Here is a 46,101-nt window from a genome sequence, read left to right as displayed (position 1 = left end):
CCCGGCGGACCGACCACGGCCTGCCCGTGCACAGCTTCCAGAGCCTGCTCGACGACCTGGGCACGCTGTGCCTCAACACCGTCAGCATGCCCAGCAACCCGGCCTACAGCTTCGATCAGCCGACCCAGCCCACGCCGCTGCAGGCCAAGGCCTTCGACTTGCTCGGCGTCAGCCCATGATGTAGCCAGAGCGGACTCGCCCGTGGCGCCAATTCTTTGAGCATCATCAGGGAGTTACTGTTCTGGCCAAATACAAAGTTCAGCTTAAAACTCGATACCTCTTACCCAGTTCGGTTGCGCGATTCAAGCATGGCGGTCGCGCGTGTCGGCAGTGCGCCAGGGACACCGCTTAATCGCCCCGCCGTCGTGCCAGATCGGAAGACCGGGGGCAGGCAGGAAAGCCAATTCGCGCCCGGCGACCAGCGCTGGGAGTCAGCCCTTCGAAAACGCCCAGGGCAGGATGGTGTCGGCGACGGCGCGGGCTTCGGCGAGCACCGACTGGCGCGGGCGGTCGCGGGCGACCAAGCGGCCGCGGCCGAGCGTGAGCACGCGGACCAGCACGGTCGCCACGAGGAACAGCGGGAACAGGCCCAGCACCAGCAGGCGATACTCCGGGCTTTCCCGGGTGTGATGGCGCTCGGCTGAGGTGCCCGCGCGGTGGTCGCCGATCTCGGCCATCTCGGGTCTCCCAGGAGGTTAGGCGGCCTGGCGCTTGAGCGCGCCACGGGCCGCGTCGACGTGGGTGCCCTCGACCTGGGCGTGGCCCTGCTCGCGGGCGGCCCGTTCGGCCTGTTCGCGCAGGCGCTTGGCCGCGGAGATCTGAACCAGGAAGGGCTGCGTCTCGATGTAGTCGTCCAGCTTGGCCTGCGCGGCCGCCGCCCAGGGCAGGGTCTGCTCGGCCGCCTCGTCGGCCTGCGCCTTCGTCGGCGTGGCGCTGGCGTCATCCATGTCGGTGGACAGCGGCAGGATGTGGAACAGCGCGTCGAACAGCTGGTTGCAGAACTCCTGCACCACGTAGGTCGCCCCGGCGTAGCCCATGAACGGCGTGCCCGTGCTGCGCCGGACGATCGCGCCCGGGAACGAGGCCGGGACGTACATCGCCCGGCCGCCGATCTCGGCGTTGTACATCCGCTCGTTATAGGAGCCGAACAGCACCAGCGGGGTGTTCTCCTGCACGTCCCGGCGGATCGCCGCGTTGTCCGGCTTCTTGCCGCGCTTGCGCGCGTGATGGAAGGCGCAGGGCACGCCCATCTCGTCTTCCAGCAGCTTGCGCAGGCCGCGGGCGTAGGTCTCGTGCGCCACCACGCCGAAGCTCGAGGTGGCGAAGAAGTCCTGGGTGACCGAGCGCCACAGATCCCAGATCGGCTTCAGGGTGGTGTGCTTTTCCTGCTCGATGAACGGCTCCGGGTCGGCGCCGGTCAGCTCGCCCAGCTTGCGCAGGAACTTGGTGGTGGAGAACACGCCCATCGGCGCCATCAGGTACGGCCGGTCGAGCGCCTCGCACATCTTCCGGCCGAACTCCTGATACATGCAGATGTTCACGTCGGCGTTGTTCAGCCGCGGGATGTCCAGGACGTGGCTGCCGAGCGGGAACACCATGTTGATCTCGCAGCCGATGCCCTCGACCAGCCGCCGGATTTCCGCCAGATCGCTCGGCATGTTGAAGGTGCCGAAGATCGGCCCGATGATGTTCACCCGCGGCTTGTCCTGCCCCTCTCTCCGCTTGGGCTTGTCGGTCTTGCCCTTCTTGGGCCCGAACTCGGTCCACAGCCAGTTGATCGCCCGGTCGGCGGCCTGCCACTGGTCCTCGTCCATGGTCCGGCAGAGGAAGCGGCGGAGATTGCTCCCCTCCGGCGTGACGCCGCCGCCGATCATCTCGGCGATCGAGCCGGTCAGCACCACCGCCGGCAGGTCGTTGTCCTGGGTGGAGGAGGCGCGCTTCAGGTTCTCCTCCGTGCCCTTCATCGACAGCTCGTCCTCCGCCAGGCCGGTCACGGTGATCGGCAATTCGTGCGGCGGCAGGCCGTCGGTGTAGTGCAGCACCGAGGTGACGGGCAGGTTCTCGCAGCCGACCGGGCCGTCGATCACCACCCGCATGCCCTTGATCGCGGTGAAGGTGTAGATCGCGCCCCAGTAGCCGCCCGCGCGGTCGTGGTCGAAAACGAGCATGGCTTCAGGTCCCCACGCTGTCCGGAACGCCGGTATCGCGCTTCTCCGACTTGGCCTTGCGCATCTTGCGCTTGGCCGAGGGCACCTCGGTGAAGCCGTAGCCGGCGGTGTGTCCCTGGCCGACGCCCTCGAAGAAGTCGACCATCTGCTTGAAGCGGTCGTTGGCGGTGTGGGTCTTGACGATGTTCGCCATCGCGGAGACGCCGGCCGCGCCGAACAAGGGCCGGGCGGACACCATGTTGGTGAAGTAGATGCCGGGCCAACCGCGTTCCTTCGCCTTCTGCACCAGCGGCGTGGTGCCGATGGTGAGGTCCGGCTTGACGTCGTCCATCGCCGCCGCGTCCTGCTCCAGGGAGGCGCGGTACTGCACGTGGCAGCCCTTGCTCTCCAGCCATTCCAGGTCGGGCTTGGACCATTCGGTGCGCGGCACGGCCGTACCGACGTAGGGCACGTCCGCGCCGGACTCGATCAACAGGCGCGCGACCAGCAGTTCCGAGCCCTCGTAGCCGGAGACGATCATCCGCGCGTCGATCGGGTTCTCGTTCAGCGCCGCCTGGATCGATGCGGTGGCCTTCGCCTTTGCGTCGTCGATCTTGGCCCGCGCGATGCCGGCGGCGACGCCGACGCGCTCCAGCCAGTCGGCGGTGCCCTCGACACCGACCGGGCCGGAGCCGACGACCTCGCGTCCGGCGCGCTGGAACTGCTCGACCGAGCGGACGTAGAACGGGTGGGTGGCGGCGCAGACCCGGCTGTCGAGCGCGGCGTAGAGGTCGCGCCACTCGCGCGTCGGCACGTTCGGCGCGACCTTCATGCCCATCGGCTCCAGCATCTGCCGGACGCCCACGGGATCGGCCGGGAACATCTCGCCCAGCATGGTGACGGTGGGCCAGTCCTCGACCGCCTTGTCGGGCTTGGCGACCGGGCCGGCCTCGGCCTCCTCGCGGGCGTACTTCAGCATCGCGCCCGCCAGGATGTCCTTGGCCTCCGCGTGGGAGGGCACGCCGAAGCCCGGCACGTCGATGCCGATCACCCGGACGCCGTCGATTTCCCGCGGCAGGCGGTCGAGCGGAATGCCGGAGGCCGTGGGCACGCACAGGTTGATGATCACGACCGCGTCGTAGCGGTCGGGATCGGCCATCTTTTCGACCCCGTCCTTGATGTCCTGGTAGAGCTCGCCGGTGACCAGGGTCTCCGAGTTGAACGGCACGTAGCCGACCGTGCGCCGGGCACCGTAGAAGTGCGAGGTGAAGGTCAGGCCGTAGACGCAGCACGCCGACCCGGAGAGGATCGTCGCGGTCCGGCGCATCCTGAGGCCCACGCGCAGCGAGCCGAAGGCCGGGCACATCGACTGCGGCTGATCGTGCGGGCCGGTCGGGTAGTCCGCGTGCAGCTTCTGCAGAACCTCCGACTTGCCGGCCTTCTGCGCGGCGTCCATCAGGGTCTGCTTGCCGCCGTGGCAGCCGCCTTCCGCCTGCGCGGCGGCTTCCGCCGCCTCGGCGTCGATCGTGGGGGTGTCCTGGGCCTGGGCCGTCTGTTCGGTCTCGGCGTCGGCGGAATAGTCGGTCATCACGGGCCTCCGCTCTTGCGGGTTCGCGTCGCCTGCCTCAAGCGCGCTGTTGTCGTTGTTGGCGTGATGCGGGCTGTCGCGCGTGCCCTGCCTTTGTGTGCAGGATCTCCTTTATCCCCTCTCCTCCAGCGGGAGGAGAGGGCTCGGGAGAGGAGGTTTGCACGGTCAATGCCGGCGGCTCCCTCCTCCCCTTACCGCTCCTCCCACGTGGAGGAGGGGAAGCAGCTATGGCGCGCTCACGCTTCGTCGTACACGACCTCCAGCGATTCCTTTTCGGGCGGCTTGCCGCCGCACATGTCTTCCTGGGTCGCGGGCACCAGCTCGACGTCGCGGCCGACATCCTCGCCCTTGAACAGGTCGAGCAGGCCCTCGTGCTCGAGCGGCGCGGGCATCACCGGCGGCGCCTCGGCGGCCTTGACGCCCAGTTCCTCGAACAGCGGCGCCCACTGGCTGCCCGGATAGCCGATCATCTCGTAGTTCGCCGACTTGCGGCGGATGTCGTCATCGGCCGGAATCTTCGCCAGGGTCGGGATGCCGACCTGCTCGGCGAACTGCTCGGCCTCGCCGGTGCCGTCGTCCTTGTTCACGACCAGGCCGGCGACGCCGACGTTGCCGCCCATCCGGCGGAAGTAGTCGACGGCCGAGCAGACGTTATTGGCGACGTAGACGGACTGCAGGTCGTTGGCCGCGACCACGATCGTCTTCTGGCACATGTCGCGGGCGATCGGCAGACCGAACCCGCCGCACACCACGTCGCCCAGGAAGTCGAGCAGGACGTAGTCGAAGCCCCAGTCGTGGAAGCCCAGCTTCTCCAGCAGCTCGAAGCCATGGATGATGCCCCGGCCGCCGCAGCCGCGGCCGACCTCGGGGCCGCCCAACTCCATGGCGTAGACGCCGTCGCGCTTGAAGCAGACGTCCTCGATCCGGACTTCCTCGCCGGACGCCTTCTTCTTGCCCGAGGTATCGATGATGGTGGGCGTGCTGCGGCCGCCGAACAGCATCGAGGTGGTGTCGCTCTTCGGGTCGCAGCCGATCAGCAGGACCTTCTTGCCCTGCTGGGCCATCATGTAGGACAGGTTGGACAGCGTGAAACTCTTGCCGATCCCGCCCTTGCCGTAGATGGCGATGACCTGGGTTTCGTTTTCGCCCTCAGCTTCGCTCTGGCCGGTGTCGGCGGTCGCCGATTCCGTCATGGAGCCACCTCATCCTGCTTTGCTGCTGCGCTCGGCCGGCGACCGGCGGCTCCGGCCCGGCCGCCCCGGATGCGGGCGAGACCGCGGTGCGGCCGCCGGTCCCCGGGGGTGTCTTTGACCAACCGTGTGGGTCGGTTATTAAGTGTCAGGCTAACGCGACACTCACGCATGTCAATTTCAGACTACAAGCCCCGCAGGCCCGCGACAGCTTCGCCTGACACCCGCGCGGCGGCGCCAGCGACCCGCCCCAATGCGGTGCCCACAGCGTTATCGGTCGACCCGGGGCCTCAACCGTGGTTCGGTGTACGCACCGTTCATGCGCCCGTTGTCATTCGATCCGCCCGATGCCCGCCGCCTTGCAGCCCCGCCGCCTGCTCGCCCTGCTCAGCCGGCACGCCACGCGGGTGCTGTTCGCGGGCGTCTTTATCGGTCTGGCGCTGCCGCCGCTGGCCGCGGCGGCGCGGCCGTACCTGCTGGTCGGCGTGATCGTGCTGCTGACGGCGATGCTGCTGCGCGTCGACTGGGGCGCGATGGGCGCCTATCTGCGCCGGCCGGTGCTGGCGACCGCGCTGGTGGTCTGGCTGCTCGCCGGCGCGCCGGTGGTGATCTGGCTGACCCTGCTGCCGGTGGGCCTGCCGGAGTCTCTCGCCGTCTCGCTCGTGCTCATGGCCGCCGCGCCGCCGATCCTGAGCGCCTCGGCGATCGCCGTGCTGCTGGGCCTGGACGGGGCGCTGGCGATCGTCGGCGGGCTGATCGCGACGCTGTTGACACCGCTCACCGTTCCGCCGATGGCGCTCATGCTGCTCGGGCTCGACCTGGAGATCTCGGTGGGCGCGTTGATGGCCCGGCTGGCGGCAATCGTCGGCCCCGCGTTCCTCTTGTCGCTGGCGATCCGGAAGGGCGCGGGCCCGGCGCGCCTGGACCGCTACAAGCCCGAGATCGAAGGCTTCACCGTGCTGGTCATGCTGTACTTCGGCGTGGCGATCATGGACGGCGTCACCGCACGCCTGCTGGCCGAGCCGGCCATGGTCGCCGGTTGGACGCTCGCCGCCTTCGTTGCCAACCCGCTGCTGCAGCTGCTGGGCGGGCTGGCGTTCGCGTGGCTCGGCCGGCGCGGCGCGCTGACGGTCGGCCTGATGAGCGGCAACTGCAACATGGGCCTGCTGCTGGCCGCTCTGCCGCCCGGCACCGACTTCGACGTGCTGCTGTATTTCGCCGTGGCGCAGCTGCCGATCTTCATGCTGCCCGCGCTGATGCTGCCGATCTACCGGCGTTTGCTGGCCGCTCCGACGGTGGAGCGGGCGTAGCCGACAGCGCCGAACATCGGCGTTCCGCGGCGATCTTTGCAAATTTGCAACAGTGTGATTCCTAGGATGCGTCCAGGCCGCCGTGCACGCTTCTCAACAGTTGAGCCGTGTGCTATCCGAGCGACTTTGCAGGGCGATCTCGCGGGCTCCCGGCGATCCCGGATTCTCGGCCCGCGACCCGCCCGCGGCAGGGACTCAGGGGACGTGAAGGAAGTGTTCATGGCGAGGTGGTTCAGCGGTCTTCCCGGCCGGCAGATTGCGGGCGCGTGCGCCGTCGTCCTGCTGCTCGCGGGCTGTGCGGCGACCGGGGATGGCGCGCCCGGCCAAGGCGACGACAACCTGCTTGGCTACGAGGAGCCGAACGACCCGCTGGAGGTGCCGAACCGCTTCGTGTTCGCCATCAACGACGCGTTCGACACCTTGATCCTCAAGCCGGTCGCCGTGACCTACGATTTCTGGGTGCCGACCGGGGTCAAGAACTCTGTGCGCAACTTCGTGCGCAACCTGTCCAGCCCGGTGATCCTCGCCAACGACGTGTTCCAGGGCGAATGGGAGCGCGCCAACGACACCGCCGCGCGCTTCTTCGTCAACACGATCACCTCGCTCGGCTTCTTCGACATCGTCGACGAGCGCCATCCCTACCACGACGAGGACTTCGGTCAGACGCTGGCGGTTTATGGCGTCGACGACGGGTTCTATCTGGTGCTGCCGGTGTTCGGCCCGTCGAGCGCGCGCGATGCCGCCGGGCGCGGCGTGGACTGGCTGCTCGACCCGCTGACCTACGTCGAAGGCGCCCGGACGTTGTCGATCGCGGCCAGCGCCGCGGGTGGCGTCGACCGACGGGCCCGCAACCTGGAGCTGATCCGCGACATCAAGTCGGACTCGGTCGACTTCTATGCCCGGGCGCGCAGCCTGTACTATCAGCGCCGCGAGGCCGCGATCCAGAACACCGACGGGCCGCGGCGCGAGTAGCGCGGCTGCCGGTCCGCCAAGCGGCGACGCGCAAGCAACAGAAAACACGGATGCACCCGGCATGAGGCTGGAGACCACGGCTTGGACGCGGCGCTTGGCCGTCGCGGCGTTCTCGCTGCTGTTGGGGGTTGCCCCGGTCGGCCCCGGCGCCGCCGCGGCCGCCGAGGGCAGCCCGGACGGCGCGGCCGAGTTCATCGAATCGCTGGGCCAAGACGCGGTCGACGAGCTGAGCCGCGCGGACGTCCCCGAAGCAACCCGTCGTGAACAGTTCATGGACCTGCTGGAACGCGGTTTCGCGTTGGAGGCGATCAGCCGCTTCGTGCTCGCCCGCTACTGGCGGGTCGCAAGCGCGCAGCAGCGGGACCGGTTCCAGGACGTCTTCAAGCGCGTGCTGGCGCAGCGCTTCCTGCCGCTGTTCAAGGACTACGGGCAGGAGGACTTCAGGGTCACCGGCGCCCGCCCCGATCCGGCCCAGCCGAGCCTGTACGCCGTGCGCACCCTGGTCGCGCGGCCGGGCCAGACCGGCGGCGACGGCCCGAAGGTCGAAGTCATCTGGCGCGTCCGCCCGACGGACGGCGGCTACGAGATCGTCGACATCAAGGCCGAGGGCGTGTCGATGGCGATCACCCTGCGCAGCGAGTACAACTCTGCGATCCAGCGCGCCGGCGGCAACATCGGCAACCTGATCGCGATGCTGGAGGACAACCTCGCCCAGGGGGCCTACGCCCCCGACGGCAACGGCGACCTGTCGCCATCGGGCGACCGGTAGGGCGGCGGCCAGTTTTCCGAATCTCCCACCAAATTCATTCCCCTCCTCCACTGGGAGGAGGGGCTAGGGGAGGAGGTTGCCTCGGATATCGACGCCGCGAGCACCCTCCTCTCCCTAGCCCTCTCCTCCCAGTGGAGGAGAGGGGACTTTATTGGGCGCCGAGCGAGCACCCTACCCGTCAGCGCACCACGAACACCGAGCATTTGGCGTGGTGGACGATCTGGGACGCGTTCGACCCCAGGACGTAGTCCTTCAGTTCCGGGTGGTGCGAGTTCATCACGATCAAATCGCAGCCGAGCTGCTCGGCCTTCCGCCGGATCGTCTTGTGCACGCTGTCGCCGCGCTCGACCAGCGCCTCAACCTGCATGTCGCTGGGGCCGTGCTCCTTCAGAATCGCGTCCAGGCGGCGCTGTTCTTCCGCCGGCTCGGCCCGCCCGGCGTCCACCGGCTCGACGTCCGGGATCACGGTGACCACGCTCAGGCTGGCGCCGTGGTGGCGCGCCTCTTCCGCCGCCAGCGGCAGCGCCTTCTTGTAGGAAGATTCGTGCGTGGTATCGATCGGTACCAGGATCTTGTCGAACATCTCGCCTCCCGTGCGGTTGATCGCGCCGCCCAGGGGTATTCCAGCACGTCGGCGCCCGACATGAAAACACCGCCCGCGCCAGGCCGACGCGGGCGGTGCGATCCACACTTTCGTGGCGACGCGGACGGTACGCGGGCGTCCCGGCCGCTTCAGCGCTCCAGGCGCTTGTACTTGATCCGGTGCGGCTGCACCGCCTCCTCGCCGAGGCGCTTGATGCGGTCGTCCTCGTACTGCTGGAAGTTGCCCTCGAACCACTCGACGTGGCTGTTGCCCTCGAACGCCAGGATGTGGGTCGAGATCTTGTCCAGGAACCAGCGGTCGTGGCTGATCACCATGGCACAGCCCGGGAACTCCAAGAGCGCCTCCTCGAGCGAGCGCAGCGTCTCCACGTCGAGATCGTTGGTCGGCTCGTCGAGCAGCAGCAGGTTGCCGCCGTTCTTGACCATCTTGGCGAGGTGGACGCGGTTGCGCTCGCCGCCCGACAGCGTGCCGACCTCCTTCTGCTGGTCGCGGCCCTTGAAGTTGAACGCGCCGACCCAGGCGCGCGAGTTCACCTGCTTCTTGCCCAGATCGATGATCTCGTTGCCGTCGGAGATCTCCTCCCAGACGGTGCGCTTGGCGTTCAGGCTGTCGCGCGACTGGTCGACGTAGCCGAGCTGCACCGTGTCGCCGATCCGGATGCTGCCCTGGTCCGGCGCCTCCTGCCCGGTGATCATCCGGAACAGGGTGGTCTTGCCCGCGCCGTTCGGCCCGATGATGCCGACGATCGCGCCGGGCGGCATCTTGAACGACAGCTCGTCGATCAGGACAGTGTTGCCGTAGCCCTTGCGCACCCGATCGGCCTCGACCACGAGGTCGCCCAGGCGCGGCGGGGTCGGGAAGACGATCCGGCCGGACTCGGCCTGCTGCTTGGGCTGGTTCTGCTCCTGCAGCAGCTCCTCGTACTTCTGCACGCGCGCCTTGGCCTTGGACTGCCGCCCCTTGGGCGAGGATTTGGCCCACTCCAGCTCCTGCTTGAGGGCGCGCTGGCGGGCGCTCTCCTCCTTCTCCTCCTGCTGCAGGCGCTTCTGCTTCTGCTCCAGCCAGTTCGAGTAGTTGCCCTTGTGCGGGATCGCGTAGCCGCGGTCGAGCTCCAGGATCCAGCCCGCCACGTTGTCCAGGAAGTAGCGGTCGTGGGTGACGCAGACGACCGTGCCCGGATACTCCTCCAGATGGCGCTCCAGCCAGGCCACGCTCTCCGCGTCCAGGTGGTTGGTCGGCTCGTCCAGCAGCAGCAGGTCAGGCTTCTGCAGCAGCAGCCGGCACAGCGCCACGCGCCGGCGCTCGCCGCCCGACAGCCGGCTGACGTCGGCGTCGCCCGGCGGGCAGCGCAGGGCGTCCATGGCGATCTCGATCGTGCGGTCGAGGTCCCAGGCGTCCGCCGCGTCGATCTTCTCCTGCAGCTCCGCCTGCTCCTCGATCAGCTTGTTCATCTCGTCGGCATCGAGGTCCTCGGCGAAGCGTGCGGAGATCTGCTCGAACCGGTCGACCAGCTGATTGATCTCGCCCAGCCCCTGCATGACGTTGCCGGCGACGTCGGTGTTCGGGTCGAGTTGCGGCTCCTGCGGCAAGTAGCCGACCTTGACGCCGTCGGCGGCCCAGGCCTCGCCGTTGTACTCGGTGTCCAGGCCGGCCATGATCTTGAGCAGCGTCGACTTGCCCGCGCCGTTCAGGCCGAGCACGCCGATCTTGGCCCCGGGCAGGAACGACAGCCAGACGTCCTTCAGGACCTCCCGGCCGCCCGGCCAGGTCTTGGTCAGGCCCTTCATCACGTAGCTATACTGGTAGGCCATCGCTGCCGGTCCTTCCTCTCGATCGAGACTGCTGAAAAGTGCGCGGTTTGATAGCAAGCCGCAGGCGCAAACGCAAAGCCGGCGGCCTCCGTCGGGCCCGGTTTCGCGCAGGCGCCGACGGCATCCGCCAAGCGCGCGTACGAGCCGTCCGGCGCCGTCGCGGTGGACGGACATGGACCCGCCGCGCTGCCTGCGGTTATCGTGCGCGCAGGCCGCGACCCGCGCGCCGGACGCCGCGGTCCGCGCCGGCCTCGCGCCGGCCGGCTCCCGTGGGCGCCCGCGCGGCCCCCCGCGACCGCCGCGATCCATCGGCCGATCCCGCCTGGCCCGCGGCGCGGCTTCCGCGCGCCTGGAGCCAGCGCGCCGGATCGGCCCCCACGACGGAGGATTAGATGTCCAGCCCATCCGAGCTGCCGGCGGGCTCGCCGCTGGCCAACATCGGCGACCCGAAGCTGGTGCGCGACCAGGCCTACATCGCCGGCCAGTGGCAGAGCGGCGCCGACGGCCGGCGCATCGACGTCAGCAACCCCGCCGACGGCCAGGTGATCGGCCGCGTCGCCGCGCTGTCGGCGGCGGAAAGCCGCCAGGCGGTCGACGCCGCCGAGGCCGCGTTCGAGGACTGGTCCGGCCTGCTGCCGCAGGAGCGCTCGCGGCTGATGCGCCGCTGGTTCGACCTGATGACGGCGAACAAGGAAGAGCTGGCCCAGCTGATGATGCTGGAGCAGGGCAAGCCGATCTCCGAGGCCCGCGGCGAGATCGACTACGCCGCCTCGTTCATCGAGTACTACGCCGAGGAGGCGAAGCGCCCGAACAGCGAGAACGTCACCTCCCACCTGCCGGACGCGGAGATGGAGGTCTGGCGCGAGCCGATCGGCATCTGCGCCCTGATCACGCCGTGGAACTTCCCCGCCGCGATGCTGACCCGCAAGGCCGCGGCGGCGATGGCCGCCGGCTGCCCGGTGGTGGCGCACCCGTCGAAGGAGACGCCGTTCTCCGCGACCGCGCTCGCCGAACTGGCGGAGCGCGCCGGGATCCCGGCCGGCATCTTCAACGTCGTCACCGGCGAATCCCGCACCGTCGTCCCGCCCTGGACCGAGGATAACCGGGTGCGCGCGCTCTCGTTCACCGGCTCCACCGAGGTCGGCCGGCTGCTCTACGGCCAGTGCGCGCCGACGGTGAAGAAGCTGGTGATGGAACTGGGCGGCCACGCGCCGGTGCTGGTGTTCGCCGACGCCGAGCTGGACGAAGCGGTCGACGAATCGGTGAAGGCGAAGTTCGCGACCAGCGGCCAGGATTGCCTGGGCGCCAACCGGATCCTGGTGGAGCGGGCGATCTACGAGGAGTTCTGCCAGCAGTTCGCGCAGAAGACCGCCGAGCTCACGGTCGGCCCGGGGCCCGAGGACTGCGACATCGGCCCGCTGATGAACCAGGGCGCGTTCGACAAGCAGGTCGAGCACGTCGAGGACGCCAAGGCGCGCGGCGCTCGGGTGCTGTGCGGCGGCGGCCGGCACCCGGCGGGCGCGCTGTTCTTCCAGCCGACCGTGCTCGCCGACGTGCCCTCGGACGCCAAGATCTTCCAGGAGGAGACCTTCGGCCCGGTTGCCGCGATCGCGCCGTTCGACGACGAGAACGAGGCGATCCAGCGCGCCAACGCGACCGAGTACGGCCTGGTCGCCTACCTGCACACGATGAACCCGCGGCGGATCTACCGGGTCAGCCGGGCGCTGCAGTTCGGCATGGTCGCGGTCAACCGCACCAAGGTGACCGGCGCCCCGATCCCGTTCGGCGGCGTCAAGCAATCCGGCCTGGGCCGCGAGGGCGGCCGGCTCGGCATGGAGGAGTTCACGGAAGTGAAGTACGTCTGCCGCGACTGGATTTAAGCGGTCGCGGGTTCGCACGCCGCGTCGGCGGGTCCGCTCTCCTCCAAATGGGAGGAGAGGGACAGGGTGAGGAGGTTGCCCGCGGCACTGACGCTCGTGGTCCCACCTCCCCTAGCCTCTCCTCCACACCTGGAGGAGGGGGATTAGAGAGCCGGCGTCAGGTCTTCACCCGTCCGACGACACCGCCGGTCATGGCAGCCAGTTGGCGGGGGTTGAGCGGGAACACCACGTCGGGGGCGCCGGCAGCGGCCCAGATCTCGTCGAACTGCATCAGGTCTTGGTCGATCGCGGCGACGATCTCCGCGGTGTGGCCGACCGGGGCCACGCCGCCGATGGCGAAGCCGGTGGCCTGGCGAACGAAAGCCGCGTCCGCGCGCTCGGTCGCCTCGCCGATCAGCGACTCGACCCGCTCGGGGTCGACCGTATTGGCCCCGCTGGCGATCACCAGGACGGCCTTGCCGCTGTGCGATCCCTTGAACACCAGCGACTTGGCGATCTGGGCAACCGTGCAGCCGACCTGATCGGCCGCGCCCGCGCTGGTCTTGGCGCTGGCGTCGACGCGGCGCAGCTGGGCCGGCCAGCCGCCCGCGACCAGGGCGTCGTGCACGCGCTTGACGCTGCCCTTGAGTTTGGGCGCTTCCATCGCGGAACCGGGCGCCCTAGCCGGCCAGCTCGCGGCTGCGCCGGGCCGCCGCTTCGACCGTGCGGCCGATCAGCGGGCGCAGGCCGTCGGCCGCCATCAGAACGTTGAGCGCGGCCTCGGTCGTGCCGTTGGGCGAGGTGACGTTCCGGCGCAGCTGTTCCGCCGTCTCGTCCGACTGGCGGTACAGCTCGCCCGCCCCGGCAACCGTCTGGCCGGCGCACTTGCGCGCCAGCTGCTCCGGCAGGCCGTGCTCGATACCGGCCTGGGCCAGGCATTCGATCAGGTAGAAGACGTAGGCGGGCCCGCTGCCGGCGACCGCGGTGACCACGTCGATCTGGGATTCGTCGTCGACCCAGCCGGTCTCCCCGATGCCGCGCAGCAGGGCATCGCAGCTGTCTTTCTGCTCGGCCGTGACGTTGGCGTTGGCGCAGGCCACCGTCATGCCGCGCCCAACGGCCGAGGGCGTGTTCGGGATCGAGCGGACGACGGCGGCGCGTGCGCCCAGCACCTGCTCGAAAAAGCCGATCGTCTTGCCGGCCGCGATCGACAGGAAAACGGTGCCGGGCGCGGCGAAACGGGCATAGGGCGGCGCGACCTCGCCCATCACCTGCGGCTTGACCGCCAGGATCACGACTTCCGGGTCCAGGCCGTCCGGCAGCTCGTCCAGACCGGCGACGGCGTTGACGCCCCTGTCGGCGAGCGGACGGCGGTTGTCGGCGCTGGGATCGACGACGTGGATGCGCTCGGCCGCGGTGCCGCGGGCTAGCCAGCCCTGCACCATCGCCCCGCCCATCTTGCCGCCGCCGACCAGCAGCAGCGGCCGTTCGCTGGTCATGTCGCAGTGCCTCCCGGGTGTGGCGCGTTTTGTTTACAGCGGCACGGCGCGATCCCCTCTCCCTCGACGGGAGAGGGAGGGGCCCGCGCGGCGATAGCCGCATGGGAGGGTGAGGGTGAGACTCCACGCCGTGCGCTGCGGAGTCTCACCCTCACCCTGACCCTCTCCCGTCGAGGGAGAGGGGACCCGCCTAAGCGCCCGTTCACCGTAACGGAGAGCGGACCCGCCGTTGCATCCCCTCTCCCTTGAGGGGAGAGGCAGGGGCCCGCGACCCGAAGGGTCGTGGGAGGGTGAGGGTGGGACTCCTCGGATGTAGCCGAGGAGTCCCACCCTCACCCTGGTGCTCTCCCCTCAAGGGAGAGGGGACCCGCTGCGATGGCCTGCGAACCCGCGCGCCGCGCTATGCCTCGCCGACGGTTTCCATCAGGGCGGCGGCGAGCGCCTCGGAGGTGGGCTGGCCGCCCCAGACGACGAGCTGCAGGGCCGGGTAGAAACGCTCGCACTCGCCGACGGCCGTGTCCACCAGGTCTTCGAGCTGCTCGACGCTGGCCCCGGCGGTGCCGCGCAGCGGCACGGTATGGCGGAACAGGATCGAGCCGTCCTCGCTGACGAAGTCGAAGTGGCCCAGCCAGAGCGTCTCGTTGAACCGGGCGATCAGGTCGCGCGCCGCGCGGCGCTTGGCCTCGGGCACCCGGAAGTCGAAATGACAGGCGAACGACATCGCCCGCATGTCGGCGTGCCAAACGGTCCAGAGGTGATAGTCCACCCACTTGCCCTGGACCTGGATCGCCAGTTCCGCGTCGCTCGGGCGGTCGAACGCCCAGTCGTTGGCGGAGACCAGCTCCTCCAGCAGATCGATCGGGTTGCCGGGATCGGACTCGCTCAGCCGGTCGAGAGAGATCATGGCGTGGCGCGTGCTCCCACCAATGCAGCCGCCAAGGGATGGCCGGCGCGGCGAGTGCCAGATGTCGAGACCGCGACCTCGCCCGCCACCATATTTTGAGAGTGCCAGGATCAATTCACCCGCGCAACAATCGTGTGCGCTTGATCCTGTGGATAACGGGGGCGAGTCCACCTAGATGTTGCGGTCCGATGGCGGTTGGCGGGGGTATCTCATCCCCGTCTTCACCTCCGAATGATCCCCCTCCTCCAAGGTGGGAGGAGGGGCTAGGGGAGGAGGTTGCCTCAGTTGTCGAGGCCGCGCGCACCCTCCTCTCCCTAGCCCTCTCCTCCCATTGGAGGAGAGGGGATCAACTTGCTGTGGCAAGGCTAACCCGCGAAGCGTCCGCTCCTGGATATCGAGAGCGCCCACATGAAAAAGGGCCGCAGGGTCTCCCCCGCGGCCCCAGCTCTCAGCCGGTGGTAGCTCGTCTTAGAAGTCCATGCCGCCGGCGGCGTCGTAGTCCATGCCGCCGCCCTTGGACTGCTTCTCCGGCTTCTCGCTGATCATCGCCTCGGTGGTGATCAAGAGGCCGGCGACCGAGGCCGCGTCCTGGATCGCGCAGCGGGCGACCTTGGTGGGATCGATGATGCCGGCCTTCACCAGGTTGGTGTACTCGCCCTTATAGGCGTCGTAGCCCCAGTGCGGGTCGGTGCTCTCCATCAGCTTGCCCGCGACCACCGCGCCGTCGACGCCGGCGTTGGTGGCGATCTGGCGCAGCGGCGCCTGCAGGGCGCGGCGGACGATGTCGATGCCGGTCTGCTGGTCGGCGTTGGTGCCCTTCAGCTTGTCCAGGCCCTTGGAAGCCTGCAGCAGGGCGACGCCGCCGCCCGGGACGATGCCCTCCTCGACGGCCGCGCGGGTGGCGTGCATCGCGTCGTCGACGCGGTCCTTGCGCTCCTTGACCTCGATCTCGGTGGCGCCGCCGACCTTGATCACGGCGACACCGCCGGCGAGCTTGGCCAGGCGCTCCTGCAGCTTCTCACGGTCGTAGTCGCTCGTGGTGTCCTCGATCTGCTGCTTCAGCTGGGCGACGCGGCCCTCGATGTCCTTGGCCTTGCCGTTGCCGTCGACGATCGTGGTCTCGTCCTTGGTGATGGTCATGCGCTTGGCCTGACCCAGCATGTCGAGGGTGACGTTCTCCAGCTTGATGCCGAGATCCTCGGAGATCACCTGGCCGCCGGTCAGGACGGCCATGTCCTCCAGCATCGCCTTGCGGCGGTCGCCGAAGCCGGGCGCCTTGACGGCCGCCACCTTGAGGCCGCCGCGCAGCTTGTTGACCACCAGGGTGGCGAGCGCCTCGCCCTCGACGTCCTCGGCGATGATCGCCAGCGGCTTGTTCGACTGGACCACGCTCTCCAGCACCGGCAGCAGCGGCTGCAGGCTGTTCAGCTTCTTCTCGAACAGCAGGATGTACGGGCTGTCGAGCTCGCAGACCATCTTCTCGCTGTTGGTGACGAAGTAGGGGGAGAGGTAGCCGCGGTCGAACTGCATGCCCTCGACCACCTCGAGCTCGGTCTCCAGGCCCTTGGCCTCCTCGACCGTGATCACGCCCTCGTTGCCGACCTTGCTCATCGCGTCGGACAGCATCTTGCCGATCTCCAGGTCGCCGTTCGCGGAGATCGTGCCGATCTGGGTGATCTCCTCGGAGCCGGAGACCTTCTTGGACTGGCTGGCCAGGTTCTCGACCACCTGGGCCACCGCGAGGTCGATGCCGCGCTTCAGGTCCATCGGATTCATGCCGGCGGCCACGGCCTTGGCGCCCTCGCGAACCAGGGCCTGGGCCAGCACGGTCGCGGTGGTGGTGCCGTCGCCGGCCAGGTCGTTGGTCTTGGACGCGACCTCGCGGACCATCTGCGCGCCCATGTTCTCGAACTTATCCTTAAGCTCGATCTCCTTGGCGACGGTGACGCCGTCCTTGGTGGTGCGCGGGGAGCCGAACGACTTGTCGATCACGACGTTGCGACCCTTCGGGCCCAACGTCACCTTGACGGCGTTGGCGAGGATATCGACGCCGCGCAGCATGCGGTCGCGCGCGTCGGTACCGAATTTGACGTCTTTGGCAGCCATCTCTGTGTTTCCTACTTCCGGAAAAGGTATTGACGGTTTGTTCTCAGGTCTCTGAAGGCGGGGCAAGCGGCGCGTTACGCGGCCTTCTTGCCCTCCGCCTGACCCTCGAGGACGCCCATGATGTCGGACTCCTTCATGATCAGGACGTCTTCGCCGTCGACCGTGACCTCGGTGCCGGACCACTTGCCGAACAGCACGGTGTCGCCGACCTGAACGTCGAGCGGCTGCACGGTGCCCTGCTCGTCCTTCGCGCCGGGGCCGACGGCGAGTACTTCGCCCTGCATCGGCTTTTCCTTCGCGGTATCCGGAATGATGATTCCGCCGGTGGTCTTCTCATCCTGCTCGAGACGCTTGACCACAACGCGGTCGTGCAGTGGACGGAATTTCATCGTCTGGTGTCTCCCTACCAGTTCTTGCGCCCCTTCCCGGGCCGCGGCGTGCGCGGATACGGGCCGGTTGGATGAAGCGGGCGCGGTTGCTTGACGCCTGTCCCCTCGGTCGTCGGGCGAGCCCGTCGGCGGCCAGCGCCCACTGCCCGCCGGGTTGTTAGCACTCTCCCCCGAGGAGGGCTAGTCAAGTAAGGAGCCCGGCGGTGCAAGTCAAGTCGCTTGTGTGGAAGAAAGTGCTGTGGCACTTGGTGGCGCCAAGTCCGAGCATCCCAGCGGCTTGGCGGGGACTGGCAGCAGTCCACGCCGGTGGCTGCCAAACAGTTGGACAAAAACACTTTTTTCCTTGCCCGCCGCGCTGGATACGGCATCCTGAAGGGGTGCGGTCCCGCGTGCCGGCGGGCGGCCCGTAGCCTCAAGGTCCCTGGGCCGACCCGTCGCCCGCGCCGCCCGACCGCCCAACGGTCTTGGAGGTGCCCGATGGACCATCGTCTGGTCCCGCAGCTCGACGGCTACCGCCTGACGGTCGCCGAAATCTTCTACCGCCTACCCGACCACCCCAGCCTGCTGCAGACGTTCATCTGGCAGGACTACGATCTGGTCCCGAAATACCCGGTCCTGCACGGCTTCCTCGCCTTCTGGCGCGAAAACCTGGACGGCGAGCTGCACAGCGTGCGCGTCGCCAGCCGCGAGGTGATCACCCCGGACGAGATAAGCGTCGTGGACGCGCAGTACACGCTGCAGTAGGGGCTGGGCGCGGCAACGTCGCAGCCGCGTCACCGGGTCCGCGCTCGGGCGCGATCGCGCGGTTTGCCGCGACCCGGCTGAGCGCAACGCGGGACGGCCGAGGTTTGCGCTCAGCCAGTTCATCCGGGGGCGAGGTTCAGCTTCGCGGTGGTTCTTCCCGTCGCGGCTTCGCGCTAGAGCGAAATCGATGAAGGTCAAGTCGACCTTCATCGTGAATTTTGTTCTAGCTCCTTGAAGAGACAGCAAGATTCGGCTGAAAGGTGGCTTCGCCTTTCAGCATCTTGCTCTAGTTGACGAGGTCGCGCATCCCGTCGAAAAAGCCCGGACCCGATGCCGGCTCCTGGGGCTCCGATGCGGCCGGCGTATCGTCCGTCCCGTCGGCCGCGGCATCCCCGGAGTCAGCGCCGTTTCCAACTAGCTTCTCCATGAAGCCCGGCTCTTCATCCTCAGGGGTGTGTGCCCGTTCGCGTTGCCGGCATTGCAGGCGGATGTACTGGGTCGTCACATCGCTGAGACAGGCTTTGAGGATGCGTTCCGCCTCGACCGTGTCGCCGAGCGCGTGGGTGACGTCGTAGGCCACCGGATAGACCTGCGTGTCGCCGTACCGCAAGGCCAGCCGGTCGACCAGTTCCAGCGCCTTCTCGCGGTCGCCGGTGTGCGCGAAATACTCGGCTGTCGCGATCACAGGCGCCGGCCCAAGCCGCGATTGCGCCATGATCGCTTCGAGGTTCAGCCGGGCCCGGCGTTGGTCGCCCGTCTCCTTCCGGATCCGATGGAACACGAGCCGCGGCAGACCGGCCTCGCTGCCGGGTCCGGAAATCGCCTGCAGGGCGAGCGCCACGCTGTCTTTCATGGTCGGCGCCTGGCCTTCGCCGGATGCGCTGCTGGTCAGCGCGGCCTCGAACGTGCGCTCCGCCTCCCGCGCAAGCTCGACCCGCGCGCGAACCGCGGCGTAGTCGGTGTCGCCTTCCTTGACGCGTTTCAAACTGGCGACATTTCCGAGACCGGGCTCGGTCAACCCGTAGCGCTCCGCAACATAGGCCTTGAACGCCGCTTCGCGTTCCCGCGCGTCGTCGTAGGGATCGGCCCGCACCGCGTCCGTCACGCCGGCCAGCAGCTCACCGCCCAGCGAGACGCCAGCGCCCTTGAGCCGCGCGATCATCGGATCGTTCTCGCGCAGTGCCACCAGTTCGCCCGTCAGACGGGTCAGTTCCTTCAGGTGGCGGTCGACCTCTGCCGAGCGCTGCGCCTGAGCCTCGCCGAGCTTGCCGAAGACCGCGGCCGCGTTCAGCGGGTTGTAGCCGGCCTTGTGCATCATGTCGGCCGCCGCTTTGTCGGCGATCCGTTCCTGCCCGCGCGTCCAGGCCGGCCCGACGTTGTTCTCAAGCGCCAGCTGGAGGGCGTGCACGGCGATCGAGATCTGACGGCGCAAGGCCAGGATCTTCCTGGCCTCCTCGGGATCGCCTTCGACCACGGTCAGGGCCCGGATCCCGAGATCGCTTGCCGCTTGCCCGATCCGGAAAAGCTGCGTCGCGGTCTGGTCCTGTCCGCCCATGACCTCACCGCGCTCAAGATCCTGGCGCAGGACGTGGCTGAGTTCGTGCGCCACCACGAAGGCAACCTCCTCCTCGCTCGCCATCCCGTCCAGCGCCCCCGAACTGACCAGGATTTCGTTCGCCGGTGTGGTGACCGCCTGAAAGCTGGCCTGGGAGGTCACGAACACGCCCACCTCGCCGGTATAGTCAGCCGCGGTGACCGCACGCGCGACCCGGTTCAGGACCTCGCGCAGGTATCCGTCCATATCCGCGCTGCGCAGCAGCACGCTGTCACGTCCGACCATGCCGTAGAGACCGCGCGGCACGTCGTAAGTACCTGCGCGCACAACGTTGCCGGTCGTCTCAACGGGGCCGTTCGGATCGAACCGGGTCTCGACGAAGCCAATCTCCGGAGCCGCCGGGGCGCTGCCGCCGGACGCCGTCACGCACGCGGACAGGGCAGCGGCCGCCAGGAGGCCGGCAAGCCCCGCGCGCGCATTCCTTGACTGGATCACACCGTTACTCCTCGTGTCGTGGGGTCGGCCAAACACCGGCACAGGGGGCTCACTTGCAGGAACAGCTGCCGCCGTTGGGCATCACCACCCCGGCGAGCCCCCCCTGTTGGGATTGCTTGGCTGGAATGTCGGCGACCTCGTAGTCGCAGACGCAGGGACTGAGATCGGCGGCAAGCACGCACGCCTCTTCGCGGCCGGTGCCCGGCTTCAGTTTCAGGCAGACCAAGTCGTCGACGCTGCGCATCTTGACGACGGTGCCGCTTTGCCGCTCGGTCTGTTGGATATCCCGGACGCGGACCCGGTCCGCCGGTACGCGCCGCACCGGATCGAACGCGCGAAGCACGTCCTTTTCGAAGCTGTCGATCACGTGGTCGGCGTAGCGCTCCTGGGCGCGCACGGGGCCGGCGAAGCAGGCCGCGGTTACCAGAGCCAACAGAACGGCGGCGGCAAATCGGAGTGTCACGATCGTTCTCCATCAGGTTTCGGGGGCGGGAAGTGCGCGCAGCGGGATGCGAAGGGAGGCTGCGGCAAACGGCCGTCGTAGGCATGTCCGTCCAGGATGGCGGCGGCCGGATGCGACGGCGCCGGCCGGAAACGCGCGCGCGCGACGCGCCAGAACTGAACGCCGGTCCAGCCAAAGGCCCATAGGACGGCGAACAGGGCCGCGCAGGCGAGAACAGCGTTCGGCTCGGCGCACAGGCCAAGCCCGGCCCCAACCGCCGACGCGATCAGGAGCACGTCGCGCCCGCGCCGCCCGCGGCCGACCTGGAGCAGGAGCCGGTTGGCGCCGGCGAGAAACGCGCGACCGGTCATTTGACCGGCCAACAACAAGCGTTCCCGGTAGTATACGGCCAGCGTGGGCAGCATCGTCAGCCAGTCGGCGGCCGGCCACGGCGTAACGATCAGGCACAGCACGAGCAGCCCGAGCAGACACCCGACGATAAGGATTGGCTCCCACGCCGCGTCGCGCTTCGATGCCTCGGTCGACCCGTTTAGGACATACGTCGGCGAAAGCCACTCCCGCAGCATCAGGCCGCCGGCCCCCAACCCTGCCAATGCCAGCACTTGCAGCAAGTCGATCAGGCTCAACCCGGCGCCGATGATCGGGGGCGCGGGTGTCTTCCAGTCGTCCCCGAAGCGCAGCAGATTGTCGAACGCCATCGCGTGCTTGTAGACACCCGGTAGGGCCTCGTGCACCGGAGACAGCGTCTCGTCCCTGTAGACGTCGAAGTTCGTGCCGATGAACACCACGCGGCCGTCGATCAGCTCTCCCAAGTCGACCGGCCCGTCCGGATGCGTGCGCATCAGGTCGGTGACGCGAACCGGCCAGTGGTCGACGTCGACCACCATCGTGGGGGTGTAGAGGCAGTTCTGCCGCGCCGACCCCGGATCGCCGGCCCGGTCGACGCCGGCCCCGTCGGAAAGAGCGATGTCGACACTCCAGTGCGCCCGGGTAACAAGCTCTTTGAGCCGGGCGAACAAACCGTCGCCCTGCTCCAGGGCCGAGCGTGGGTAGGTGCAGGTCTGGGCGCGCGAGCGATAGCCTGGCCAGGCATTGCCGTCCGGCTTTACGAAGCTTTCGGTCTCCGCAGGAAGTAGACCCCAACGCAGGAACAATGGCCGCCGCCAGTCCCATGCATCCCCGTCACCCGTGACGGTATCGCTCGGGGCGGTGGATCGGCGCGCCTCGGCGTTCAGCGAACGGCACCCGGGAAAATCGGCCGACGAAAGGTGGCGACAGTAGGCCGCAAGCGCCGCCACGGCGGGCGTGGTCAAGTTTACGCCGTGCTGAGATCCGTCATCGCCGGTAACCTGCAGGTTGAAGGCCAACGGGACGACGCCCGGCTCCTGGGGATTGGTTACCGATTGGACCACGGCCGGCGTCGCGATGCCCCGCAGTCCGGGGATCAACAGCCGATCCCGCAAGGCCGCGTCGCTCAGGTTCCGGACCGCCGGCCCCTGCGACATCACGAAATCGCCCGGCGCCTCGGCTCTCATCAGCCGCCGGGCAATCGCCCCCGAAACCGCCGGGTTCGGCACCGCTTGGATCAAAGGGATTCTGGGATCCAGGCGGATATCGTCGCCGGTGCCATAGCGGCCATCGGGCCCGTCGACGTCGACCGGATAGGTCGGACCATCAACCGGCCGATAATGATATTTAAGGCACCAGAACGCGCTTTTCGGATGGCTCGCCGCGCGCACCGGGTCAAGGTCGCTCCGGTACTGGGGGTCGTGGCGGTCCATCAGGAGTTGCGACCGCAGCTTCGCCTTCGCGACGTTTCTGGCGGGATCCGGGTCGACAAACTGACAATTCGGAAGTCCGCTGCGCGCTTGCGGCCGATACGCCGCAGGAACCCGCGGGTCCGGCCGCTCGTGGGTGAACAGCACGTCGAACACCACCGCCGCCGGCCGGTGTTCCTCCGCCAACTGCTGCAATCTGTAGAGCCACTGCGTCGCGGCCAACGGCCAGGACAGATGGGCGTTTTCGAGGCTGCGGTCGGTGATCAGCAGGACGATCGCCGCGTCTTGGGCCGAGGCCGGCTCCCCGGCGTCGACCGGCTCCCGGGCCTCGGGCGCGGGCCGCCCTTCCAGGTCGTACCAAGGCGCCAGAACGGCGTTGATGCTCTGGCGGGATATGCGGTCGCTGGCGGACGACATGCCGTAGGGGTCGAACAGCTCAAGCCCGAGGACACTCACAACCGCCAGCGCGAGTACCAACAAAGGCCTGAAGTAGCGCTCGCGACGGCGCGCGAGTTTGGCCGACGGCGGCAGGCCTGCACGGCCACCGCTCGAAGGGGTCTGGGCGCTGCCCGTCTCGTCGCGTCGTTGAGTCACCGCACGCCCACCCAATTCGACCCGAGTTTGTGTCAAGGAGCATATACACAAGTTTCAGGCGTACCCGCCACCGAGACGTGCAGTCGGACCGGAAAAAACTCGTAAACGCACCTTGCGGCAGTTAACCGCGCCCCGGCAGCACCCGAACTTGGCAGCACGGAAATATACAACCGCGCAAACCAGCACCGCTACTGAAAGGCAGTTAAGCGGGCCCCGCAAAAATTAGGTTGTACCGATGGGACCTGTTCATTGCCCGCCAGTCCCCGCGCCCATCCGCCGCGCTTGGCCGGTCGGGCGGGCTGGCTTATATCGGCGGCCATGAGCACGCTGGCCGTTTCCTCCGACCGCACTGACCGCAGCACAGCCGCCCGCACCGGCGACCGCGCCGTCGGCGTCTGGCTGCTGTCGGTCGCCGGCATGATCTTCGCCATGGCGGTGATCGGGGCGATCACGCGCCTGACCGAATCCGGCCTGTCGATCATGGAATGGGCGCCGATCTCGGGCACCCTGCCGCCGCTGACCCAGGCCGAGTGGGAGCGGCTGTTCGCGCTCTACAAGACGATCCCCGAATACCAGCAGATCAACCGCGGCATGAGCCTGGCGGAGTTCAAGGAAATCTTCTGGTGGGAGTGGATCCACCGGCTGTGGGGGCGGCTGATCGGGGCGCTGTTCGCCGGCGGCTTCCTAATCCTGCTGCTGCGCGGCAAGATCCGCCGCGCGCTCACCCCGCACCTGATCGCGATGTTCGCGCTGGGCGGGCTTCAGGGCTTGGTCGGCTGGTACATGGTGGCGAGCGGGTTCGCCGAGCGGACCGACGTCAGCCAGTATCGCCTGGCCGCGCACCTGGGGCTCGCGCTGCTGATCTACGCCTACGTGCTGTGGGTGGCGTTCACGCTGCTCGCGCCCGCCCCGGCCGTGAGTTCCGGGGCGCGCGGCCTGCGCCTGGGCCTGCGGGCGTTCGCCGGGCTGCTCGCGGTCACCATCCTGGCGGGCGCGCTGGTCGCGGGGATCAATGCGGGGCTGACCTACAACACCTTCCCCAAGATGGCCGGACAGTGGGTGCCGAGCGGCTACTGGATCCGCGAGCCGACCTGGCTGAACCCGTTCGAGAACCCGGCGGCCGTGCAGTTCAATCACCGCGTCCTGGCGATCCTGACGGTGGTCGCCGCGCTCGGCCTATGGCTCTGGGCGCGCGCGCGCCCGCTGGCCTTGACCGCGCGCCGGGCGCTCGGCCTGCTGGCGCTGGCCGCGACGGCGCAACTGGGCCTGGGCATCTGGACGCTGCTGTGGGTCGTGCCGGTCTGGCTCGGCGCGGCGCACCAGGCCGGCGCGCTGACCCTGCTGGGGCTCACCGTCTGGGCGCTGACCCGCCTGAACCCGGCCGCCGAGACCCGCACACCCACACAGGGCTAATACCCATGGAAAGCCGACATCAGGTCCCGGTGACCGTGCTCACCGGCTTTCTCGGCAGCGGCAAGACCACCCTGCTCAACCACCTGCTGCACCGCCCCGAGATGGCGGAGACGGCGGTGATCGTGAACGAGTTCGGCGACGTCGGCCTGGACCATCAGCTGGTCGAGAGCGCGCGCGAGGACACCGTCCTGCTGAATTCCGGCTGCCTGTGCTGCACCGTGCGCGGCGACCTGGTGAAGACACTGCAGCAGCTCTCCACGCGCCGGATCCGCGGCGATGTGCCGGAGTTCAAGCGGCTGATCGTGGAGACCACCGGCCTGGCCGACCCGGCGCCGATTCTGCACACCCTGATGAACGACCAGATGGTCCAGCGCGATTACCGGCTGGACGGCGTGGTCGCCTGCGTCGATTCCGCGGCCGGCGCGGCGACGCTGGACAGTCAGCCGGAATCCGTAAAGCAGGCGGCGGTCGCCGACCGGCTGGTGCTGACCAAGACCGACTTGTCCGACCCCGACCAGCTGGCGGCGCTGGAGCGCCGGCTGGCGGCGCTGAACCCGGCCGCCCCCCGGATTCACGTCGCGCACGGCGAGGTCGCCCCGGACCGCCTGTTCGGCGCCGGGCTGTACGATCCCGAGACCAAGACGGCCGACGTCCGCCGCTGGCTGGCCGCGGAAGCCTACGCCCAGCGCGACCGTGATCACGACCATGGCCACGAGCACGGACACGAGCACGAATCCGGGCACGACCCGAATCGTCACGGCGACCGGATCCACGCCTTCACCCTGACCTGGGACGCGCCGGTCGACTGGGAGCGATTCGCCAACTGGGTGGAGATGCTGGTCACCACTTACGGCCAGCACCTGCTGCGGCTGAAAGGCCTGCTCAACGTCGAGGGCGAGGCGCGCCCGGTCGTGGTCCACGGCGTGCAGCACGTCTTTCACCCGCCAGCCGCCCTGCCCGCCTGGCCCGACGACGGCGACCGCCGGACCCAGCTGGTCTTCATCGTGCGCGACCTGGAACGTCAGGCGGTCGCGGATACCATGCGCGCGTTCCTTGCCGACACCTCGGCCGCGACGCGTTAGCGTAGAGCGGCATTGGACCGGGCCCGCTGGCGGACCGGGATCACCGGAACATTTGTGTTCTATTCTAACTTGCGCTAATGCGGTCGCATCCAGGGGCGCCCTGAGCACACCAGGCCAGGGCCGGTAAGGGCTGCACAGTGGGGGCTTTATGACGACAATCGGGGGTGGCGCGCGCGCAGCCATTGCAGCGGCGTGCCTTGCAGTCGGGCTGATCGCCGGCCCGGCCTATGCGCAGAACGACGGCGTCCGGGATCACCTTGACCTCAGCGTCGGTTACTTCGACGTGATCGACCACGACATGCAGGCCACGGAATTCGGCGCCCTCTACCGGCCGGGTGTCCGCTATTTCGAGATGGATGCCCGACCGGGCGACATCTGGCGCGGGATCGGTCCGCAGATCGGGGCCAGCATCAACACCGACGGCGGCGCTTTGGGACAGGTGGGCCTGTTCCTGGACATCCGGCCGGCCGACAATCTGGTGATCTGGCCCGGTGCCAGCCTCGCCGCCTGGGAAGAGCGCGACAGCCGGGATTTGGGCGGCACCTTCCAGTTCGCCAGCCAGCTTTACCTCGGCTACCGGCTGCCGTGGGAGGACCTGGTCGGGGTGTCGTTCCGGCACGTCTCCAATGCCGGCCTGCACGACAGCAACCCCGGCGCCGACACGCTGTTCCTCAGCTACACCGTCAGTTTCGCGCCGCTATTCGCCGACTGATCCGGCCGTCGGCCCCGCGCAAGCGCGGCGCCGGACGACACTACTTGGCCCCGGCCAGGTGCAGTTCGCGCGTCGCCGTCGAATCCGCCAGCAGCAGCTTCCAGTCGTCCGCGCTCAGGGCCGCCAAGCCGTCGCGGCGGGCGCGGGCGAACGCATCGGCCAGCGCGGGGCGGGGCGGCGCCGGCCGGTCGGCGTGCGGGATCAGCGCGACATGCACGGCGTTCAGCCACGGATCGGCGATCGCCTGGGCCAATGCCGGCCGGTCCATGCCGTCGGCCGTATCGACCAGTTCGCGGCAGCGCGCCAGCACCGCGGGCGCCGTCCCCTCCTCCGGGGTGGCGAACAGGCGCCGGGACTGCAGCCACGCCCCGGCATCCGCCTGGCCCAGCAGGTAGGACAGCGGCACCGCGACCAGCAGGCCCAGCACCACCGGCGACAGCCACCAGAACAGCGTCGGCGCGCCCACCGCCGTGCCGAGCGCGAGCGCCGCGCCCAGGCCCGTCTGCGCGCCGTGCGCGCGCCAGCACTCCGCCCACGACACCCGGTCGGCATCGCGCTGCTGGGCCGACCACTTGACCGCGCGCCCGGCCAGCACCTCGATCACGAAGCGCGCGTGCATCACCATCATCACCGACGCGGCCAGCGCCGACAGCAGGGTCTCCAGCCCAAGCCCGGCGACGAGCCGGCCGATGCCGGCATGGCTGCGCCGCAGCGTGGGGTCGAACGCGACCAGCAGCGCGCCCATCACCTTCGGGCCCAGCAACAGCACCGCGGCCAGGGCAAGCAGGCCGATCACCTGGGTCTCCTGCGCCACCGCCGCCAGCATGTCGACACCAAGCGGGCCGGCCGCCTGGGGCGTCGGCGCGCCTCCGTCGGCGATCGGATCCCAGACGTCGGCGCGGCCGGCCTGGACGATCGTCAGGCCGACGAAAACCGCCCACAGCGGGGCGGACACGAAGCTCATGATCCCGACCAGCAGGTTGACCCGGCTCATCCAGTGCAGCCGGCGGGCGAACAGCACGCGCAGATGCTGCATGTTGCCCTGGCACCAGCGCCGGTCGCGGCTGAGCGATTGGAGCAGGTTGGGCGGCGCTTCTTCGTAGCTGCCGGCCAGGTCCGGCGCGATCCTGACGGCCCAGCCGGCGCGCACCAGCAGCGCGGCCTCGACGAAGTCGTGGCTCAGGATCTCGCCGCCCAGCGGCGGCTTGCCGCTTAGCTTGGGCAGGCCGCAGCATTGGGCGAACGCGTCCACCCGGATGATCGCGTTGTGGCCCCAATAGGTGCTGCCGCGCCCGGACACCCAGCCCAGGCCGGCGACCACCAGCCGACCGACCAGCGAGGCGGAAAACTGCTGCAGCCTGGCGAACAGCGTGCGCCCGTTGACCGGCCGCGGCCAGCACTGCAGCAGCGCCGTGCCGGGATCGGCGTCCATCCGCCGGACCATCTCGACCAGGGTCCGGCCATCCATCACGCTGTCGGCGTCGAGCACGGCCATGTAATCGTAGTGTCCGCCCCAGCGCCGGCAGAACTCGGCGATGTTGCCGGGCTTGCGCCCGGCGTTGTCACGCCGGCGGCGGTAGTAGAACTTGCCGTCCGCGCCCAGGTGGCCGGTCACGCTGAGCCAGCAGCGCTCTTCCCAGACCCAGTGTTCCGGGTCGGTGGAATCACTCAGGACGTAGAAGTCGAACAGATGCAGCCCGCCGGCCTGGTGCACGCTTTCGTAGATCGCCTGCATGGCCGCGAACACGCGGTCCGCCGGTTCGTTGTAGACCGGCATCAGGATCGCGGCGCGCGCGCCGCCATCGGGCGCGGCCGGGATTCTTGCGGCGTCGGGTTCCGGGACGTGCTGAGCCGCCGTGCCGGTCAGGCGACGCTGGTTGAGCCACCAGATCGCGCCCGCGACGCAGAACCAGAAGGCGGATCCGATCCACAGGATCAGGATGGCATAGAGCGCGATCAGGGCGATCTCCACGGCGTCCAGCCCGCCCGCGTTCAGGCGGCCGACCAGGATCGTCGTACCCGCCGCCGAGGTCGCCAGGATCGCCAGCGCGATCGCGCCGCGCCCCAGCCGGGCCGCCAGGCCGGCCGACGCGGCGCTGGGCGTCGACGGCATGCCGGCCGGGACACCGGCCGGCGGTGTCGATGTCTGTGTCGTCATGTCGGGCCTCCAGCCTGCCCCGCAGCCGGTCGACGACGTCGCGATCGCCCGTCTTGTGACCGGCCGGGCGGCCGCGGACGCCGCGTGAAGCTGCCGCGATCCGCGACCTAGAGCTACATGCTTGAGGAGACGGCAAGATTCAGCTGAAAGGTGAGTCCACCTCTCAGCATCTTGCCCTAGCTGAGGTCCTGCTCGGGCATCTCCAGCGGCGCTTCCGGCGGCAGGAGCGGCGCCGGCCCACGGTCCGGTGCCCGGTTGGCGTTCGCCGCCCGCAGCCGGCCCAGCGGCCCGGACGGCCGGCCCAGCCGCGCGCCCGCCATCTGCTCCGGCGCGATCCGGCCGAGGGCCGCCGGCCGGTCGACCGGCGCCTTGCGCTGCATCATGGCGTGGACCTTGAGGCGCGCCCGGCGGTGGCTCGGCTCGCCAACGCCCAGCAGCTGCGCCAAATAGCGGTCGATCGTCCGCTCCACGCGCTCGGGGGCCAGTCGCTCGGGGGCCAGTCGCGCGGCCGCCGGGCTTTCGGGATCGCCGCGCATCTGCTTGAGCGCGTTCCGGCAGGTGCGGTGGAGCGCCCGTTGGGTCCAACGGTCCGCCGGGGCATAGCGCGCCACCCAGCGCCACAGGCGGCCGTCTTCAACCTCCACGGGACCGGCAGGATGCTTGGCTGCGGTCCCGGCGCCGGACCCGGGCGCGGTTTCGGCAAGGCGTTTGGCGATCGTCGGTTCCACAGACACGATGTCCTCGATCCCCTCTTATGTAACGGCACGCCCGCCGGCCGTCTTGCAGCGCTCCCGGTTGGAAGGCGCCGCAGCCCCATGTTCACGGCCGCGCTGGGCGGGTGCGTTTGACGACGCGCCTAAGGTGACGAACTGCCCGCGCGCTGTCTTGTGGCGAGTCCGTGTTATGCCCGCTGAAGCCCGGAAAACTGCCAATTTCCGCGCCGCACCATGACGCGCGCGGCGGGTCGCGCAGGGCCCGGTCGGGACCATCCCTGTCACAGCCGGCGGGGCCGCCGGGCGAACGCGCCCTATCCGATCGGTCAGGCCTATACCGACGGCTAGAGCAAGATGCTGCAAGGTGAAGCCACCTTTCAGCTGAATCTTGCTCTCTCTTCCAGCAGTTAGAGCAAAATTCACGATGAAGGTCGCATCGACCTTCATCGATTTTGCTCTACGCCGTTGATCCTCGCGCCAGCCGCCAGCGTAAGCGACGGATAACAACGAGATACAGAGAGGACGGCCGATGCCGACGCAAACCAGCTATCACCGCGCCCTGACGCACTTTGCCGCCAAGCTGCTGGTGCAGGCGGAAAGCCAGCCACAGCCGGTGCGCGATCATCTGCGCCTGGTCGCCGCCGAACTGCAGCGCGACGCGATCGCCGGGTAGCACACACTTCACCTGAAAGGGGAGCTACCTTTCAGCATCATACCCTCAGCGCTCGACCCAGCTTTCCGGCCGGCGCCGATATTCCCAGGTTGCCGGCCGGATGCTTACGTGAACGGGCAAACCCGCGATGGCGGGCGCCGCCGCGATCCTGGATCGACGGAATTGTCCGCGCTCACGCTGTCCGCCGCGTTCGCACCGATCAGGCCGTCCCGACACCGGCGTTGCATGGGACGCGGTCACCGGTCGGTCACCGCAGGTGCAGGCTGACCTCGACGTTGCCGCTGACCGCGTTCGAATAGGGGCAGATCGCGTGCGCGTCGGCCATCAGCTTGCAGGCAAGCTCCGGCTCCAGGCCCGGGTTGGTGACATGCAGGCTCACCGTCAGATGGAACCGCGTGTCGACGCGCCCGATACCGACCTCGGCGGACACCTCGGGGGTCTGCCAATCGACCCGCTGTTCGCGCGCGACCCGCTTCACGGCGTTGGCGAAACAGGCCGCATAGCCGGCGGCGAACAGCTGCTCCGGATTGGTCGCCTCGCCGCCCGGGCCGCCCAGCTCCTTCGGCATCGCGAGCTGGTAATCGATCAGCCCGTCGTCGCTGCGGACACGGCCGTTCCGCCCGCCGGTCGCGATCGCACGTGCGGTGTAGAGGCTCTCCATCGATGGCGTCCTTCCCCGAGGGTTTCCAGTCGCAGCCGAGACTAACGGCGCCGGGACGTCCGGCCAACCGCTGAACGCGCCGGGCCAGCCCGGACGCGCCGGTGTCCAGGGGACCGGGACGCGGGGTCGAACGCGGAAGGGTCCGGTCGACCTCAGTCAGGCGCGCCGGCCTGAAACTGGTCCAGGATGATCCGCTGCAGAACCGGATCGGGACCGATCGGGCCGGCGTACACGGTGGGCATCGGGCTGTCGGCAAGCAGCTCGGGCACATCCGCGCGCCCGTGGTCGCCGGCGTCGGTGAAGAAGCCCACGGCGATGCAGGCGGGCGCCCGCAGCCGCGCGAGCGCGTCGCCCACGCTCGGATCGTCATCCAGGTAGGCGGTGGCGACCTCGGCGAACGCGCCCGCCTCGGCCAGGCCGGCGACGTGCGCCTCCGCCGTCTGGGTGGAGGCGGCGTGCTTGCGGGTGCCGTGGCCGACCAGCAGCAGCGCGGTCTGCTCCGGCCGCCAGCCGGCGGCAACGCAGCGGGCCTGGGCGCTGTGCGCGATCAGGCCGCCCAGGTCCGGGTGGACCCCGACCGGCCGCGTGATCTCGACGTGCCGGCCGTTGGCATGCGCCGCCACGCGTTCACGCAGCCGGTCGAAGGTGTAGCCTTCCGCCATCATGAACGGCACCAGCCGCACCGACCCGCCGGACAGGCCGTCGAGCCAGCCTTCCAGCCGCGGCGCACCGTAGAGGGCGCAGACGCCGACCTCGCCCAGGTCGTGCCCGTGCCTCTGCGCGAGGTCGCGCGCATGATCCTGGACCGTCCCCGCCGCACCCCGCGTGCCGTGCGCGCACAGCGCGACCGCCGGGCCTTCGTCCTGGAAGCGCGCGCCCCATTTGCGCGCGGTTTTTGTCGAGACTCTGAAGGCCGTGGCCACGGCCTTCGGGGTCTCGCCGAACGCCAGAATGCGGCGCACAAGCAAGGCCCGACCGTGCGATGTCAGACGGGCATTCTCGTGGATGTCCATTCGGTCCCCCTGAGCGAGTTTGATGATCTGTCAATCACCAGTCTCCTCGGTCGGGACCGAGTGGACACCCTGTTGGAAGCTCACATCTAGGTGGCGAACCGGTCGGAAACGCTCTGGAACGCCAGCCGGAAGGTGTCGGTCACCTTTTCGATGGTGTCCTCGCGGTCGGCGTCGTCGACCTCGAACTCGGCCCACCATTCGCCGAAGGTCCGGTTGCTCTCGGTGACCGGCCACAGCTTCATCTGCGAGACGTAGTTCCGCACCGGCAGGTGCGCTTCCAGGATCTGGTAGCTGCACAGGTAGTCGCGGTCGGACAGCGCCAGCAGCTGCTCGCGCAGGTGGCCGCCGTGATGGTCCTTGAAGTTGCGGACGCAGCCGATCTGATCGGCCGGCTTGCCGTCCTCGATGTGGCTGGTGGCGAACAGCGGGTGGTAGTCCGGCAGGCCGTTGAAGTCGCGCAGGATCTGCCAGGTCTGATCGATCGGGCCTTCCAGCACGGCCGTCACGTACACGCGCGCCAGTTTCATCGGTATCCCTCCCCATACGGTCGGTGGTTCAGCGCTTGGCCTGGATCCGCTTGAAGCGCTGCGTCTGCTCGGTCAGCGCGCGCTCGGTCGGCAGCCGCTCCATGCTGGAGGCGCCGTAGAAGCCGTGACAGCCGGTCGTCCGCTCGAGGACGTAGGTGGCGTCCTCCGGCTGCGCGATCGGGCCGCCGTGGCACAGCACGATGACGTCCCCGCGGACCCGCCGCGCGGCCGCGCCCCAAGCGTCGATCCGGGCGACGCAGTCGTCCAGGCTGAGCGCGGTATCGGCGCCGATGCTGCCACCGGTGGTCAGGCTCAGGTGGCAGACGATGATGTCGGCGCCGGCCTTCGCCATCGCCTCCGCGTCGGCCTCGGAGAACACGTAGGGCGTGGTCAGCAGACCGAGCGCGTGCGCGCGCTGGATCATCTCGACCTCGCGGTCGTAGCCCAGACCGGTCTCCTCCAGGTTGGCGCGGAAGGTGCCGTCGATCAGCCCCACGGTCGGGAAGTTCTGCACCCCGGCGAAGCCCATCTGCTTGAGTTCGGCCAGGAACTGATCCATCAGCACGAACGGGTCGGTGCCGTTCACTCCGGCCAGGACGGGGGTGTGCTTGACCACCGGCAGCACCTCGCGGCCCATCTCGCGGACGATCTCGTTGGCGTTGCCGAAGGCGAGCATGCCGGCCAGCGAGCCGCGCCCGGCCATCCGGTAGCGCCCGGAGTTGTAGATCACGATGAGGTCGATGCCGCCGGCCTCCTCGCACTTCGCCGACAGGCCGGTGCCCGCGCCGCCGCCGACGATCGGCTCGCCACGCCGCACCATCTCCTGGAATTTGGTCAGCAGCGCGGTCCGATCGGTGTGCGTCATGTCCGAAGTCCTTTTTCTGGTTGTCTTACGGCTGTTGGCAGCCAGGGGTCAGCGCCGCTGCTGCGCGGTATCCGCGTCGTCGCCGCCGCGCCGGCCGAGCGCGCGGGCCAGCAGCACGCGAATTCTGGAATCCGTGGCGAACACGCCGTTCGGGCAGTAGATCACCACCGCCATGAAGAAGATTCCGATCACCGTCCAGTAATGGCTGCTATTGAACCACTGCTGCATCTGCGCGCTGACCACGCTGATCAGCACGGTGATGAAGATCCCGCCGAGCAGCCCGCCGACCAGGCTGGAGACGCCGCCGACCAGCGCGGCCAGCAACGGCAGCAGCGAGGCGGTCAGGCCGGCGACATCCGGGCTGACGACACCGTGGTAGTAGACGCCCAGGATCCCGGCCATCCCGGCCACCAGACCGGACAGGATCATCAGCAGCCAGCGGTGCAGCTGGACCCGGAAGCCGAGCGCGCGCATCCGTTCGGGACGGTCGCGGATGCCCTGGAGGCTGAGCCCGAACGGCGTCTGCAACAGCCAGCGCAACCCGACGTAGGCAAGCGCGGACACCGCCAGGGTCAAGAGGTAGAGCGGCACCGCGTCGCGCAGCGACAGGCCGAACAGCTCCGGCCGCGTGATCCCGGAAATGCCGTTGTAGCCGCCGGTCACCGACTGCCACTGCATCGCCACACCGAAGAACATCTGCAGCAGCGCCAGCGTCATGATCAAGAAGTAGATGCCGCTGGAGCGTACCGCGATCAGCCCGAACAGCGCCGCCAGCAGGCACGCGGCGAGCAGCCCCAGCGGGACCGTGGCGAGCGGCGGCAGGCCGTAGGTCTGCCCGCCGATCGCCACGACGTAGGCCGCGATGCCGTAGAACGCCATCTGCGCCAGCGAGACCATGCCGCTGAACCCGGCGAGCAGGCTGAAGCTCATCGCCACCAGGCCGGTGATCAGGCCGCTGGTCAGCAGCTGCACGTGGAAGGTCGAGCCGACCAGTGGATACAGCGCCGCCGGAACGAGCACCAGCAGGCCGAGCAGCAGGTCGCGCCGGACCCGGCGCGCCGAGATCGCCCGCAGCCGGCCGTGCAGGCTGTCCGTCGCGGCGGCGGCGTCGCCGGCGCGCTTGTCCGAGAAGGAGGGTGTCGTGGTCATCAGTGCCTCTAGTTGGCCCGGCCGAACAGGCCCTGGGTCCGGAAAGCCAGCACCAGGATCACCGTTCCGCTCAGCAGAAAGATCGCCAGCTCGCTGAAGTAGGCCCGGCCGAAACTGTCGATCAGGCCCACGATCAGCGCCCCGACGCTGGACCCCAGCAGGCTGCCCAGCCCGCCGATCACGACCACGAACAGCGCGACCGTCAGGATGTCGAAGTCGGTGCCGGGCTGGAAAGCGAGGTAGGTCCCGCCGATCGCGCCGCTGACCCCGGTCAGGGCGCCGCCCAGGATGAACACCGTCAGGAACAGCCGGTCGATGTTGATCCCGACCGCCGCGACCATCTCGCGGTTGTCGACCCCGGCGCGGATGATCCGACCGAGCTGCGAGCGGAACAGCAGCAGGTAAAGCCCGACCCCCGTGAGCACCGCGAATCCGATCACGAACAGCCGGTAACCGGGATACGGGATGCCGGCGATCCGCACCGGCTGGCTGATCGCGTCTGGCGCGTCCAGCGTCAGCGGCAGGCCGCCCCAGATCCAGAGGCATAAGTCGCCGATGGTGATCGCCAGGCCCAGGGTCAGCAGGGTCTGCGCCAGGTCGCCGTGGACGTTCCGGATCAGTCGCTGCAGCACGAGCGCCACCAGGCCGCCGGCGACCGCCGCCGCCAGCACGCCCAGAAGCCACCCGAAGCCGCCGCCGGCGGCCTGATGCAACGCCGGCACGCTCCGCGCCAGCAGCTGCGACACCGTGGTCGAGGCGGTGTAGCCGACGTACCCGCCCAGCAGGTAGATCGCGCCGTGGCTGAGGTTGAGCACGCGCATCAGCCCGAACACCAGCGTGAAGCCGCTGGCGATGACGAACAGCAGCGCCCCGTAGGTCAGGCCGTTCATCAGGGTGAGCACGAATTGGAAATAGCTTGGCATTCGCCTGTCCTCGCTGTCCGGCGCCGCCGGGCCCGACGGCCGGCGGCGCGCCGGATCATGCCTTCATGGTGACGCCGAGCAGATCGTGCTGCAGCTGGTCGTCGTCCTCCAGCTCCTTGGGCGCGACGCTGGCCTCGATCCGCCCCGAGGAGACGATCAACAGCTGGTCGGCGACCGCGGTCGCCATCCGCAGGTTCTGCTCGATCAGCAGGATCGCCATGCCAGAGTCCGCAAGCGCGCGCAGCTTGTCGATCAGCGGATCGACGATCACCGGCGCCAGGCCTTCGGAGGGCTCGTCCATGATCAGCAGCGACGGGTTGGTCAAAAGCGCCCGGCCGATCGCCAGCATCTGCTGCTCGCCGCCCGACAGGTGCCCGGCGGAGACGTTGTGGCGCTCGCGCAGCCGCGGGAACATGTCGTAGACGCCCTGCAGGGTCCAGCCGTCGCCGCCGCGGGCCTTGCGCCGCCCGGACAGCATCTGCAGGTGCTCGTGCACGCTCAGCGACGGGAAGATCTCGCGGCCCTGCGGCACGTAGCCGACGCCTTCCAGCGCCACCCGGTGGGGCGGCCGGTTGGTGATCGCCCTGCCGCCGACACTGACCGTGCCGCCGTTGACCGGGACCAGCCCCATGATCGCCCGGGCCAGCGTGGTCTTGCCCATGCCGTTGCGCCCGAGCAGGCCCAGCACGCCGCCGCGGTGGGTCAGGCTGATGCCCTGCAGCACGTGCGCCGAGCCGTAGTAGACGTGCAGGTCGTCGACCGCGAGCAGCTCCGCGCTCATGCCGACCCTCCCGCGCCGAGGTAGACCTCGCGCACCATCGGATCGTCGGCGATCTGGTCCGGCGTGCCCTCGGCGACCAGCGCGCCGTCGGACAGCACGACCACCCGTTCGGTGAGCGCCAGCGCCATGTCCATGTCGTGTTCGATCATCACCAGCGCACTGTCGCGCGACAGGCCCTTGAGCAGCTCGGTGAGCGTCGTGCGCTCGTCCGGCGACAAGCCGGCCGCCGGTTCGTCCAGCAGGATCAGCCGGGACTCCTGGCCCAGCGCCAGCCCGATCTCCAGCTGCCGGCGCTCGCCGTGAGAGAGCGCGTGGGCCGGGGTCATCAGGCGGTCCGCCAAGCCGACCCGGTCCGCCGTCCGCTCCACGACCCGCCAGCGCTGGCGCTGCGCCGTCAGGCCGTGGGTCACGGTGAGATGCCCGCGGCCGCCCGGTCCGAGGGCGCCGAGGAACAGGTTCTCGGCAACGCTCAACTGGTCGAACAGAGCCGACTTCTGGTAGGTCCGCCGCAGGCCGCGCCAGACCCGGGCTGCCACCGTGTGCCGGGTTACGTCCTCGCCGAACAATTCGATGCGTCCGGACGAGGGCGTGATGTCCCCGGCGATCACGTTGAACAGGGTCGTCTTGCCTGCGCCGTTGGGTCCGAGCAGGGCACAGCGCTCACCAGGCTCCAGCCGCAAGTCGACGTTGCTGACCGCCGTCACGCCGCCGAATTGCCTGGTGATCCCGTGCAGTTGAAGTGCAGCCGTCATCGAGAAACGCCTCGTTGTCGTCCCGTTCAAGCCGTGCCGCCAGGGCAAGACCGCGGAAGGTCTAAGCAACCTTCCGCGCTAATCTTGCCCTGGCTCTGGGGCGGGGGCTTAACCGGGGCAGCTCGGCGTGTCGCGGTCGTACGGCGGCGCGGCCTGGTACTCTTCCGGGTCGAAGGTCCAGAACTGGCTGACCCGCGAGTAGGTGCGGATCGGCACGTTGCGCCACTGGCCGTCCACCTTCTGCACGCGGTTCAGGTACACGTCCGGAACCACGTTGTGGTACTTGTCGAACGACACGAACGAGCCCGGCGCCTGGAAGCTGGTCTGCAGCAGTTCCTCACGGAACGCTTCCTGATCCTCGATCCGGCCTTCGATGTCCTGCAGCGCCAGGATCGCCCACTTCGCCGCGCGGTAGTAGTTCTCCACGAACAAGGACGGCGGACGGCCGCGCAGCTCCTGGAACTTGCGGTCGAGCTCCTTGAACGCTTCGTTCTCCAGCTGGCCGGACATGATCGAGCCGGAGACGACGCCCTCCATCAGCGGGCCGATCGAGGCCAGCTGGGTGCCGTCGACGGTCACGGTGCCGCCCAGGATGTCGATCTGATCGAGCAGGCCGAACTGGTCCATCTGCTTGATGAAGTTGACCGCGTCGGTGCCGCCCAGGGCGACGAACAGCGCGTCGATGTCCTGCGGGATCTGCGCCACGATCGAGCTGTAGTCGCTGGTCCCGATGGGCACCCAGAACTTCTCGGTGACGGTGCCGCCGAGCGCGCAGAAGGTCTTCATGAAGCCGCCCACCTGCGCGTACGGGAAGGCGTAATCCTCGGCCACGATGGCGACCTTGCGGTAGCCCTGCTGGTAGGCGTAGTTGCCGAGCGGGAAGGTCGGCTGCGCGCCGGTGTAGGACGTCCGGAACACGTTCGGCGCGATCCCGCGCATGGTGATGTCCTCGGCGGCCGACCCGGCGACGATGATGGTCGCGTTCGGGAACTCGTCGGCCCCGTTCTTGACCGCCAGACCGGCGGCGCCGGACAGCGGGCCGAGCACCAGCTGGGCGCCGTCGCGGTTGACCAGCGCGCGCGTCTTCTCGACGGCCGTGCTGGGGTTCATCGCGCTGTCCTCGACGAACAGCTCGACCGGCCGGCCGGCGATCTCGTTGTTGACCTCGTCGAACGCCATCCGGACGCCGTCGACGCCGTCCTGGCCCATCTGGGCGAACGCGCCGCTCAGGCTCGACATCACGCCGATCCGGATCGGCTCCTTGTCCTGCGCGGACGCCGGCGCACCGGCGAGCGCGAGCGCAGCACCGCACGCGATCGCGGCACCGCTCAATTTAGCGGGTAATTTCATGGACTTCGTCCTTCCTTAAACGCTTACCACCCGAGTCACGACGTGTCGCTCGTGGTTCTTGCGCGGCGCCGCTGCGTTGCCGCCCGGACACTCATCAGACCACTTGGATCGTTTCGCACATATCCGTATGCGCCCCGCCATGCCCGGCCCAGCCGTTCACAGCACGCCGCAGCCAGACGTGACGGAGGGGCCAACAGCCCGCGCCGCCCTGGCGCATCCGGAGCGGATTGGCGTAGTCTGCCCCGTTATCGGGGTGCCAACCTTTCCGATCGCCCCGTTCGCCACGCTACGATCGTTGATGACGTTACGCCCGGATCACCCGCCGCGCCATGGCCGCAAAACACGACGACCTGTCTGAAACCCACATCGTCGGCGACGACACGGTGCAGTGGATCGTGCGCGCCCAGGACTGCCCGACCCTGGCCAGCCGGCACATCTCCCACGTCGGCGTGGGCGACGCCGCGGTGCCGTACAAGATCGTCCGCCTGCACCTGAGCGGCGCCTACGTGCACGCCGGCCTGGGCGGCGAGGGGCAGATGCTGCTGGACGGCCGGTGGCGCACGATGCGCCCGGGCATGATGTCGTTCGCGCCGGCGCACGGGCTGCACGCCTTCCACGCCGTCCCGCACACCCGCTGGCAGTACTGCTGGCTGCGCTACATGCCGAGCGCGCCGCGTTCGGTCGTCGGCACGATGGCGCCGGTGATGGGGCACTACCGCGCGGAGCCGCTGCAGCACGCGGTGCTCGGGCTGTACCACGAGGTGTTCGAGGGCGACCGCGATCCCGGCAACTGCGCGCTCTGGGTCGACAGCATCGAGCGCTACGTCGCCCGGTTCGCCGATCCCTGGCGCAGCGACCCGCGGATCGTCGCCGTTCTGGAACAGGTCCGCGCCGATCTGGAGCGGCGCTGGACGGTCGAGGCGATGGCGGCGGTCGCCAACGTCAGCAGCGAGCATCTGCGCCGGATCTGCCAGCGCTCGTTCGGCCGCAGCCCGATGCAGCAGCTGACCCACCTGCGCATGCAGCACGCCGCGCACAAGCTGGCGACCACCCCGGTCAGCATCGAAGCGATCGCCCACAGCGTGGGCTACCAAAACCCGTTCGCCTTCTCGAAGACCTTCAAACGCATGACCGGCATCGCCCCCTCCGACTTCCGCCTGCAGTCCGAGGTCCGGCAGGTGGGCGCCGATCCGACGGCGGGTCCCAGGTAGGCGCCGGGAGTCGGCGGACACACCTGTCGGGTGTTTTCCAGGGCACAGCCGACCTGCCGGGCGGGGCCGGTGTCGGCCGATGCGCGCCACGGCCGCAAGCAACCTTGGTTCGTTACCTTTAAGTTCGTGCCTGATTGCGTCGTGGGCCGAAATTTTCGTCATATCTCATCAAAGAATCGTCACATTGACTGGGGTTGCGGCTATTGGTTCACCAACCACATTTACGTTTAAAAGCGGAAATATTATCAAGAAGGAGGGCGTTATGAACGTACAAGACACGCTAACCCGGTTGAAGCCCGTCGTCGCCGGCGCTATCGGCGGGATCGTCGTTGCGGCGATCGTCGCGTTCAGCTTGAACTGGGTCTACACCGCCGGCGCAATGGCCGAGAACGTGCATCAGGCCAAGGTCCAGACGCTCGCCCAGGTCTGCGAGGCGAATGCAGAGAAATTCTGGACCCAGACAAAGAACATGAAGATGGCGAAGCTTGAAGGCTGGGATAACGAAAATCGCAGCGAACTCGCGAAGCAGTTCACGCCTCAGCTGCCGAACGACGCCAGCTTTCACGAGGACGTCGTGGACGCATGCGACGATGCCCTGCAGCCGGCCTGATCCCGGCAGCCCCTGGGAGGTGGTTGGGACCGCCTCCCAGGGTATTGCGGGCATCCTCGATCGCGCATCATCCCCGCCCACGCATCATGGACGGATCGATCGCCCCCGCGCTCCCGGACGCCGACCCTGACCTGAGGGTCTGGTTGGTCAGCGGTATGTCGCGTGGGAGATCACCGCGTCGCTGGTCGGCACCGGTCAGAGTGGCGGCCGTCAGGTTCGAACCCGCTACAATCGCGCCGCCGAGATTTCGGCTTCGGGCATCGGAATTCCCGCGACATCGCAATCCTGGCCCCGCCCGTTGATGCTCAGCTGTCCGGCAGCGTTCGCGTTAAAGCCAGGCGCAACCGACGCCAAGCCAAGGGCGGCTGCGATGGTCAAAGCGCGGTTGCCAGCGGACGTGTCGAATGCGCGAAGGAGCTTGCGCACGGTGCTGTCCCGGCAAGATCGGTGTCACAGCGCGCAGGTTCGGGTACGCTGCCCGGTCGGCGCCCCTGATGAAGGTACACTCTCAGCCTTCAGCCGCGCGCCTAGAGCAAGATTCAGCTGAAAGGTGGCTTCACCTTTCAGCATCTTGCTCTAGCCAGCCCAAAGGCTGCTGGCCAAGCATTCGCGCTGGAATGCGGTAACCGGACTTGGCGGCACAAAACGCGGTAGCGGGGCTATCACGCCCCGCCACCAGCCAATAAGACGTTCTTGACGACGGCGACGATCGCGAGAAGCGGGACCGCAGCAAAAAGCAGCGCCAACGGCCATTCGACCCGCCGATTAAAAATACGCCGGGGATTATGATCCTCATCCGTCAAGCTTATCCGTTTCATGGCTTCAACATCCTCCTTCGATGAGCGCAACAAATGGCCCTTGCCTTTGGGCCTTCGGCTAATTCACTTGACCACCTCTTATGGCTAACTGATGTCATCAACCTTTTCTCCCTCTTAAAGGCGGCAATCTTGCAGATTTTGTGGAGATGCCCGGCGCATCAGATAGACGTGTTCGAAGCCCCCAAGCGGCGGTGCCGCCCGGGTTGCAACCCGGTGACCGATTTAAATTAGTGCCACGAAGAACGGACGGCCCGACGGCCCATGGGTTCAGCGGACGGCCGCGATAGGGCTCATGCTGTCAAATTTCTTCCAAATAATTTCCTATATATCGCCGTCTATTTAACCTCGACTAACCGGCAACGGCTATGTAGGACTAGCATAAGTTTAACAATAAAGGATCGGTTCGCCATGCAGCAACGACTGCACCAAGATCGAATTTGCAACGTGGTCGTCGTCACGAGTGTTTTGGGCGGAGGCGTCGCGGGTCTTCTGATCGCGAATGCGCTGTGGCCGACCCCCGAGGAATTTCGACAGCACGGCTGGGAACCGGGCCTGATCATGCTGATCTGCATGTTCTCCATCGGCGGCCTGATGGCGGCAGTGGCGCGCTGGCGCGGACAAATCGATTAGGCCCGCCCGGCTGATCGCTCTCTACAGATAGCGTGAGACCTTGGGTCTTCGCGAAACCAGGCGCGCAGTCCGGCGCTCTCTTCGAAGCGTTGGCGCGGAGGGTCGGCCAGCAAGCTGAGTCGGCGTTCCGGCAAGTCGCGCGCGCCGCACACTACCCATCAAAGGTTGTCAGAATGAGCCAAATCGTGTCGTACAGCCTGCCCATCATATTCATCCTCACTGGGCTCCAGAGCCTCCTTTACCCGGACAAACCCTTGTGGTTGCTGCTGGCGTTCGTTCTCGCTTCGCCTATCTTGATTGCCTGGATCGCATACGAAACACGCAGTTAAGCCAGGCCCTGCCTGTCCCCCTCCGTTAAGGGTGGATGTCTCACGTCTCGACATAGCTCTGGCAAGAACAGGGACACTACTGGCGCGACCCCCTCGGGTGACGCCGTGCCCACGCGGTTGTCCGGACCGATCAGCCGCGCCCGGGTCGTCCTTGCCGCGTGGGTTTGCGTCCATCTGGGCCACACGCCCAGGACCATCTCCGCGCTGCCACCGCTTGCGCCGGGCTGCAAACGGCCTCACTCTAACCCGGGTTTGCAACGCTGGCATCAGATCGGCGCGCACCGCCTGGGGAGGACAACGGCATGCCGACAGCCTTCGTGGTCGGGACCCTGGATACCAAGGGCCCGGAACTGCGCTATCTGCGCGACCGGATCGAGGCGGCCGGCGTCGGGACGACGCTGGTCGATCTGGGCACGGCCGACCCGGCGGCGGACGCCGACATCGGCGCGCGCGAGGTCGCCGGCCACCATCCGGACGGCGCCGAGGCGGTGCTCGGTCTGACCGACCGCGGGCAGGCGATCGCCGCGATGAGCGTGGCGTTCGAGCGCTTCGTGCGCGCCCGCGACGACATCGCCGGGATGATCAGCGCCGGCGGCTCCGGCGGGACGGCGCTGGTGGCGCCGGCGATGCGCGCGCTGCCGATCGGGGTGCCCAAGCTGCTGGTGTCCACGGTCGCCTCCGGCAACGTCGCGCCCTATGTCGGGCCCAGCGACATCGCGATGATGTACTCGGTCACCGACGTGCAGGGCCTGAACCGGATCTCCCGGGTCGTGCTGGCGAACGCCGCGCACGCGCTGGCCGGGATGCTGGCGAACAGCCTGCCGGCCGCCGCCGACAGCAAGCCGGCGGTCGGCATCACCATGTTCGGCGTCACCACCGCGTGCGTGCAGCAGGTCACCGACGAGCTGGGCGACGCCTACGACTGCCTGGTGTTCCATGCCACCGGCACGGGCGGCCAATCGATGGAGAAGCTGGTCGAATCCGGGCTGGTCCCCTACGTCATCGACCTCACCACGACGGAAGTCTGCGACCTGTTGATGGGCGGGGTGTTCCCCGCCGGCGACGACCGGCTGGGCGCGATCGCGCGCACCGGCGTGCCCTACGTCGGCTCCTGCGGCGCGCTCGACATGGTCAACTTCGGCGCCAAGGAGACCGTTCCGGAGCGCTACAAGGACCGCAACCTCTACGTCCACAACCCGCAGATCACGCTGATGCGGACGACGCCGGAGGAGAACCGGCGGATGGGCGAGTGGATCGGCCACAAGCTGAACGCGTGCGACGGGCCGGTGCGCTTCCTGCTGCCGGAAGGCGGCGTCTCGGCGATCGATGCGCCGGGCCAGCCGTTCCACGACCCGGAGGCCGACGCCGAACTGTTCGCCGCGCTCGAGGCGACGGTGCAGCAGACCGACCGCCGCCGCCTGATCCGCCTGCCGCACAACGTCAACGACCCCGCGTTCGCCGAGGCGCTGGTGAAGACGTTCCACGAGGTTACCCGGACCTGAGCGCGCCCGGCGACTCATGCCCACTTCGGGCCGGCCCCGAGCCGCCCCGACGCCCGACGAGGAGGACGCCGCCATGCCCAGCGTATTCACGAGCTCGGTGATCCCGGCCGACGCGGACCGCGTCTGGGCGGCGATCCGGGATTTCAACGCCCTGCCCGACTGGCACCCGGGAATCGCCGAAAGCCGGATCGAGGACGGCCTGCCGGGCGACGCGGTCGGCTGCGTGCGCAACTTCACGCTGACCGACGGCGGCCAGCTGCGCGAGCAGCTGCTGGGCCTGGACGACCGGGCCCGGCGCTGTGTCTACGGCATCCTGGAATCGCCGATGCCGCTGTGGAACTACGTCGCGGTGCTGCGGCTGCTGCCGATCACCGACGGCGCGCGCTGCTACGCCGAGTGGACGGCCGAGTTCGAGTGCGCGCCCGATGACGCGGCAAACCTCGTGGAGACGGTCGGCAACGGCGTCTTCCAGGGCGGCTTCGACGCGCTCAAGGATCGGTTCGGCGGGTAAGTGGACACGCGCCCCTCGCCCCTCGACCGAAGCCCGGCCGGCGGTTTTCCGAGCCTGCTTATTGCAACTGCACCTCGTTTGCATTATCCGGGGCGCTCAGACGCGCCGCGAAACCGGGCGCCCGGCTGAGCCCGGGCCTAACCCGTATCGGCGCGCACGACACCGCCGCCAGGGGACGCCCGGATATGAACAAGCTTGCTGTCGCCGGCCTGGCCCTCGCGGGCCTCGCCCTCGCCGGTGCCGCGCGCGCCCAGGACGATGGGATCCGGGTCGAATTGAACAAACTGGAGCCGGTCGGCGCGGCGTGCCGGGCCTACCTCGTGTTCGAGAACCGCACCGGGACGGCGTTCGACCCGTTCAAGCTCGACCCCGTGATGTTCGACACCGACGGTGTGATCGCCAAGCGCGTCGCGGTGGCGGCGGGCCCGCTGCCGGCCGGCAAGACCAGCGTCAAGCTGTTCGACATCGACGGCGTTAGCTGCGGCGGCATTCGCCGCGTCCTGCTGAACAGCGTGATGGCGTGCGACACCGGCGGCGACAGCCAGCCGGACTGCACCGCCATGACCGCGCCGTCGTCCCGCACCGAGGCGACCTTCATCAAATAACCGCAGTTCATTGCCGGCGCTCGCCCGCCCGGCTGAGCTCTGAACGTCCCCGCCGCGCCTTGCGGCGCGCGACCGCGCGGCGACCGGCGCGGCCGCGCTTGTTGCAATTGCACTGCATTCTCATTATATTCCGGCCGCGGCGCGCGTTCGAGAGAAACCGGAGGGAAGGGACCGGCCGTGATTCCGGACAAGCTCATCGACGGCGGTGCCGGCGCGCTGCAGGGCGCGATCGACACCCTGCGCCTGGGCGGGCCCGTGGTCGCGATCCTGCTGCTGCTCTCGGTCGTCGCCCTCGCGGTCGTGATCGCCAAGCTGGTGCAGTTCCGCGTGCTTCGGCTCGCCGACATGGCGCCGGTCGAGCGCGCGCTGAGCGCCTACCGACGGGGCGACCGCTTGCAGGCATTGTCCGTGCTGGACCGGCGGCGCAACCCGGTCGCGCAGACGGTCGCCGAAGCGATCCGGGCGGAACGGCAAACGACCGCCGACCGCAGCCTGCTGCGCGAAGAGACGGCCCGGCGGGCGGCCGCGCAGATCGAGAACCTGCGCTCGCACCTTCGGATCCTGGAGGTGATCGCGACCCTGAGCCCGCTGCTCGGCCTGTTCGGCACCGTGCTCGGCATGATCGACGCGTTCCAGGCGATGGAGGCCGCCGGCAGCCAGGTCGATCCAGCCGTCCTGTCCGGCGGGATCTGGGCGGCCCTGATGACCACGGCCGTCGGCCTCGCCGTTGCGATTCCCGCGACCGCCACGGCGAACTGGCTCGACCGCCGGATCGAGCGGGTCACCCATGCGATGGAGGACGCGGTGACCCGGGTCTACACCGCCGACGCGGCGATCACATGGGATACCGACGATGAGCGCGCCCAGGTCTTCCACGCTCAAGCTGCGCAGTAACGCCACGCGCCGCCCCTACATCAGCCTGACCCCGCTGATCGACGTCGTGTTCATCCTGCTGGTGTTCTTCATGCTGGCCTCCAGCTTCCTGGACTGGCGCGCGATCGAGCTGCGGGCCCCGGCGACCGCCGGCACCTCCGGCGGCGAAACCGGCGCCCTGCTGCTGCGGATCGGCGGTGACGGGTCGCTCGACCTCAACGGCCGCCCGGTGGCGCGTTCGGGCCTGCAAGCGCGCCTGCGCGACGCGGTGCGCGCGCGGCCGGAGGCGCGCCTGCTGATCCAGCCCGCGGCCGGTGTCGCGATGCAGGACGCGATCGACCTGCTGGACGCGGCGCGCAACGCCGGCCTGGATCGGGTCCAGCTGCTGCGCGGCGCGGGCGGCCAGCGATGAAGCTGCGGCGTCCGCCCAGGCGCAGCGCGCCGGAGAACACGATCCCGCTGATCAACGTCGTGTTCCTGCTGCTGATCTTCTTCATGCTGGCCGGCAAGCTGGGCCAGCAGGACCCGTTCGACCTGACCCCGCCAAGTTCCGAGAGCGCGCGCGCCCCGACCGGGCGGCCGGTCACGGTGTACGTCGGCCCGGACGGCAAGACCGCGCTCGGCAACCAGGTGATGGCGCTGGATGCGCTGGAGACCGCGGTGCGGGCGGGTCTTGGCGAGGGCGAGACGGTGGTGCGGCTGAAGAGCGACAAGGCGGCCGAGGCGAACCGCGTGATCGCGGTGATGGACGCCCTGCGCCGGGCGGGCGTGGCGCGGGTCACGCTGCTCACCACCGTGCCCGACGGTCGATGAGATCATGCAGCTGCGCGGACGCCATCTGATCGCCGCGGCAGGCGCCGCCGCGCTGGTCCACCTCGCCGGCGTGGCGGTGTTCTGGCAGGCCCCGTCCTCGGGCGCGCAAGGCGCCGGACGCGGCGGCCTCAAGGTCGACCTCGGCCCGGCCGGCGGGGCGCCGGGCACCGCCGCCCGCGCGGTCGACGCGCCCGACGCAACCGCCAAGCCCGCCGCACCACCGGAAACAAGCGATCCGGTCGCGCCGACGCCGACCGCCGCGCACACCGCCCCACTCCAGGCCGCCCCGGAGACACCCCCCGAGGCGGCCAGCGCGCCGGCCCCGGAGCCGGCCCAGCCGACGCTACCGCCCGCCGCCGACGTCGCGGAGATCGCACCCGATACGGCCGCGCCGGCCAGCCCGCACGTCGCCGCGCGCGACCTATCGAACCCGGAGATCGCCGGCGCCGAGCAACCCGCAGCGGCGCCCGAGGCGCCCGAGGCGCCCGCGCCGGCCGCGGCCGAAGAGGTGACGCCGGCGCGCGCGCAGCCGGTCGCCCCGAAGACGGCGGAGGCGGCGGAGCCAATCACCCAGACGACAGCCGAGACCGCCCGGCAAGCGACCGAGCCGGCGCCGCCGCCCGCCAAGCCGGCGCCGTCCGACCCCACCG

Annotated in this window: 45 protein-coding genes and 1 pseudogene; 19 read left to right on the top strand and 27 right to left on the bottom strand. The window is 68.9% G+C overall.

Annotated features, from left to right (window positions below; all coding sequences use genetic code 11):
• Positions 1 to 431: 431 nt before the first annotated feature.
• The 4 genes from CKO28_RS12770 to CKO28_RS12755 form a co-directional block, all read right to left on the bottom strand.
• On the bottom strand, positions 432 to 677 hold the full coding sequence (locus CKO28_RS12770) for a hypothetical protein (RefSeq protein WP_200341169.1): 246 nt from the start codon (positions 675 to 677) through the stop codon (positions 432 to 434).
• Between the two features lie 18 nt (positions 678 to 695).
• Entirely contained in the window at positions 696 to 2,168 is a 1,473-nt protein-coding gene (gene bchZ / locus CKO28_RS12765; protein WP_200341168.1) for a chlorophyllide a reductase subunit Z, read from the bottom strand.
• 4 nt (positions 2,169 to 2,172) lie between these two features.
• Entirely contained in the window at positions 2,173 to 3,735 is a 1,563-nt protein-coding gene (gene bchY / locus CKO28_RS12760) for a chlorophyllide a reductase subunit Y (RefSeq protein ID WP_242480532.1), read from the bottom strand.
• 236 nt (positions 3,736 to 3,971) lie between these two features.
• On the bottom strand, positions 3,972 to 4,928 hold the full coding sequence (locus tag CKO28_RS12755) for a chlorophyllide a reductase iron protein subunit X (RefSeq protein ID WP_200341167.1): 957 nt from the start codon (positions 4,926 to 4,928) through the stop codon (positions 3,972 to 3,974).
• A gap of 344 nt (positions 4,929 to 5,272) precedes the next feature.
• Between CKO28_RS12755 and CKO28_RS12750 the strand changes: the two genes are divergently transcribed.
• From CKO28_RS12750 to CKO28_RS12740, 3 genes are all read left to right on the top strand, one after another.
• Positions 5,273 to 6,235, top strand: coding sequence for a hypothetical protein (locus tag CKO28_RS12750; RefSeq protein ID WP_200341166.1), 963 nt, complete (start codon positions 5,273 to 5,275; stop codon positions 6,233 to 6,235).
• Between the two features lie 219 nt (positions 6,236 to 6,454).
• On the top strand, positions 6,455 to 7,207 hold the full coding sequence (locus tag CKO28_RS12745; RefSeq protein WP_200341165.1) for an MlaA family lipoprotein: 753 nt from the start codon (positions 6,455 to 6,457) through the stop codon (positions 7,205 to 7,207).
• 61 nt (positions 7,208 to 7,268) lie between these two features.
• Positions 7,269 to 7,976 carry an MlaC/ttg2D family ABC transporter substrate-binding protein gene (locus tag CKO28_RS12740; protein ID WP_200341164.1) on the top strand — a complete coding sequence of 236 codons (708 nt, stop codon included), beginning with the start codon at positions 7,269 to 7,271 and terminating at the stop codon, positions 7,974 to 7,976.
• A 178-nt stretch (positions 7,977 to 8,154) separates the two neighbouring features.
• Here the strand turns inward: CKO28_RS12740 and CKO28_RS12735 are convergent, their stop codons facing one another.
• On the bottom strand, positions 8,155 to 8,559 hold the full coding sequence (locus tag CKO28_RS12735) for a universal stress protein (protein ID WP_200341163.1): 405 nt from the start codon (positions 8,557 to 8,559) through the stop codon (positions 8,155 to 8,157).
• A gap of 149 nt (positions 8,560 to 8,708) precedes the next feature.
• Entirely contained in the window at positions 8,709 to 10,391 is a 1,683-nt protein-coding gene (gene ettA / locus CKO28_RS12730) for an energy-dependent translational throttle protein EttA (protein ID WP_200341162.1), read from the bottom strand.
• Between the two features lie 392 nt (positions 10,392 to 10,783).
• Here ettA and CKO28_RS12725 point away from each other — a divergent pair, with 392 nt between their 5' ends.
• Entirely contained in the window at positions 10,784 to 12,271 is a 1,488-nt protein-coding gene (locus CKO28_RS12725) for an NAD-dependent succinate-semialdehyde dehydrogenase (protein ID WP_200341161.1), read from the top strand.
• A 157-nt stretch (positions 12,272 to 12,428) separates the two neighbouring features.
• Here the strand turns inward: CKO28_RS12725 and CKO28_RS12720 are convergent, their stop codons facing one another.
• The 5 genes from CKO28_RS12720 to CKO28_RS12700 all read right to left on the bottom strand — a co-directional run bounded on the left by CKO28_RS12720 (position 12,429) and on the right by CKO28_RS12700 (position 17,148).
• Positions 12,429 to 12,914: a YbaK/EbsC family protein gene (locus CKO28_RS12720; RefSeq protein ID WP_200341160.1), complete on the bottom strand. Its 486-nt coding sequence runs from the start codon at positions 12,912 to 12,914 to the stop codon at positions 12,429 to 12,431.
• A 16-nt stretch (positions 12,915 to 12,930) separates the two neighbouring features.
• Positions 12,931 to 13,749, bottom strand: coding sequence for a pyrroline-5-carboxylate reductase (gene proC, locus CKO28_RS12715; RefSeq protein ID WP_200341159.1), 819 nt, complete (start codon positions 13,747 to 13,749; stop codon positions 12,931 to 12,933).
• A 400-nt stretch (positions 13,750 to 14,149) separates the two neighbouring features.
• Positions 14,150 to 14,653 (bottom strand): type III secretion system chaperone family protein, encoded by a 504-nt coding sequence (locus tag CKO28_RS12710; protein WP_200341158.1) that lies wholly within the window; start codon positions 14,651 to 14,653, stop codon positions 14,150 to 14,152.
• A 468-nt stretch (positions 14,654 to 15,121) separates the two neighbouring features.
• Positions 15,122 to 16,759, bottom strand: a complete 1,638-nt coding sequence (groL, locus tag CKO28_RS12705) for a chaperonin GroEL (protein ID WP_200341157.1) — start codon at positions 16,757 to 16,759, stop codon at positions 15,122 to 15,124.
• A 74-nt stretch (positions 16,760 to 16,833) separates the two neighbouring features.
• Entirely contained in the window at positions 16,834 to 17,148 is a 315-nt protein-coding gene (locus tag CKO28_RS12700; RefSeq protein ID WP_200341156.1) for a co-chaperone GroES, read from the bottom strand.
• A 477-nt stretch (positions 17,149 to 17,625) separates the two neighbouring features.
• Between CKO28_RS12700 and CKO28_RS12695 the strand changes: the two genes are divergently transcribed.
• Positions 17,626 to 17,892, top strand: a complete 267-nt coding sequence (locus tag CKO28_RS12695) for an usg protein (RefSeq protein ID WP_200341155.1) — start codon at positions 17,626 to 17,628, stop codon at positions 17,890 to 17,892.
• 286 nt (positions 17,893 to 18,178) lie between these two features.
• Here the strand turns inward: CKO28_RS12695 and CKO28_RS12690 are convergent, their stop codons facing one another.
• Genes CKO28_RS12690 through CKO28_RS12680 form a run of 3 tightly spaced genes read right to left on the bottom strand, consistent with a single transcriptional unit; the run spans position 18,179 to position 22,777 of the window.
• A complete protein-coding gene (locus CKO28_RS12690; RefSeq protein WP_200341154.1) occupies positions 18,179 to 19,942 on the bottom strand; it encodes a M48 family metalloprotease in 1,764 nt (587 codons plus the stop codon).
• A 49-nt stretch (positions 19,943 to 19,991) separates the two neighbouring features.
• Positions 19,992 to 20,405 carry a hypothetical protein gene (locus CKO28_RS12685; RefSeq protein ID WP_200341153.1) on the bottom strand — a complete coding sequence of 138 codons (414 nt, stop codon included), beginning with the start codon at positions 20,403 to 20,405 and terminating at the stop codon, positions 19,992 to 19,994.
• Entirely contained in the window at positions 20,402 to 22,777 is a 2,376-nt protein-coding gene (locus CKO28_RS12680; protein WP_200341152.1) for a CHASE2 domain-containing protein, read from the bottom strand. Before CKO28_RS12680 ends, CKO28_RS12685 begins: the two co-directional genes overlap by 4 nt.
• 318 nt (positions 22,778 to 23,095) lie before the next feature.
• On the opposite strand from CKO28_RS12680, the gene CKO28_RS12675 reads away from it, so the two are divergent.
• The 3 genes from CKO28_RS12675 to CKO28_RS12665 all read left to right on the top strand — a co-directional run bounded on the left by CKO28_RS12675 (position 23,096) and on the right by CKO28_RS12665 (position 25,984).
• Complete coding sequence (locus tag CKO28_RS12675) at positions 23,096 to 24,190, top strand: COX15/CtaA family protein (protein WP_200341151.1); 1,095 nt, start codon at positions 23,096 to 23,098, stop codon at positions 24,188 to 24,190.
• Positions 24,191 to 24,195: 5 nt separating this feature from the next.
• On the top strand, positions 24,196 to 25,272 hold the full coding sequence (locus tag CKO28_RS12670) for a CobW family GTP-binding protein (RefSeq protein WP_200341150.1): 1,077 nt from the start codon (positions 24,196 to 24,198) through the stop codon (positions 25,270 to 25,272).
• Positions 25,273 to 25,420: 148 nt separating this feature from the next.
• On the top strand, positions 25,421 to 25,984 hold the full coding sequence (locus CKO28_RS12665) for an acyloxyacyl hydrolase (protein ID WP_200341149.1): 564 nt from the start codon (positions 25,421 to 25,423) through the stop codon (positions 25,982 to 25,984).
• 40 nt (positions 25,985 to 26,024) lie between these two features.
• On the opposite strand, the gene mdoH is transcribed toward CKO28_RS12665, so the two are convergent.
• Positions 26,025 to 28,142 (bottom strand): glucans biosynthesis glucosyltransferase MdoH, encoded by a 2,118-nt coding sequence (mdoH, locus tag CKO28_RS12660; protein ID WP_200341148.1) that lies wholly within the window; start codon positions 28,140 to 28,142, stop codon positions 26,025 to 26,027.
• A 176-nt stretch (positions 28,143 to 28,318) separates the two neighbouring features.
• Complete coding sequence (locus CKO28_RS12655; protein WP_200341147.1) at positions 28,319 to 28,876, bottom strand: hypothetical protein; 558 nt, start codon at positions 28,874 to 28,876, stop codon at positions 28,319 to 28,321.
• A 508-nt stretch (positions 28,877 to 29,384) separates the two neighbouring features.
• On the opposite strand from CKO28_RS12655, the gene CKO28_RS12650 reads away from it, so the two are divergent.
• Positions 29,385 to 29,528, top strand: a complete 144-nt coding sequence (locus CKO28_RS12650) for a hypothetical protein (protein ID WP_200341146.1) — start codon at positions 29,385 to 29,387, stop codon at positions 29,526 to 29,528.
• Positions 29,529 to 29,775: 247 nt separating this feature from the next.
• On the opposite strand, the gene CKO28_RS12645 is transcribed toward CKO28_RS12650, so the two are convergent.
• The 9 genes from CKO28_RS12645 to CKO28_RS12605 all read right to left on the bottom strand — a co-directional run bounded on the left by CKO28_RS12645 (position 29,776) and on the right by CKO28_RS12605 (position 37,549).
• Entirely contained in the window at positions 29,776 to 30,189 is a 414-nt protein-coding gene (locus CKO28_RS12645) for an organic hydroperoxide resistance protein (protein WP_200341145.1), read from the bottom strand.
• Positions 30,190 to 30,341: 152 nt separating this feature from the next.
• On the bottom strand, positions 30,342 to 31,202 hold the full coding sequence (locus CKO28_RS12640; protein ID WP_200341144.1) for a CbiX/SirB N-terminal domain-containing protein: 861 nt from the start codon (positions 31,200 to 31,202) through the stop codon (positions 30,342 to 30,344).
• Between the two features lie 86 nt (positions 31,203 to 31,288).
• Positions 31,289 to 31,729 (bottom strand): SRPBCC family protein, encoded by a 441-nt coding sequence (locus CKO28_RS12635; protein WP_242480531.1) that lies wholly within the window; start codon positions 31,727 to 31,729, stop codon positions 31,289 to 31,291.
• Positions 31,730 to 31,757: 28 nt separating this feature from the next.
• Positions 31,758 to 32,594, bottom strand: a complete 837-nt coding sequence (locus CKO28_RS12630; protein WP_200341143.1) for a phosphoenolpyruvate hydrolase family protein — start codon at positions 32,592 to 32,594, stop codon at positions 31,758 to 31,760.
• A gap of 48 nt (positions 32,595 to 32,642) precedes the next feature.
• Entirely contained in the window at positions 32,643 to 33,743 is a 1,101-nt protein-coding gene (locus CKO28_RS12625) for a branched-chain amino acid ABC transporter permease (protein WP_200341142.1), read from the bottom strand.
• An 8-nt stretch (positions 33,744 to 33,751) separates the two neighbouring features.
• Positions 33,752 to 34,666 (bottom strand): branched-chain amino acid ABC transporter permease, encoded by a 915-nt coding sequence (locus CKO28_RS12620; RefSeq protein ID WP_200341141.1) that lies wholly within the window; start codon positions 34,664 to 34,666, stop codon positions 33,752 to 33,754.
• A 55-nt stretch (positions 34,667 to 34,721) separates the two neighbouring features.
• Positions 34,722 to 35,447, bottom strand: a complete 726-nt coding sequence (locus CKO28_RS12615; RefSeq protein WP_242480530.1) for an ABC transporter ATP-binding protein — start codon at positions 35,445 to 35,447, stop codon at positions 34,722 to 34,724.
• A complete protein-coding gene (locus CKO28_RS12610; RefSeq protein ID WP_200341140.1) occupies positions 35,444 to 36,199 on the bottom strand; it encodes an ABC transporter ATP-binding protein in 756 nt (251 codons plus the stop codon). Before CKO28_RS12610 ends, CKO28_RS12615 begins: the two co-directional genes overlap by 4 nt.
• A 108-nt stretch (positions 36,200 to 36,307) precedes the next feature.
• Positions 36,308 to 37,549, bottom strand: a complete 1,242-nt coding sequence (locus CKO28_RS12605; RefSeq protein ID WP_200341139.1) for an ABC transporter substrate-binding protein — start codon at positions 37,547 to 37,549, stop codon at positions 36,308 to 36,310.
• Between the two features lie 329 nt (positions 37,550 to 37,878).
• On the opposite strand from CKO28_RS12605, the gene CKO28_RS12600 reads away from it, so the two are divergent.
• Positions 37,879 to 38,760 carry a helix-turn-helix transcriptional regulator gene (locus tag CKO28_RS12600; protein ID WP_242480529.1) on the top strand — a complete coding sequence of 294 codons (882 nt, stop codon included), beginning with the start codon at positions 37,879 to 37,881 and terminating at the stop codon, positions 38,758 to 38,760.
• A gap of 262 nt (positions 38,761 to 39,022) precedes the next feature.
• Positions 39,023 to 39,370 carry a hypothetical protein gene (locus CKO28_RS12595; protein WP_200341138.1) on the top strand — a complete coding sequence of 116 codons (348 nt, stop codon included), beginning with the start codon at positions 39,023 to 39,025 and terminating at the stop codon, positions 39,368 to 39,370.
• A 225-nt stretch (positions 39,371 to 39,595) separates the two neighbouring features.
• On the opposite strand, the gene CKO28_RS12590 is transcribed toward CKO28_RS12595, so the two are convergent.
• Complete coding sequence (locus CKO28_RS12590) at positions 39,596 to 39,796, bottom strand: hypothetical protein (RefSeq protein WP_200341137.1); 201 nt, start codon at positions 39,794 to 39,796, stop codon at positions 39,596 to 39,598.
• Positions 39,797 to 40,032: 236 nt separating this feature from the next.
• On the bottom strand, positions 40,033 to 40,188 hold the full coding sequence (locus CKO28_RS12585) for a hypothetical protein (RefSeq protein ID WP_200341136.1): 156 nt from the start codon (positions 40,186 to 40,188) through the stop codon (positions 40,033 to 40,035).
• Positions 40,189 to 40,596: 408 nt separating this feature from the next.
• Here CKO28_RS12585 and CKO28_RS12580 point away from each other — a divergent pair, with 408 nt between their 5' ends.
• From CKO28_RS12580 to CKO28_RS28875, 8 genes and pseudogenes are all read left to right on the top strand, one after another.
• Positions 40,597 to 40,818 (top strand): hypothetical protein, encoded by a 222-nt coding sequence (locus CKO28_RS12580; protein ID WP_200341135.1) that lies wholly within the window; start codon positions 40,597 to 40,599, stop codon positions 40,816 to 40,818.
• Between the two features lie 631 nt (positions 40,819 to 41,449).
• Positions 41,450 to 42,649: a Tm-1-like ATP-binding domain-containing protein gene (locus tag CKO28_RS12575; RefSeq protein WP_200341134.1), complete on the top strand. Its 1,200-nt coding sequence runs from the start codon at positions 41,450 to 41,452 to the stop codon at positions 42,647 to 42,649.
• A 73-nt stretch (positions 42,650 to 42,722) separates the two neighbouring features.
• Complete coding sequence (locus CKO28_RS12570) at positions 42,723 to 43,160, top strand: SRPBCC family protein (protein WP_200341133.1); 438 nt, start codon at positions 42,723 to 42,725, stop codon at positions 43,158 to 43,160.
• A gap of 185 nt (positions 43,161 to 43,345) precedes the next feature.
• Complete coding sequence (locus CKO28_RS12565; protein ID WP_200341132.1) at positions 43,346 to 43,765, top strand: Tat pathway signal sequence domain protein; 420 nt, start codon at positions 43,346 to 43,348, stop codon at positions 43,763 to 43,765.
• Positions 43,766 to 43,942: 177 nt separating this feature from the next.
• On the top strand, positions 43,943 to 44,659 hold the full coding sequence (locus tag CKO28_RS12560) for a MotA/TolQ/ExbB proton channel family protein (protein ID WP_200341131.1): 717 nt from the start codon (positions 43,943 to 43,945) through the stop codon (positions 44,657 to 44,659).
• Positions 44,619 to 45,050 (top strand): ExbD/TolR family protein, encoded by a 432-nt coding sequence (locus CKO28_RS12555; protein WP_200341130.1) that lies wholly within the window; start codon positions 44,619 to 44,621, stop codon positions 45,048 to 45,050. Before CKO28_RS12560 ends, CKO28_RS12555 begins: the two co-directional genes overlap by 41 nt.
• On the top strand, positions 45,047 to 45,451 hold the full coding sequence (locus CKO28_RS12550) for an ExbD/TolR family protein (protein WP_200341129.1): 405 nt from the start codon (positions 45,047 to 45,049) through the stop codon (positions 45,449 to 45,451). The genes CKO28_RS12555 and CKO28_RS12550 overlap by 4 nt, the downstream gene beginning before the upstream one ends.
• Positions 45,452 to 45,455: 4 nt before the next feature.
• Positions 45,456 to 46,101, top strand: a pseudogene (locus tag CKO28_RS28875) (hypothetical protein); the annotation flags it as partial.

The organism is Rhodovibrio sodomensis (assembly GCF_016583645.1).
GTDB classification, from domain to species: domain Bacteria; phylum Pseudomonadota; class Alphaproteobacteria; order Kiloniellales; family Rhodovibrionaceae; genus Rhodovibrio; species Rhodovibrio sodomensis.
The sequence above is the reverse complement of the archived record's forward strand: the minus strand, read 5'-3'. Positions and strand labels throughout refer to the sequence as shown.

Coding starts and splice junctions, on each gene's coding strand:
- CKO28_RS12565 (WP_200341132.1), top strand. CDS start 43,346: ATGAACAAGCTTGCTGTCGCCGGCCTGGCCCTCGCGGGCCTCGCCCTC.
- CKO28_RS12700 (WP_200341156.1), bottom strand. CDS start 17,148: ATGAAATTCCGTCCACTGCACGACCGCGTTGTGGTCAAGCGTCTCGAG.
- CKO28_RS12745 (WP_200341165.1), top strand. CDS start 6,455: ATGGCGAGGTGGTTCAGCGGTCTTCCCGGCCGGCAGATTGCGGGCGCG.
- CKO28_RS12585 (WP_200341136.1), bottom strand. CDS start 40,188: ATGAAACGGATAAGCTTGACGGATGAGGATCATAATCCCCGGCGTATT.
- CKO28_RS12610 (WP_200341140.1), bottom strand. CDS start 36,199: ATGACGGCTGCACTTCAACTGCACGGGATCACCAGGCAATTCGGCGGC.
- CKO28_RS12575 (WP_200341134.1), top strand. CDS start 41,450: ATGCCGACAGCCTTCGTGGTCGGGACCCTGGATACCAAGGGCCCGGAA.
- CKO28_RS12595 (WP_200341138.1), top strand. CDS start 39,023: ATGAACGTACAAGACACGCTAACCCGGTTGAAGCCCGTCGTCGCCGGC.
- CKO28_RS12665 (WP_200341149.1), top strand. CDS start 25,421: ATGACGACAATCGGGGGTGGCGCGCGCGCAGCCATTGCAGCGGCGTGC.
- ettA (WP_200341162.1), bottom strand. CDS start 10,391: ATGGCCTACCAGTATAGCTACGTGATGAAGGGCCTGACCAAGACCTGG.
- CKO28_RS12750 (WP_200341166.1), top strand. CDS start 5,273: ATGCCCGCCGCCTTGCAGCCCCGCCGCCTGCTCGCCCTGCTCAGCCGG.
- CKO28_RS12735 (WP_200341163.1), bottom strand. CDS start 8,559: ATGTTCGACAAGATCCTGGTACCGATCGATACCACGCACGAATCTTCC.
- CKO28_RS12725 (WP_200341161.1), top strand. CDS start 10,784: ATGTCCAGCCCATCCGAGCTGCCGGCGGGCTCGCCGCTGGCCAACATC.
- CKO28_RS12615 (WP_242480530.1), bottom strand. CDS start 35,447: ATGAGCGCGGAGCTGCTCGCGGTCGACGACCTGCACGTCTACTACGGC.
- bchY (WP_242480532.1), bottom strand. CDS start 3,735: ATGACCGACTATTCCGCCGACGCCGAGACCGAACAGACGGCCCAGGCC.
- CKO28_RS12605 (WP_200341139.1), bottom strand. CDS start 37,549: ATGAAATTACCCGCTAAATTGAGCGGTGCCGCGATCGCGTGCGGTGCT.
- CKO28_RS12550 (WP_200341129.1), top strand. CDS start 45,047: ATGAAGCTGCGGCGTCCGCCCAGGCGCAGCGCGCCGGAGAACACGATC.
- CKO28_RS12555 (WP_200341130.1), top strand. CDS start 44,619: ATGAGCGCGCCCAGGTCTTCCACGCTCAAGCTGCGCAGTAACGCCACG.
- CKO28_RS12635 (WP_242480531.1), bottom strand. CDS start 31,729: ATGAAACTGGCGCGCGTGTACGTGACGGCCGTGCTGGAAGGCCCGATC.
- CKO28_RS12580 (WP_200341135.1), top strand. CDS start 40,597: ATGCAGCAACGACTGCACCAAGATCGAATTTGCAACGTGGTCGTCGTC.
- CKO28_RS12570 (WP_200341133.1), top strand. CDS start 42,723: ATGCCCAGCGTATTCACGAGCTCGGTGATCCCGGCCGACGCGGACCGC.
- CKO28_RS12645 (WP_200341145.1), bottom strand. CDS start 30,189: ATGGAGAGCCTCTACACCGCACGTGCGATCGCGACCGGCGGGCGGAAC.
- CKO28_RS12710 (WP_200341158.1), bottom strand. CDS start 14,653: ATGATCTCTCTCGACCGGCTGAGCGAGTCCGATCCCGGCAACCCGATC.
- CKO28_RS12755 (WP_200341167.1), bottom strand. CDS start 4,928: ATGACGGAATCGGCGACCGCCGACACCGGCCAGAGCGAAGCTGAGGGC.
- CKO28_RS12600 (WP_242480529.1), top strand. CDS start 37,879: ATGGCCGCAAAACACGACGACCTGTCTGAAACCCACATCGTCGGCGAC.
- CKO28_RS12620 (WP_200341141.1), bottom strand. CDS start 34,666: ATGCCAAGCTATTTCCAATTCGTGCTCACCCTGATGAACGGCCTGACC.
- proC (WP_200341159.1), bottom strand. CDS start 13,749: ATGACCAGCGAACGGCCGCTGCTGCTGGTCGGCGGCGGCAAGATGGGC.
- CKO28_RS12670 (WP_200341150.1), top strand. CDS start 24,196: ATGGAAAGCCGACATCAGGTCCCGGTGACCGTGCTCACCGGCTTTCTC.
- CKO28_RS12675 (WP_200341151.1), top strand. CDS start 23,096: ATGAGCACGCTGGCCGTTTCCTCCGACCGCACTGACCGCAGCACAGCC.
- CKO28_RS12695 (WP_200341155.1), top strand. CDS start 17,626: ATGGACCATCGTCTGGTCCCGCAGCTCGACGGCTACCGCCTGACGGTC.
- CKO28_RS12630 (WP_200341143.1), bottom strand. CDS start 32,594: ATGACGCACACCGATCGGACCGCGCTGCTGACCAAATTCCAGGAGATG.
- groL (WP_200341157.1), bottom strand. CDS start 16,759: ATGGCTGCCAAAGACGTCAAATTCGGTACCGACGCGCGCGACCGCATG.
- CKO28_RS12650 (WP_200341146.1), top strand. CDS start 29,385: ATGCCGACGCAAACCAGCTATCACCGCGCCCTGACGCACTTTGCCGCC.
- CKO28_RS12740 (WP_200341164.1), top strand. CDS start 7,269: ATGAGGCTGGAGACCACGGCTTGGACGCGGCGCTTGGCCGTCGCGGCG.
- CKO28_RS12720 (WP_200341160.1), bottom strand. CDS start 12,914: ATGGAAGCGCCCAAACTCAAGGGCAGCGTCAAGCGCGTGCACGACGCC.
- bchZ (WP_200341168.1), bottom strand. CDS start 2,168: ATGCTCGTTTTCGACCACGACCGCGCGGGCGGCTACTGGGGCGCGATC.
- CKO28_RS12640 (WP_200341144.1), bottom strand. CDS start 31,202: ATGGACATCCACGAGAATGCCCGTCTGACATCGCACGGTCGGGCCTTG.
- CKO28_RS12625 (WP_200341142.1), bottom strand. CDS start 33,743: ATGACCACGACACCCTCCTTCTCGGACAAGCGCGCCGGCGACGCCGCC.
- CKO28_RS12770 (WP_200341169.1), bottom strand. CDS start 677: ATGGCCGAGATCGGCGACCACCGCGCGGGCACCTCAGCCGAGCGCCAT.
- mdoH (WP_200341148.1), bottom strand. CDS start 28,142: ATGACGACACAGACATCGACACCGCCGGCCGGTGTCCCGGCCGGCATG.